The 57671-nt window shown below is 61.2% G+C and carries 49 protein-coding genes, 1 tRNA gene and 1 pseudogene (2 of these 51 cut by a window edge); 30 read left to right on the forward strand and 21 right to left on the reverse strand.

Annotated features, from left to right (window positions below; translation table 11 throughout):
* From ASG19_RS18725 to ASG19_RS18740, 4 genes are all read left to right on the forward strand, one after another.
* Positions 1-972, forward strand: partial view of a 5-(carboxyamino)imidazole ribonucleotide synthase gene (locus ASG19_RS18725; RefSeq protein WP_062460881.1) — the 3' portion only. The gene continues 102 nt to the left of window position 1, outside the view; 972 of the gene's 1074 nt are visible here — the last part of the coding sequence; its start codon lies beyond the left edge, outside the window; it ends in the stop codon at positions 970-972.
* Positions 973-1116: 144 nt separating this feature from the next.
* Entirely contained in the window at positions 1117-1242 is a 126-nt protein-coding gene (gene ykgO / locus ASG19_RS18730; protein WP_003497670.1) for a type B 50S ribosomal protein L36, read from the forward strand.
* A gap of 107 nt (positions 1243-1349) precedes the next feature.
* On the forward strand, positions 1350-2003 hold the full coding sequence (locus tag ASG19_RS18735; protein WP_062460884.1) for a tetratricopeptide repeat protein: 654 nt from the start codon (positions 1350-1352) through the stop codon (positions 2001-2003).
* A gap of 9 nt (positions 2004-2012) precedes the next feature.
* The gene (locus ASG19_RS18740) at positions 2013-3050 is read left to right on the forward strand and encodes an alpha/beta hydrolase (protein ID WP_062460887.1); all 1038 of its coding nucleotides are present in this window, start codon (positions 2013-2015) and stop codon (positions 3048-3050) included.
* A gap of 62 nt (positions 3051-3112) precedes the next feature.
* Here the strand turns inward: ASG19_RS18740 and pyk are convergent, their stop codons facing one another.
* Together pyk and ASG19_RS18750 are read right to left on the reverse strand one after the other, a co-directional pair.
* Positions 3113-4552 carry a pyruvate kinase gene (pyk, locus tag ASG19_RS18745; RefSeq protein ID WP_062460890.1) on the reverse strand — a complete coding sequence of 480 codons (1440 nt, stop codon included), beginning with the start codon at positions 4550-4552 and terminating at the stop codon, positions 3113-3115.
* The gene (locus tag ASG19_RS18750) at positions 4552-4935 is read right to left on the reverse strand and encodes a DUF1036 domain-containing protein (RefSeq protein ID WP_082472039.1); all 384 of its coding nucleotides are present in this window, start codon (positions 4933-4935) and stop codon (positions 4552-4554) included. Before ASG19_RS18750 ends, pyk begins: the two co-directional genes overlap by 1 nt.
* A gap of 281 nt (positions 4936-5216) precedes the next feature.
* Between ASG19_RS18750 and ASG19_RS18755 the strand changes: the two genes are divergently transcribed.
* From ASG19_RS18755 to ASG19_RS18770, 4 genes and pseudogenes are all read left to right on the forward strand, one after another.
* Positions 5217-6014: an N-formylglutamate amidohydrolase gene (locus tag ASG19_RS18755; RefSeq protein ID WP_062460893.1), complete on the forward strand. Its 798-nt coding sequence runs from the start codon at positions 5217-5219 to the stop codon at positions 6012-6014.
* Between the two features lie 23 nt (positions 6015-6037).
* Positions 6038-6346, forward strand: coding sequence for a DUF1244 domain-containing protein (locus ASG19_RS18760; protein WP_062460896.1), 309 nt, complete (start codon positions 6038-6040; stop codon positions 6344-6346).
* A 97-nt stretch (positions 6347-6443) separates the two neighbouring features.
* A complete protein-coding gene (locus ASG19_RS18765; RefSeq protein WP_062460899.1) occupies positions 6444-6716 on the forward strand; it encodes a DUF2312 domain-containing protein in 273 nt (90 codons plus the stop codon).
* 85 nt (positions 6717-6801) lie between these two features.
* Positions 6802-8079 (forward strand): annotated as a pseudogene (locus ASG19_RS18770) (FAD-dependent oxidoreductase); the annotation flags it as partial.
* On the opposite strand, the gene ASG19_RS18775 reads toward ASG19_RS18770, so the two are convergent.
* Both ASG19_RS18775 and ASG19_RS18780 read right to left on the reverse strand, forming a co-directional pair.
* On the reverse strand, positions 8063-10042 hold the full coding sequence (locus ASG19_RS18775) for a DUF882 domain-containing protein (protein WP_244476230.1): 1980 nt from the start codon (positions 10040-10042) through the stop codon (positions 8063-8065). The pseudogene ASG19_RS18770 and the gene ASG19_RS18775 overlap by 17 nt on opposite strands.
* Positions 10043-10237: 195 nt before the next feature.
* On the reverse strand, positions 10238-11821 hold the full coding sequence (locus ASG19_RS18780; RefSeq protein ID WP_062460905.1) for a sigma-54 dependent transcriptional regulator: 1584 nt from the start codon (positions 11819-11821) through the stop codon (positions 10238-10240).
* Between the two features lie 190 nt (positions 11822-12011).
* Here ASG19_RS18780 and ASG19_RS18785 point away from each other — a divergent pair, with 190 nt between their 5' ends.
* The gene (locus tag ASG19_RS18785) at positions 12012-13856 is read left to right on the forward strand and encodes a M3 family oligoendopeptidase (protein WP_062460908.1); all 1845 of its coding nucleotides are present in this window, start codon (positions 12012-12014) and stop codon (positions 13854-13856) included.
* Positions 13857-13892: 36 nt separating this feature from the next.
* On the forward strand, positions 13893-14546 hold the full coding sequence (locus ASG19_RS18790) for an aminotransferase class IV family protein (RefSeq protein ID WP_062460911.1): 654 nt from the start codon (positions 13893-13895) through the stop codon (positions 14544-14546).
* 10 nt (positions 14547-14556) lie between these two features.
* Here the strand turns inward: ASG19_RS18790 and ASG19_RS18795 are convergent, their stop codons facing one another.
* Together ASG19_RS18795 and ASG19_RS18800 are read right to left on the reverse strand one after the other, a co-directional pair.
* On the reverse strand, positions 14557-14814 hold the full coding sequence (locus ASG19_RS18795) for an Atu4866 domain-containing protein (RefSeq protein ID WP_244476244.1): 258 nt from the start codon (positions 14812-14814) through the stop codon (positions 14557-14559).
* Between the two features lie 89 nt (positions 14815-14903).
* On the reverse strand, positions 14904-15623 hold the full coding sequence (locus tag ASG19_RS18800; protein WP_062460919.1) for an SDR family oxidoreductase: 720 nt from the start codon (positions 15621-15623) through the stop codon (positions 14904-14906).
* 112 nt (positions 15624-15735) lie between these two features.
* On the opposite strand from ASG19_RS18800, the gene ASG19_RS18805 reads away from it, so the two are divergent.
* On the forward strand, positions 15736-16626 hold the full coding sequence (locus ASG19_RS18805; RefSeq protein WP_062460922.1) for a LysR family transcriptional regulator: 891 nt from the start codon (positions 15736-15738) through the stop codon (positions 16624-16626).
* A gap of 6 nt (positions 16627-16632) precedes the next feature.
* Here the strand turns inward: ASG19_RS18805 and ASG19_RS24125 are convergent, their stop codons facing one another.
* Positions 16633-16842 carry a hypothetical protein gene (locus ASG19_RS24125; RefSeq protein ID WP_113167697.1) on the reverse strand — a complete coding sequence of 70 codons (210 nt, stop codon included), beginning with the start codon at positions 16840-16842 and terminating at the stop codon, positions 16633-16635.
* Positions 16843-17155: 313 nt separating this feature from the next.
* Between ASG19_RS24125 and ASG19_RS18810 the strand changes: the two genes are divergently transcribed.
* The 5 genes from ASG19_RS18810 to ASG19_RS18830 all read left to right on the forward strand — a co-directional run bounded on the left by ASG19_RS18810 (position 17156) and on the right by ASG19_RS18830 (position 23517).
* On the forward strand, positions 17156-18604 hold the full coding sequence (locus ASG19_RS18810) for a homospermidine synthase (protein ID WP_062460925.1): 1449 nt from the start codon (positions 17156-17158) through the stop codon (positions 18602-18604).
* Positions 18605-18889: 285 nt separating this feature from the next.
* Positions 18890-19252 (forward strand): outer membrane lipoprotein Omp10, encoded by a 363-nt coding sequence (gene omp10 / locus ASG19_RS18815; protein WP_062460929.1) that lies wholly within the window; start codon positions 18890-18892, stop codon positions 19250-19252.
* A gap of 222 nt (positions 19253-19474) precedes the next feature.
* Positions 19475-21646 carry a 5'-nucleotidase C-terminal domain-containing protein gene (locus tag ASG19_RS18820; RefSeq protein ID WP_062461875.1) on the forward strand — a complete coding sequence of 724 codons (2172 nt, stop codon included), beginning with the start codon at positions 19475-19477 and terminating at the stop codon, positions 21644-21646.
* Positions 21647-21778: 132 nt separating this feature from the next.
* The gene (hemH, locus tag ASG19_RS18825; protein WP_062460932.1) at positions 21779-22813 is read left to right on the forward strand and encodes a ferrochelatase; all 1035 of its coding nucleotides are present in this window, start codon (positions 21779-21781) and stop codon (positions 22811-22813) included.
* Positions 22814-22830: 17 nt separating this feature from the next.
* The gene (locus ASG19_RS18830; protein WP_062460935.1) at positions 22831-23517 is read left to right on the forward strand and encodes an SDR family oxidoreductase; all 687 of its coding nucleotides are present in this window, start codon (positions 22831-22833) and stop codon (positions 23515-23517) included.
* A 3-nt stretch (positions 23518-23520) separates the two neighbouring features.
* Here the strand turns inward: ASG19_RS18830 and queC are convergent, their stop codons facing one another.
* Positions 23521-24231 (reverse strand): 7-cyano-7-deazaguanine synthase QueC, encoded by a 711-nt coding sequence (queC, locus tag ASG19_RS18835; RefSeq protein ID WP_062460937.1) that lies wholly within the window; start codon positions 24229-24231, stop codon positions 23521-23523.
* 148 nt (positions 24232-24379) lie between these two features.
* Between queC and ASG19_RS18840 the strand changes: the two genes are divergently transcribed.
* Together ASG19_RS18840 and ASG19_RS18845 are read left to right on the forward strand one after the other, a co-directional pair.
* Positions 24380-25417 (forward strand): SPFH domain-containing protein, encoded by a 1038-nt coding sequence (locus ASG19_RS18840; RefSeq protein WP_062460940.1) that lies wholly within the window; start codon positions 24380-24382, stop codon positions 25415-25417.
* A 7-nt stretch (positions 25418-25424) separates the two neighbouring features.
* A complete protein-coding gene (locus ASG19_RS18845) occupies positions 25425-25904 on the forward strand; it encodes an NfeD family protein (protein ID WP_062460943.1) in 480 nt (159 codons plus the stop codon).
* A gap of 14 nt (positions 25905-25918) precedes the next feature.
* On the opposite strand, the gene ASG19_RS18850 is transcribed toward ASG19_RS18845, so the two are convergent.
* Positions 25919-26914 (reverse strand): KpsF/GutQ family sugar-phosphate isomerase, encoded by a 996-nt coding sequence (locus ASG19_RS18850; RefSeq protein WP_062460946.1) that lies wholly within the window; start codon positions 26912-26914, stop codon positions 25919-25921.
* Positions 26915-27221: 307 nt separating this feature from the next.
* Complete coding sequence (locus ASG19_RS18855) at positions 27222-27407, reverse strand: Flp family type IVb pilin (RefSeq protein WP_062460949.1); 186 nt, start codon at positions 27405-27407, stop codon at positions 27222-27224.
* Between the two features lie 459 nt (positions 27408-27866).
* Here ASG19_RS18855 and ASG19_RS18860 point away from each other — a divergent pair, with 459 nt between their 5' ends.
* On the forward strand, positions 27867-29390 hold the full coding sequence (locus tag ASG19_RS18860; protein ID WP_082476473.1) for an outer membrane beta-barrel protein: 1524 nt from the start codon (positions 27867-27869) through the stop codon (positions 29388-29390).
* 393 nt (positions 29391-29783) lie between these two features.
* On the forward strand, positions 29784-31061 hold the full coding sequence (gene fucP, locus ASG19_RS18865) for an L-fucose:H+ symporter permease (RefSeq protein WP_244476245.1): 1278 nt from the start codon (positions 29784-29786) through the stop codon (positions 31059-31061).
* A gap of 81 nt (positions 31062-31142) precedes the next feature.
* Here the strand turns inward: fucP and galU are convergent, their stop codons facing one another.
* Positions 31143-32030 carry a UTP--glucose-1-phosphate uridylyltransferase GalU gene (galU, locus tag ASG19_RS18870; RefSeq protein WP_062460958.1) on the reverse strand — a complete coding sequence of 296 codons (888 nt, stop codon included), beginning with the start codon at positions 32028-32030 and terminating at the stop codon, positions 31143-31145.
* Positions 32031-32228: 198 nt separating this feature from the next.
* Here galU and ASG19_RS18875 point away from each other — a divergent pair, with 198 nt between their 5' ends.
* The 3 genes from ASG19_RS18875 (at position 32229) to ASG19_RS18885 (ending at position 35764) form a co-directional block, all read left to right on the forward strand.
* Positions 32229-33449, forward strand: coding sequence for a lytic murein transglycosylase (locus ASG19_RS18875; RefSeq protein ID WP_082472037.1), 1221 nt, complete (start codon positions 32229-32231; stop codon positions 33447-33449).
* A 109-nt stretch (positions 33450-33558) separates the two neighbouring features.
* The gene (locus tag ASG19_RS18880) at positions 33559-34725 is read left to right on the forward strand and encodes a DUF459 domain-containing protein (protein ID WP_082472036.1); all 1167 of its coding nucleotides are present in this window, start codon (positions 33559-33561) and stop codon (positions 34723-34725) included.
* 118 nt (positions 34726-34843) lie between these two features.
* Positions 34844-35764: an alpha/beta hydrolase gene (locus tag ASG19_RS18885; RefSeq protein WP_062460960.1), complete on the forward strand. Its 921-nt coding sequence runs from the start codon at positions 34844-34846 to the stop codon at positions 35762-35764.
* A gap of 251 nt (positions 35765-36015) precedes the next feature.
* Here ASG19_RS18885 and ASG19_RS18890 read toward each other — a convergent pair whose 3' ends face one another.
* Entirely contained in the window at positions 36016-37470 is a 1455-nt protein-coding gene (locus ASG19_RS18890) for a glutamate synthase subunit beta (RefSeq protein ID WP_062460963.1), read from the reverse strand.
* Between the two features lie 330 nt (positions 37471-37800).
* Complete coding sequence (gltB, locus tag ASG19_RS18895; RefSeq protein ID WP_062460966.1) at positions 37801-42537, reverse strand: glutamate synthase large subunit; 4737 nt, start codon at positions 42535-42537, stop codon at positions 37801-37803.
* A gap of 477 nt (positions 42538-43014) precedes the next feature.
* On the opposite strand from gltB, the gene ASG19_RS18900 reads away from it, so the two are divergent.
* Positions 43015-44067: a low specificity L-threonine aldolase gene (locus ASG19_RS18900; RefSeq protein ID WP_062460968.1), complete on the forward strand. Its 1053-nt coding sequence runs from the start codon at positions 43015-43017 to the stop codon at positions 44065-44067.
* Positions 44068-44070: 3 nt separating this feature from the next.
* Here the strand turns inward: ASG19_RS18900 and ASG19_RS18905 are convergent, their stop codons facing one another.
* Entirely contained in the window at positions 44071-44928 is an 858-nt protein-coding gene (locus ASG19_RS18905; protein WP_062460971.1) for a LysR family transcriptional regulator, read from the reverse strand.
* Between the two features lie 97 nt (positions 44929-45025).
* Here ASG19_RS18905 and ASG19_RS18910 point away from each other — a divergent pair, with 97 nt between their 5' ends.
* Positions 45026-46027 (forward strand): bile acid:sodium symporter family protein, encoded by a 1002-nt coding sequence (locus ASG19_RS18910; RefSeq protein WP_062460974.1) that lies wholly within the window; start codon positions 45026-45028, stop codon positions 46025-46027.
* Positions 46028-46182: 155 nt separating this feature from the next.
* On the opposite strand, the gene ASG19_RS18915 is transcribed toward ASG19_RS18910, so the two are convergent.
* Positions 46183-46665, reverse strand: a complete 483-nt coding sequence (locus ASG19_RS18915; RefSeq protein WP_062460976.1) for an Hsp20 family protein — start codon at positions 46663-46665, stop codon at positions 46183-46185.
* A gap of 291 nt (positions 46666-46956) precedes the next feature.
* Here ASG19_RS18915 and ASG19_RS18920 point away from each other — a divergent pair, with 291 nt between their 5' ends.
* Positions 46957-47946, forward strand: coding sequence for an alpha/beta hydrolase (locus tag ASG19_RS18920; protein ID WP_062460979.1), 990 nt, complete (start codon positions 46957-46959; stop codon positions 47944-47946).
* A 6-nt stretch (positions 47947-47952) separates the two neighbouring features.
* Here the strand turns inward: ASG19_RS18920 and hisN are convergent, their stop codons facing one another.
* Positions 47953-48729: a histidinol-phosphatase gene (hisN, locus tag ASG19_RS18925; RefSeq protein ID WP_062460982.1), complete on the reverse strand. Its 777-nt coding sequence runs from the start codon at positions 48727-48729 to the stop codon at positions 47953-47955.
* A 379-nt stretch (positions 48730-49108) separates the two neighbouring features.
* Positions 49109-49996, reverse strand: coding sequence for an N-formylglutamate amidohydrolase (locus ASG19_RS18930; RefSeq protein WP_062460985.1), 888 nt, complete (start codon positions 49994-49996; stop codon positions 49109-49111).
* Positions 49997-50176: 180 nt separating this feature from the next.
* Between ASG19_RS18930 and cpdR1 the strand changes: the two genes are divergently transcribed.
* Both cpdR1 and ASG19_RS18940 read left to right on the forward strand, forming a co-directional pair.
* The gene (gene cpdR1, locus ASG19_RS18935) at positions 50177-50539 is read left to right on the forward strand and encodes a response regulator CpdR1 (protein WP_062460988.1); all 363 of its coding nucleotides are present in this window, start codon (positions 50177-50179) and stop codon (positions 50537-50539) included.
* Positions 50540-50636: 97 nt separating this feature from the next.
* Positions 50637-50711: transfer RNA gene (locus ASG19_RS18940), tRNA-Val, on the forward strand.
* 314 nt (positions 50712-51025) lie between these two features.
* Here ASG19_RS18940 and ASG19_RS23655 read toward each other — a convergent pair.
* From ASG19_RS23655 to ASG19_RS18955, 4 genes are all read right to left on the reverse strand, one after another.
* Positions 51026-51199 (reverse strand): DUF1328 domain-containing protein, encoded by a 174-nt coding sequence (locus ASG19_RS23655; protein WP_082471987.1) that lies wholly within the window; start codon positions 51197-51199, stop codon positions 51026-51028.
* Between the two features lie 100 nt (positions 51200-51299).
* Positions 51300-52361 carry an ABC transporter ATP-binding protein gene (locus tag ASG19_RS18945; RefSeq protein ID WP_062460991.1) on the reverse strand — a complete coding sequence of 354 codons (1062 nt, stop codon included), beginning with the start codon at positions 52359-52361 and terminating at the stop codon, positions 51300-51302.
* Positions 52358-53938, reverse strand: a complete 1581-nt coding sequence (locus ASG19_RS18950; protein ID WP_062460993.1) for an iron ABC transporter permease — start codon at positions 53936-53938, stop codon at positions 52358-52360. The genes ASG19_RS18945 and ASG19_RS18950 overlap by 4 nt, the downstream gene beginning before the upstream one ends.
* Before the next feature lie 72 nt (positions 53939-54010).
* Positions 54011-55024, reverse strand: a complete 1014-nt coding sequence (locus ASG19_RS18955) for an iron ABC transporter substrate-binding protein (protein WP_092659796.1) — start codon at positions 55022-55024, stop codon at positions 54011-54013.
* 158 nt (positions 55025-55182) lie between these two features.
* Between ASG19_RS18955 and ASG19_RS18960 the strand changes: the two genes are divergently transcribed.
* Both ASG19_RS18960 and ASG19_RS18965 read left to right on the forward strand, forming a co-directional pair.
* Positions 55183-57252, forward strand: coding sequence for an ATP-dependent helicase (locus ASG19_RS18960; RefSeq protein ID WP_062460999.1), 2070 nt, complete (start codon positions 55183-55185; stop codon positions 57250-57252).
* A gap of 52 nt (positions 57253-57304) precedes the next feature.
* On the forward strand, positions 57305-57671 hold the 5' end (the start) of the coding sequence (locus tag ASG19_RS18965) for a pentapeptide repeat-containing protein (protein ID WP_156466568.1). 374 nt of this gene lie beyond the right edge of the window; the window shows 367 of its 741 coding nt (coding positions 1-367); its start codon is at positions 57305-57307; the stop codon falls past the right edge of the window.

Raw genomic sequence — 57671 nt, forward strand, 5'->3', positions numbered from 1 at the left:
CAGGCCGACTGCCCGGCCGCCCAGGTCGCGAACGAACAGATCACGGCGGCCTACGACGACAGGACGGCGCTGGCCGATCTCGCCAGCCGCTGCGACGTCGTGACCTACGAATTCGAAAACGTACCGGTCGAGGCAGCCGAGTTCCTGCAGCAGTCGGTTCCGGTCTACCCGCCGGCCAAGGCCCTGGAAGTGGCGCAGGACAGGATTGTTGAAAAGCAGTTCCTCAACGGCTGCGGCATCGAGACCGCAAGGTTTCACGCGGTCGACAGCCAGTCCGATCTCGAAGCGGCACTTGCAGACTTCGGCGGCAAGGGTGTCTTGAAGACCCGCCGCATGGGCTACGACGGCAAGGGCCAGCGCGTGTTCCGCTCCAGCGACGACAAGGCCGACGGCGCTTATGCGGACCTCGGCTCGGTGCCGATGGTTCTCGAAAGCTTCGTGCCCTTCGAGCGCGAAATCTCGATTATCGCCGCGCGCGCCAAGGATGGCACGGTCTCCTGCTACGATCCGGCCGAGAACATCCACCGCAACGGCATCCTTCATACCTCCACCCTGCCCGCGACCATTCCAGACACGACCGCGCAGACCGCGCGCAGTGCCGCCGAAAAGCTCCTCGCTGCCCTCGACTATGTCGGGGTGATCGGCATGGAATTCTTCGTGATGGCCGATGGCACCCTGATTGCCAACGAGATCGCACCGCGGGTGCACAATTCCGGTCATTGGACAGAGGCTGCCTGCGTGGTCTCGCAGTTCGAGCAGCATATCCGCGCGGTGGCCGGCGCAAGCCTCGGCGATCCGCGCCGTCATTCCGATTGCGTGATGACCAACCTGATCGGCGACGACATCCTCGACGTGCCCGGCTGGCTCGCGAGGACCGACGTGCTGGTCCACCTCTACGGCAAGACGGAATCCCGCCCGGGCCGGAAAATGGGCCATGTCACGGAGCTGAAGGGGCGGAAAACCCGGTCATAAAGTGCGTCACAAGGTTGACACGCATCCAGCCACGGGTTATCTGCACGCCAACCTGAGCGCGCCCCTCGTCGACAGATAGGCGGCACGCTTTCGATTGATAGAGACAAGCGGCTCTTTGAGCCCACAGACTTCTGGACCAGTACAATGAAGATCAAGAACTCGCTCAAGGCGCTGAAGGCTCGTCATCGCGATAACCGTCTGGTTCGCCGCAAGGGCCGCGTTTACATCATCAACAAGCAGAACCCGCGCTTCAAGGCCCGCCAGGGCTGATTTGCGCTGATATCGACGGGTTGTCCGGGCACGCCTGAGACGATCAAATTGTCGGTAGCGTGAAATTTCGGGTTTGACCTTCGGCGCATGCGGATTACTTTATCCGCATGCGCTATTTTCGTTCAAGCTTCGTGATCCTTGCTGTGTGTGTTGCGGTGCCTGCCTTTGCGCAGACGCTGCCCCAGCCCATGCCGCCATCCCAACCGATGCCTCCCGCTCCGCCGCTGGAAAGTCCGGCGCAGGGAGGTACGCAGGCAGCACCGAATGCCGGCCAGCCTCTCAACGCCAGGGTCGACCCACTATTTGCGGCGCTGAAACGTGAGCGCAATCCGGAAAAGGCGCGCGGCATCGCCACGCAGATCGCCATGAACATGGGTGACTCGGGCAGTCCCACAGTCAATCTCCTGATGGGCTGGGCGGCCACGGCCGCCAAGGAAAAGCGCAACGCCGCCGCCCTCGACTTCCTCGACCGCGTCACTCTCATCGATCCCGCCTATGTCGAAGGCTGGAACCGCCGCGCCACAATGCATTACGCGATGGGCGACCAGCGCAAGGCGATGGCCGATATTGCCGAAGTGCTGAAGCGTGAGCCTCGCCATTTCGGCGCGCTGGCCGGTCTTGCCGGAATCCTCACCGAAGCCGGACGGGACAGCCAGGCGCTGAATGCGTGGGAGCGTTATCTCGACATCTACCCCGCCGATCGCGAGGCGCAGGAGGCTGTGACCAAGCTATCCGAAAAGATCGCCGGCAACCGAACCTGATGGGCCGCCATGGGGATTGTACCTCTTATCTTGTCTCTCATCGCATTCGGCTTCGGCTTCACGGCCTGGAAGGCGAAAGCGATCGAGGCCAACCTTCCGAACGACGGTGAACTCACCGATCTCGGCGATATCCGTATCAACGCCCTTCATGTCGCAGCACCAGCCGAGGGCGACCTTCCCCCGATCGTCTTCATCCACGGCGCCAGCGGCAATCTGAAGGACCAGGAAGCAGCGTTCCGCAGACCGCTAGAAGGGCGCGCCGAAATGCTGTTCGTCGACCGTCCCGGTCACGGTTATTCCGAGCGTGGCGGAGACGAGAACGGTTTCCCGGATGGTCAGGCCGACACGATTGCGCGACTGATGGATCGTTACGGCATCGACAAGGCCATCATCGTCGGTCACTCCTTCGGAGGCGCGATCGCCACATCCTTCGCGCTTTACCACCCGGAAAAGACAGCGGGCCTGCTTCTGCTTGCGCCCGCCACCCATCCCTGGCCGGGCGGCGTCGACTGGTACTACAATCTCGCAGCCCGCCCTTATCTCGGACGCCTGTTTACCCGCTTCCTGGCGCTGCCTGCCGGGCTGGTGCTGATGGAGAAGGCAACCCATGCCGTCTTCCATCCCAACCCCCGTCCGGACCGCTATCTGGACGGCGGCGCCACCGCACTGGTGTTGCGGCCCGAGAACTTCCGCAACAACGCGATCGACGTCGCCAATCTCAACGACTACGTCACCCGGGTCGCACCGCGCTACAGCGAGATCACCGCGCCAACGCTGATCATCAACGGCGACAGCGACAAGATCGTCTCGATGGATATCCATGCGAAGGCGCTGACGGCCGCCGTCGCCGGTGCCGAACTGGTCGTCATCCGCGGCCTCGGCCACAAGCCGGACTACCTCGCGACCGATCTCGCCATAGCCGGGATCGAAAAGCTCGCAGGCCACCACCGCGACCTGCAGTCCGTTGCCCGCAGGGTCGAGGCGCGACTGGCGCAGGTGGTCGACGAGCCCATGCCGGACATGGATTTCTCGATCGAGAAGACCTGAAACGACAAAGGCCGCCGGATCACTCCGACGGCCGTTTTCATTTCACGCTGTTGATAGCGGGTTTAAACCCCACTCTGCCCATCTGCACCGATATAGGCGATGCGCAGCATGTTGGTGGCGCCAGGTGTGCCCAGTGGCACGCCGGCCGAGATGATGATCCGGTCGCCCGGCTTACCAAAACCTTCGGAGGCGACGATGCGGCAGGCGTTGTTGACCATGTCGTCGAGGTCAGTCGCGTCGTGGGTGACGACGCAGTGCATGCCCCAGCCGATCGACAGTCGACGCGCGGTCTTGACGCTCGGCGACAGTGCCAGGATCGGAACGTTCGGACGCTCGCGCGAGGCGCGAAGGCCTGTTGTGCCCGACGATGTGTAGGTGACGATCACGGCGAGCCGCAGCGTCTCTGCAATCTGGCGGGCAGCAAGCGAGATCGCATCGGCACCGGTTGCTTCCGGTGTGGCGCGCTGCGCGTAGATGATGCTTGGATAAAGCGGATCGTCTTCCACCTTGCGGGCAATCGACGCCATCATCGAAACGGCTTCGACCGGATACTGACCGGACGCCGATTCGGCCGACAGCATGATCGCATCGGCACCTTCGAACACGGCGATCGAGACGTCGGAAACTTCGGCGCGGGTCGGAACCGGCGCGCTGATCATCGATTCCAGCATCTGGGTCGCGACCACGACCGGCTTGCCGGCACGGCGACATGCGCGTGTCAGCTGCTTCTGGATGCCGGGGACCGCCTCGATCGGCATTTCGACGCCAAGATCGCCACGGGCCACCATGACGGCGTCGGAGAGATCGATGATCTCATCGATCCGCTCGAGTGCCTGCGGCTTTTCGATCTTAGACATGATGCCGACGCGGCCGCGGGCAATCTTGCGAACTTCGGCGAGATCTTCCGGGCGCTGAACGAAGGACAAAGCGACCCAGTCGACATCGTCGGTCTCAAGCACGGCATCGAGATCGGCGCGGTCCTTGTCGGTGAGAACGCCAACGGCGAGCAGCGTATCGGGAAGGCTAACACCCTTGCGGTCGGAAATGCCGGTGCCGGCCACGACGGTGCAGGTGATCGACGTTCCGTCAACCTTTTCGGCCCGCAGCGCCAGCTTGCCGTCATCGATCAGCAGGCGATCGCCGACCTTCACCGATTCGAGAATTTCGGGATGCGGCAGGAAGACTCGGTTCTCGTCGCCGGGAGCCTCGTTGTTGTCGAGTGTAAACGTCTGGCCTGGGACCAGCGTCACCTTGGTATCGGCAAACTTGCCAACGCGCAGTTTCGGACCCTGTAGGTCGGCGAGGATGCCGATCGGGCGGCCGGATTTCTTTTCCACCGAGCGGATACGCTCGATCAGCGTCCGCATCATCTCATGGCTCGAATGGCTCATGTTGATGCGGAAAAGATCAGCGCCTGCCTCGTGCAGCTTTGCAATCATCTCCTCGTCGGAGGATGCCGGGCCGAGTGTGGCAAGGATCTTAACTTTGCGGTATCGCCTCATCAATTCTGGCCTTCCTGGGATCCGGACGTGTCTGAAAGCTGGACCATCCAGCTGCCCTGACGGCCCGTGTCATATTCCTTGAAACCCATGCGCTGGAAGCCACGGGTGAAGCAGTCGTCGACGCCGACGACCTTGAACTCGTTCTCGGCGACGCACATGTTGACGCCGCCGGTCCAGCGGCCGCCGCGGGCCGCGTCCTCGGCATAGAGATAATAATAGCGGGACTGCAGCTCGCCTTCGATCAGCGTCGCGCAGGTTGATGCGGGTACCTGCCACCAGCCTTCGGTGTTCCAGCCATCCTTGGCACGGTAGCCGATCGCCACGCCGACGAGGTTCTGGGTTCCGTTGCAGACGCGGAAATCCGCAAGTGCCGGAGACGCCATCAACAGCGGCGCACTGACGCAGAGCGCGGATGCCACGGCAGGCACAGAAAACAGGGCGGAAAGATATGTTCTAAGGGATTTTTTCGACACGGTTTCCGTCAGGACTCCATGGTTATTCGTGATGCACTTTCTCGCGCGGCAGGGTTTGAAAGTCAACGCAATCTAATCGATTATATTCTGAACGCCCGCCGGGGGCCGCTTGCCTTGTCCGCGGCGACCATGGCAGGAAACGGCCGAGATATCACCGGGACAGGCTGCGCAAAACAATGGTACAAGCCCCGATGGACACAGACGACTTCCAACCGTTCGAAATTATAGACGGCGATTATGACGGCGGGATGGTTCTTCTCGCCGACCACGCAATGAACCGCCTGCCCGCCCGCTACGGCGATCTTGGCCTGCCAGAAGACGCATTCCGGCGCCACATCGCCTTCGATATCGGCATCGAGGGACTGACCCGCCGGCTGGCCGACATTCTGGACGTGCCGGCCGTGCTCGGCTGCTTTTCCCGCCTGCTGATCGATCCGAACCGCGGCGAAGACGATCCGACGCTGATCATGAAGATCTCCGACGGCGCCATCGTTTCCGGCAATCACCCGATCACCCAGGAAGAATGGGATTTTCGGCTTGCTACCTACCACCGGCCCTATCACCGCGCCGTCGAGCAGACGATTGCAAGAGCCAGCGCGTCCGGCCGGGCACCGCTTGTACTGTCGCTGCATTCCTTCACGCCGTACTGGCGCGAAACGCCGCGGCCCTGGCATGCGGGCGTGCTGTGGGATACCGACGATCGGGTCGTCGTACCTCTCATCGAGCAGCTTAGAATTCCCGGCGATATCGTCGTCGGCGACAACGAACCCTATGACGGCGCCCTGAAGGGCGACACCATGTACCGGCACTGCATGATCCCCGGTATTCCCCACACCCTGCTGGAAGTGCGCCAGGACCTGATCGGCGACGAGCAAGGCATCGAGGACTGGGCACAAAGATTGGCGCCGATCTTCACGACGCTCAATGCCGACCCCACATTGCATGCGTATCAAATCTTTCCGTCGCGCACCGGCCCCTACCCCGCGTGAGCGTTCAGCCAAAGGAGGTCACGATGACCGAACTTTCCAAGGAACAGCAGACCGAGCTCGAGGCTGCAGCCTTCCGTCGCCTCGTGTCACATCTGCGCGAGCGGACCGACGTTCAGAACATAGATCTGATGAACATGGCCGGCTTCTGCCGAAACTGCCTGTCCAACTGGTACAAGGACGCAGCCGACGAGGCAGGCCTTGCGCTCACGAAGGATGCATCCCGCGAGATCGTCTATGGCATGCCCTACGAGGACTGGAAAAATCTGCACCAGGCAGAATCCACAGGCGCTCAAAAAGCCGCATTCGAGGGCAACAAGCCGACCCATGGCTGACGCCCACGGACAAGGCCCGCGCATTTGGGCCTTGACCTTGCCGCCGCTTTTCGGCAGGTGACAGCCAATCAACACAGATCAAGATCAGGAGGCCCCGATGTCTGATGCTCATGGCGTCGCCCGCGACCAGCTCCGCGCATTTATCGAGCGTATCGAGCGACTGGAAGAAGAGAAGAAGACCATCGCCGACGACATCAAGGATGTCTATGGCGAGGCCAAGGGCATGGGCTACGATACCAAGATCATGAAAAAGGTCATCGCCCTTCGCAAGAAGGACGATCAGGAGCGGATGGAAGAGGACCTCATCCTCGACACCTATCTGGCAGCCCTCGGCATGATCGAAAGCCCGGCCGAACAGGACGCCGCCTAAACAATTTCGAAGACGACAAGGAACCCGCCGGCAACGGCGGGTTTTTTCATGGGCGCAAGCATCGCATCTTCCTCAGAGACGCTCGGAATCGGTCATGGATTATGATGTCATCGTCGTTGGCGCCGGTTTCACCGGCCTGACTGCCGCAACGCAGCTGATGAAAGCGGGCGTGAACGTTGTTTTGCTCGAAGCGCAGGAGCGCGTCGGCGGACGCGTCGAGGCGCAGGTTTTTGAGGATGGCACGGCCGTCGATGCGGGCGGACAGTTCTTTTGCCGCGACATGCCGGAAGTGGTCTCATTGGCAAGAGAGTTCGGCAGGACCTTTGTGAAGACCTATGCCGAGGGCGACACCACATACCTTCCCGAAGTCCCCCGCGGGCGGGCAGAAGCGATCTGGAACGGCGTCGATGCACTGCGCGAGACGATGATCGCGAGCGATCTTTCCGATCCGGCGCTCAGAAAGCTGACGGCTTACGACTGGGCGCAGAGACAGCCGGTCGAGGACGATATACGGCAGGGGTTTCTGCGCATGGTGACCGGCCTCTGGTGCCGCGCGCCGGAGGATATTGCCTTCACCTATCTCGCGGCAAACGACAGACGCATCACCAACACCACGTCCGAACTCGAGTTGTTTCTCGCCGGCACGATGCATGCGCTGGCCGACGATCTGGCGGCAACTCTCGGCGATCGGCTAAGGCTTGGCATGCCTGTCAATGAGGTTGCCATTTCCGGTGACGGCGTCACGTTGATGACCGGCACGGGAAAAATGACGGCAGCGCAGGTCGTGCTCGCCGTGCCGCCCATCATGGCGCGCCGCCTGTCGTACGCCCCAGCACTCCCGCCGCATCTGACAAGAGCACTGGATGCGTGGAGCCCTGGCATGGTCATCAAGCTCAACATCCGCTTTGAGCGACCCTTTTGGCGAGACCGGGATCTCAGCGGCATGACCATGTGGAATGATCCGCAAGGCCTGTTTGCCTGCGACGCCAGTCGCGACGGTTACGCCGGACTGATCGTCTTCGTTAGCGGACCTTTGGCGGCGACGTGGCACGACAAGCCCGCCCGTGAGCTTGAAACGTTCGTAATTGAGAAACTGGCGGAGGCGTTGGGCGACGAGGCCAGACACAGCCTGGACATTCGCATGCGTGACTGGGTCGACGACCGCTGGAGCGACGGCGCCTATAGTGACGTGATCACCAGTCTCGACGCTACCGACGCGGAAGCGACCCTGACAACCGGCATGCCGCCGGTACATTTCGCATCGTCGGAACTGTCGCCGTCTTTCCCGGGCTACGTCGAGGGGGCAATCGTCGCCGGCAAACAGGTGGCGGCCAAAGTCCTGAAACTCAGTCCTGGCCGCTGAACCGGTTGGGATCGATGGCGACGGCAGCACTCACAGGCTTGAAGCCGCTGCTTGTGTAACCGGCCGAATAATCACGATCGAGCGTCCGGCTGACCACGCGAGGCGCCTTCATCGAAACCGGGTTCTGACCTTCGGCGCGATTGTTGTTCACTGCCCATTTCGCCACCATGTCACCGGTCAAGCCGTTCTTGCCAGCTTTGGCCTGCCCCTGTGCAGTCGCAGGCTTGCCAGCGCGGCCGCTCTTGGCGGTGCCGTAGCTCGGCATGGTACCCAGCGACGCCGTTGCAGGACGCGGCGCGTCAAACCCGTCGCCGAACTGCATCTGCTTGGCGGACGGCTGGATCACCTTGGGCGAAAGAGCCGCTATCTGGCGCTGCGCAGGCGCGGCCATCGGCACCGGTGCCGACACGGCGACGGCCTGGGCTGGCGCTCTTGCTGGCGCCGCCTGCGGTGCCGGAACAACCGGCGCTTCGACGCTTCGCGACAGCGCTGCCACCAGTTCCGGCGTAAGGCTCTGCTGATCGCTCTGCGGGCGCGATGCAACGAGCGGCGCTGCTGGAGCACCCGGGCGGTGGATCGGAACTGGCACGGAGCCAAGGTTTTCGAATGGCGCCGGCTCTATGGAGGCAGTCAAGACGCTGGTTTCCGCATCACCCTTCAGCCCGCGAGGACCAAGGAGGGTCGGAACCGGAATGGCGTAACCGGACAGATCGGCGAAATTTTCAGCCCGCTGCACATCGGCTGCAGCAGCCGTCTGCATGGCAAGCGCGTCCTGCGCCGCATTGCGGGTCGGCTGATAGAGCGCCGTGGCAAGCCCACCCGGACCCGCGGTGCTGGAATCGGAACGGAAGGCCGGCCGTGACAGCGGCACAGGCGCTGCAATCGCCGGCTCGACCGGCTCAGCAGCAGCAACGAGTGTCGGTGCAGTAGGCGTCGGCGCAGTCGGCGTCGGCGCAACCCGTGCAGTCGCGACCGGTGCCTCTTCGCCATCGTCGGCAGCCGGAGCGGAACGCGGTGCTCCACGGCTGGCGACCATTGGTGCCTTCATGTCTTCGTTGTCTTCGACCTCGTCGGCACCACCGCCGCCAAACAGTGCGGCAAGGAACCCGCGACGCTTGGGTGCTTCGCCGCGGATCGAGCCGCCGGCTGTGCTGGCGATCGCAATCGAGTCAGAACCAACGCGCTTCTTGTAATCGGCGAGAGCGACCTCGTAGCCCGGCAACGGATTGCCGTCAGCCGGGAGATGCAGCGTGTTGCCCTTCGGGAAGATCTGAACCAGTTCCTTGCGGGTCATGCGCGGCCAGGCACGAACGCCGCCAACATCGAGATGCACGAAAGGGGAACCGGAAGTCGGGTAGAAGCCGACGCCGCCCACCTGCATCTGCATGGCGAGCGCCCGCAGGGTCGAGAGCTTCACGCCCGGAATGTAAAAGTCCATCGCCTTGCCGAGCATGTGCTGGCTGTTCTTCGCGACGCCGGTCTTGCGCGAGCGACCGCGCAGCATGCCGTTTGTGGTCGGCGAACGGAAAGCGGAGACGATGTGGATGGAATCGGTGGCGCCGGAGCGCTGGTAGACTTCCCAAACCAGGTCGAACAGGCGCGGATCCATCTTCGTCGGCTGGTTCTGGCGCCAGTCGCGGAGGAACTGGTTGAGCTGTGCCAGACCGCGCGGATCGAATCGGCCATTGCGCTTGTAGGTGATGGTGGCCTTCTCGCCGGTGTGGACGAAATAGAGCTTCAGGCTGCGGGTATCGCCAGCGGCCTCTGCCTCGTGCACCGAAGCTGGAAGAATCGTAAATGCGATTGCAGCAAGGGTCGACGCCACGACGAAACGCTTGGCGATCCGCTTGAAGATCGACGATCTGATCCCTGCAAGACGACCAGATCCGGCGCCAACGCGCGCCGCACGGTCATCGTCAGAGCGCACACCCGAAGGCGTTTTCTGAACTTTGAAATACGGCAAAGCGTTCCCCGTCCTGTCGACAACTACCCTCGTCGTCTCATCTGACTGCTAAATGCGGTGACAGCATGGCAAATGTGTCACACAAGCACAAGCACCTCTCGTATAGTCAATGAATTGCTAATGAGAGATTGACAAGGTTAGGGGAAGAGGCTTGCGCGAAGATTATCGTCATTAAAATCCCGATTTCGCGCCGATTCAGGCCGCTTCCTTCAGCGGATCGTCGGGATCGATGCCATAATCCTTGAGTTTTCTGTAGAGGGTCGAGCGCCCGATGCCGAGTTTGCGCGCCACCTGGCTCATCTGTCCGCGATAAAATTTCAGTGCAAAACGGATCAGCTCTTCTTCCACGTCGGCCAGTTTACGCACTTCGCCGGTGTCGTCCGTGCTGACGATGACGTTGTCGGAAGCCGGATAGGCGGCCGCCAGCAGCGCGCGCGGATCGGGCCGCATTGGCTGGGTATGCATGGCGGACCGTACCGGGATCGGGAAGCCACCATCGACAACGGCCTCGTGCCGCAGACGCGGACGCGGATCCATCTCGAGCGATGAAGGCTGCACGGCAGCGCCGGTCGCGGCCAATTCTTCGCTGCGGAATTCCGGCAGCTGAGCTGCAATCTGAGGGAAATCTTCGTCCGTCAGCTTGTCGCCCTGGGTCAGAACCACGGCGCGGAAGATCGCGTTTTCCAGCTGGCGGATATTGCCCGGCCAGTCGTAGGCGGTCAGAAGTGCCATCGCGCTGGCGCTGATCCCGACACTGCGTTCGAGTTTCTGTTCCGCCGAAAAGCGCTCGGCGAAAACCCGGACCAGATGCGGAATGTCTTCCTTGCGGCGACGCAGCGCCGGGATGGTGATGGGGAAGACGTTGAGACGGTAATAGAGGTCCTCGCGGAACCGCCCTGCCCGGACTTCCTCGATCAGGTCCTTGTTGGTCGCCGAAATCAGCCGCACGTTGACCTTCTGGACCTTGCCGGCCCCGACAGTCTCGATTTCGCCCTGCTGCACGGCGCGCAGAAGCTTCACCTGAACTTCAAGCGGAAGATCACCGATCTCGTCCAGGAACAGCGTGCCGCCGTCAGCCTCGACGAACTTGCCCGTGTGCCGCTCGGAGGCGCCGGTAAACGCGCCCTTCTCGTGACCGAACAGGATGCTCTCGACAAGATTGTGCGGGATGGCACCGCAATTGACGGTGATGAATGGCTTTCCTGCGCGGTCGCTGGCAGACTGGATGGCCCGGGCCACCATTTCCTTGCCAACGCCCGATTCGCCTTCGAGCACCACCGGAATGTTGGAATGCGCGGCGCGCTGGGCCAGATCGATGACGCGCAGCATGTCCGGGCTTGCCGAAACGATATCGTTGAAACCGACGATGCCGGCGCGACGTCGACCGGTGCGCGACTTGGTTTCCTTCTGGCCAACCTTCAGGGCATTGCCGATCGACGCACCGATCCGCTCCGGTGACACCGGTTTGACGACGAAATCGAAGGCACCGGCGCGCATGGCTTCCACCACCGTTTCGATGCCGCCCTGGCCGGTCTGCACGATGACGGGCGTATCGATGCCCATGCTGCGGATGGTTGAAAGAAAGCTCAGCCCGTCCATTTCCGGCATCATCAGGTCAAGCACGATGACATTGACCGGTCCGCTGAGGTTTTGGAGAAAGTCGAGAGCAACGAGGCCGTTCTCGGCGAGATGGGCGACATGTCCGAACCGTTCGACGGCATTCTTCAAGAGGCGGCGCTGGATCGGATCGTCATCTACGACTAGGACATGGGCAATCATGCTCGGCTCCTGCAACGTTCATCGTGCACCCTTGATGGGCTCTTATGCTGCAAGTTGTGTCAGAGAGGCTTGAACATCCCCTTTTGAGAAAAGCTTGCATTTTAACGGCCGAGGGGGAAAACAGTCGGTTCTGGCACAGGATCGCCGTCGACAGGAGAAAACCGTGAGAAATTTCCGTAACTGGCACACCATGACCGTCTCTCCTGCTTTTTCCGGCGCGTCGCCCGCTGCTTCGCCCGCCGACCCCGCGCTCGGTCTCCTGCCAGTCTGGAAATTGTCCGATCTCTACGCTGCCAAGGATGCCCCAGAATTTGTGGCCGATCTGGAAAAGGCGCGCACGCTGTCGCTCGCTTTCGAGGAAAAGTGGAAGGGCAAGCTTGCAGACGCTGCCGCAAAAACCGGTGCCGGCGGACTTGGCGAGGCCTTGTCGGAATATGACGCGCTCGACGACCTCCTCGGCAAGATCGGCTCGTTCGCCGGCCTCACCTATTTTTCAGACACTTCCAACCCCGCAAACGGCAAGTTCTACGGCGACATTCAGACAAAGCTGACGGATCTCTCCTCGCATCTCCTGTTTTTCGCGCTGGAACTGAACCGGATCGACGATGCGGTCATCAATGCGGCGATGGACCGCGATCCCGCAACCGGCCATTTCCGCCCCTGGCTGGTGGACTTGAGAATGGACAAGCCCTTCCAGCTGGACGACAAGCTCGAGCAGCTCTTTCTCGAAAAGTCGATGACGTCGGCCGCAGCCTTCAACCGCCTGTTCGACGAAACCATGTCGGAGCTGCGCTTCGAGGTGGACGGCGAAAAACAACCGCTCGAAATCACGCTCAACATGCTGGTAGAGCCCGAGCCGGAAACCCGCGCCAAGGCGGCCGTAGCACTGTCGAAAACCTTTGGCGAAAACCTGCGCGTCTTCACGTTGATCACCAACACGCTCGCCAAGGACAAGGAAATTTCCGACCGCTGGCGCGGGTTTGAGGATATCGCCGACAGCCGTCACCTGGCGAACCGCGTCGAACGCGAAGTCGTCGACGCGCTCTCGGAAGCGGTGACGCAAGCCTATCCCCGCCTGTCGCACCGCTATTACGCGATGAAGGCGAAATGGCTCGGCGTCGACCAGCTGAACTATTGGGACCGCAATGCGCCACTGCCGGAAACGCCGAAAGGCCTGATTTCATGGCCGGAAGCAAAGGACACCGTCCTGTCCGCCTATGGCGCCTTCTCGCCGGAAATGGCCGCCATCGCCGGCCGCTTCTTCGACGAGGAATGGATCGACGCGCCGGCACGTCCCGGCAAGGCACCGGGCGCGTTCGCGCATCCGGTCGTGCCCTCTGCCCACCCTTACGTTCTCGTCAACTATATGGGCAAGCCCCGCGACGTGATGACGCTTGCCCACGAGCTTGGCCATGGCGTGCATCAGGTTCTCGCAGGCGGTCAGGGCGCGCTGATGTGCCAGACACCGCTGACGCTTGCCGAAACCGCCTCCGTGTTCGGCGAGATGCTGACGTTCCGGGCACTTTTGGAAAAGACCAGGGACAAGCGCGAACGCAAGGCGATGCTGGCCCAGAAGGTGGAGGATATGATCAATACGGTCGTCCGCCAGATCGCCTTCTACCAGTTCGAGCGCAAGATCCATACTGCCCGCAAGCAGGGCGAACTGACGTCGGAGCAGATCGGCGAACTGTGGCTGTCCGTCCAGAACGAGAGCCTCGGCCCGGCAATCCGGATCTCGGAAGGCTACGAGACGTGGTGGACCTATATCCCCCACTTCATCCATTCGCCTTTCTACGTCTATGCCTACGCCTTCGGCGACTGCCTGGTGAACTCGCTCTACGCGGTCTACCAGAACGCCGCACCCGGCTTCCAGGACAAGTATTTCGACCTCCTGAAGGCAGGCGGCACCAAGCATCATTCGGAATTGCTCAAGCCATTCGGCCTCGATGCCACCGACCCGTCCTTCTGGTCGAAGGGCCTGTCGATGATCGAAGGCCTGATCGACGAGTTGGAAGCGCTGGACAAGGCTGTCTGATCAACGGACGGTCAAACGCAGGTCGGAGGGGTTGCGATGTCTGTGAAGGCCAAGGGTCGCGGTGCAAAACCGGTGGATCTTTCGCTGATCGAAACCATGCGCTGGGAGCCGGGTTCCGGTTTTACCCGGATCGACCAGCATTTGCGTCGGCTGAACCGTTCAGCCGATGCCCTGGGCTTTCGCCCGGCCCCGCCAGACCTGATGAAACAGCTCCAGGCCTCGGTCGAAGGGGAGACGCCGCTTCGCGTGCGGCTGGAAATGACGTTCCGCGGCAAGGTCGAGATCGTCGCCACGCCGTTCGCGCCCGTTGCCAAGGACGCGATCTGGCGGATCGGGATCGCGCAGACGCGCCTGCCCTCGGATGATCCGATGTATCGCCACAAGACATCGCGCCGCGAAGTCTATGACGCCGCCCGCGCCGAATTCCCTGAAGACGTGGACGAGGTGATCCTGCTCAACGAACGCGCAGAGGTCTGCGAAGGCACGCGCACCAATCTCTTCGTGGAGCAGGCCGACGGCACGCTGACGACACCGCCGATCTCATCCGGTCTGCTTGCGGGGATCCTGCGCGGCGATCTGATCCGCGAGGGCCGCGCCAAGTCTGGCCTTGTGAAACAGACCGACCTTGCCGGGAAACGCCTCTTCGTCGGCAATTCCCTGCGCGGCCTGATCCGGGCCGAACTGGTCTGACGCGAAGCCCCTACTGTTCCCGGTAGAGCACCATCCCCGCATGATGCAGCACGCCGTCGATGAAGTCGCCATCGGCGGTGAACCCGGTATCGTCCCAATAATCGATGTGATCGCCGGTGACGAGATACCGGCCCTGATACGCGCTTTTGCGAGAGCCGCGTGCTTCATCATAGCGGTTATCTTGCTGCAGCTCGTGGCGGATATGTCCGTCTGCCGTTACCCACATTCCGATGTAGGGATGACTCGCGGGTTGGATCTTGTTGTCCATGATGTCCTCTGCACGGGAGGGAAGCGCCGCGCCGAAAGACGCGGCGGCAACGAGGAGGAGATGGCGGCGGTTCATGGCAGCCGTACCCTTCACTGCGCCCGCGTCGGGCGAACGACAATCTCATTCACATCGACATCGTCGGGCTGCTCGATCGCGAAGCGCACGGCGCGACCGATCGCATCCGGCTTCAGGGCAATGGCGCGGTAGGTCTTCATGGCCTCGGCAGCCACGGCATCGGTGATGGTATCGGCAAGCTCGCTTTCCACCACGCCCGGATGGATGCAGGTGACGCGCAGGTTGTCATGCTCCTGCCGCAGACCGTCTGAGATCGCCCGAACCGCGTATTTGGTGGCGCAATATACTGCAGCCGTGGGTGAAACACTGAGAGCGCCGACCGATGCGATATTGATGATCTGGCCTGAGCCCTGCGCCGTCATCTGCGGCAGTACGGCGGCGATGCCGTAGAGCACGCCCTTGATATTCACGTCGATCATCCGGTCCCACTCGTCGACCTTGAGCGACGACATCAGCGATAGCGGCATGACACCGGCATTGTTGACGATAACGTCGACGCGGCCGAATTGGTCTTCCGCCACTTGCGCGAACGCCGCCACATCGGCGCGATCGGTGACGTCAAGCCTGCGTGTCGCGACCTTGGCGCCCAAGTCCCGGAGTTCCCGGGCGAGCTCCTCCAGCCGGTCGGTGCGGCGGGCGCCCAGCATCAGTGTCGCCCCGGCTTTTGCCAGTTCGCGGGCGATACCTGCACCGATCCCGCTCGATGCGCCGGTGATGAGAACAACCTTGTCCATGTGATTAGCTCCTTTGCTCTCCGCTTGCCTGCGGATTGCAAGGACCCTATTCCTCCTCCATTGTCGCGATAAGCCGCCCAGTTGTTTCCACAGTGGCAAGGAATTCTAACCAATGCTGACGGATTACAATGCGCTCGCGGTCTTCACGCTGGTCGCAGAAGAGAAAAGCTTTCGTGCCGCCGCCGACCGCCTCGGCGTCACCCGCTCGGCCGTCAGCCAGACGATCCGCCGGCTGGAAGAGACGCTCGGCATCGCGCTCGTTGCACGCACCACCCGCAGCGTTGCCCTGACGGAGGCGGGTGAGCGGCTCTATTCCGAGGTCGCGCCAGCGCTGTCGGAGATGCGCAGCGCCACCGAGGCGGCAGCAAACCTGCACGGACGTCCGCGCGGCCGCCTGAACCTTGCGGTCTCCTCGATTGCCGAGAGCTTTCTATCCGGCCCCGTGCTCGCGTCCTTCGCCGAGGAACATCCGGAGGTGACATTGCATATCACTGTGACCGACGAAGAATTCGATATCGTTGCGGAGGGCTATGATGCGGGCGTGAGGCTCGGCGAAGTCATCGCGCAGGACATGATCGCCGTGCCGGTTTCCGGAAACCAGCGCCAGATCGCCGTCGCCTCGCCGGGCTACCTCAAAGGCTACGGCACCCCGGCTCACCCACGCGAACTTGGCGTTCACCGTTGCATCGGGTGGCGGGCCTCCGTCCATCAGGCGCCCTATCGCTGGGAGTTTTCGCAAGACGGCAAGGAATTCTCGGTCGCCGTTTCTGACACCATCACCACGACCGACATGGCGCTGATGGTTCGCCTGGCCATTGCCGGCGCGGGCATCAGCTTCGGCATGGAAGAGAGCTTCCGCCCGGCGATCGCCACGGGCGAGCTGGTGCCGGTGCTCGAAGAATTCAGCCCGTGGTTTCCGGGCTTCTATCTCTACTATCCGAGCAGGCGGAACATGGCACCAAAACTGCGCGCCCTGGTGGATCACCTGCAAAGGACCAGATGAGTGATGTCAGGCGGGCGACCGGGCGACAGCCACCGCCATGGTGCACCCAAGCGCCAGCACCAGCCAGAACACGACCCACAATCCCCACGCCGGAAAAGCACGTCCCATCGACACATTGCCGCGACGGATCCTGCTAAGCTTCGACGGCACCACGATCGCCCCGATGCCCCCGCGCCCTGACCTATTCGGCGACAAACGCAAACCGAATTTCAACATGACATTCCCCTGGTCGTTCCCAGCAGATTTTAGGGTGCGCGAAAACGGATCCAAGGGACAGGTGCTAGATTTAGCATTATCCACGCAAAACGGACCAACCGAGCGGAAACCACATTTTGGGCGGCCGGCGCGCCGGTCGGGCGAAAACAACCTCGGGACCGTTATTCCATCGTACGCCTCAAACGCGACCCCTTTATTGTGACGAAATTTTGTGATCTAGGCCGGGCATCAGATGCATGTCACACGGGTCCGTTACGCCTGCAAAACGCAGGCTGCGGCGGTGGAAGAGCAGTCGACCCATAGGGAGAATACGATGAAAGACGAGACCTATCCGGTATATGGCGAAATCACCGGTCCGATCGTGATGATCGGTTTCGGATCGATCGGCCGCGGCACGCTGCCGTTGATCGAACGCCATTTCAAGTTCGACAAGAGCCGGATGGTGGTTATCGACCCGCGCGAAGAGCCCTCCGACATGGAGATCCTCAAGAAGCACGGCATCCGTCACATCAAGGACCATGTCACCAAGGAAAACTACAAGGAGCTGCTGAAGCCGCTTCTGACCGAAGGCGAAGGCCAGGGCTTCTGCGTCAACCTGTCGGTCGACACGGGCTCGCTCGATCTGATGAAGATGTGCCGCAAGCTTGACGTCCTTTATATCGACACGGTCGTCGAACCCTGGCTCGGCTTCTATTTCGACAAGAGCATGAAGAACTCCGAGCGCACCAACTATGCGCTGCGCGAGACCGTGCGCCACGAGAAGAAGAAGAACCCGGGCGGCACCACGGCCGTTTCCACCTGCGGCGCAAACCCGGGCATGGTTTCCTGGTTCGTCAAGCAGGCGCTGGTGAACCTTGCCAACGACACCGGCCTCAAATTCGACGAGCCGGACCAGCACGACCGCGAAGGCTGGGCTAAGCTGATGAAGAAGCTGGGCGTCAAGGGCGTTCACATTGCCGAGCGCGACACCCAGCGCACCAAGAACCCCAAGCCGCTCAACGTGTTCTGGAACACCTGGTCGGTCGAAGGCTTCATCTCGGAAGGTCTGCAGCCGGCCGAACTCGGTTGGGGCACCCACGAAAACTGGATGCCGAAGAACGCCAAGAAGCACAAGAAGGGCTGCCAGGCCGCAATCTACCTCGAACAGCCGGGCGCCAACACCCGCGTTCGCACCTGGTGCCCGACGCCGGGTCCGCAATACGGCTTCCTCGTTACCCACAACGAGTCGATCTCGATCGCCGACTATTTCACCGTCGAAAAGGACGGCGAAGTCGTCTACCGTCCGACCTGCCACTATGCCTACCACCCGGCCAATGACGCGGTTCTGTCGCTGCACGAAATGTTCGGCAATGGCGGCACTCAGCAGCCCGTCCTGCACGTGCTCGACGAGCATGAACTGGAAGACGGTGTCGATGAACTCGGTGTGCTGCTCTACGGTCACGAGAAGAATGCCTACTGGTTCGGCTCGCGCCTGTCGCTGGAAGAAACCCGCCGCATCGCGCCTTACCAAAACGCAACCGGTTTGCAGGTAACTTCGGCGGTTCTCGCTGGCATGGTCTGGGCGCTCGAAAACCCGAAGGCCGGCATCGTCGAAGCCGACGAGGTGGATTACAAGCGCTGCCTCGAAGTGCAGATGCCGTATCTCGGCCCGGTCGAAGGTCACTACACCGACTGGACCCCGCTCGAAGGTCGCCCGGGCCTGTTCCCGGAAGACATCGACGAAAAGGACGCCTGGCAGTTCAAGAACATCCTGGTTCGCTAGGAATCAATGAGGGGGCTCGCGTCAGCCGCGGGCCCCACCCCCTCTCCCGCTTGCGCGGAGCGGAACCCCGCCTCGATCGCGCCTTGCGGCGGCAACTTGCGGCCTCTTCCAGGCCATGACGGGAAGAACCGGCTGGAGCGTATAAAAGCCACACCCGCGCCCGTTCTTCACAAAGCGAAAACTCCTGCCTGTCCCCAGTCTTCCCAATCCGCAGTCTTGCTTTACATAGGCTCCAGAAGGCATGGTTGCAGACCACAAGCCGGACCGAATCGCGGGAGACAGATCATGAACTTCAAAACGGGCCTCGTGCTCATTGCGGCAGCCAGCCTCACGGCCTGCGTCTCTTCTCCGCCGCCACGCATGGTATCAGCACCAGTGCAGCCGCAGGGCGTCGAGGGTGCATGGGTCGATCCGAACGGTATCGTCTCCACCTTCCAGGCGGGCACGTTCAACACCCGTGCAAGCGACAGCAACGCGCTTCTCGCCTCCGGCACCTATAACAAGCTCTCGCCGACGCTGGTCGAGATCAACATGACCTCGCTGGTGCGCAAGACGCAGTCGCGCGTCAACTGCTCGTTGGTCACGCAGAGCCAGCTGAACTGCACGCAGGATAGCGGCGCGCAGTTTTCGCTCGCCCGCCGCAGCTGATCGCCCAGCTTCACAGTCATTCCAGAGTTAGGGAGGGCCTCGCTTGATGCGGGGCCTTTCGCGTTGTGCGCGAGGGCGAATAGCTCCGGCCTTGTCACATTTACCTTGAAACCAGTTTTGCTTGGTGAAAACATGCGCTGCACAACGATCGTCACCATGGCGTGATACAAAAATCGGGAACATGCACGCCCACACGCGCGCAATCATAAAAGGAGAGAGATGATGATGAGAACTATCGGATTGGGGATCGTGACCGCATCGGTCATTGCCCTTTCGAGCGGCGTCGCGATGGCCGACTTCGAACTCAATATTCTCCACATCAACGACCTGCATTCCCGTATCGAGCCGATCAACAAATACGATTCCACCTGCACGCCCGCCGAGACCGAAAAGAACGAATGCTTCGGTGGCATCGCGCGCGTGAAGTCGGCCATCGACGCCCGCCGCAGCGAGTTGCAGGGCAAGAACGTTCTCGTTCTCGATGCCGGCGACCAGTTTCAGGGTTCGCTGTTTTACAGCACCTACAAGAGCGCACCCGTTGCCGAATTCATGAACGGCATCGGCTTCGATGCGATGGCGATCGGCAACCACGAGTTCGACGACGGCCCGCAGGAACTGCTGAAGTTCATTACCGCGCTGAAGTTTCCGATCATTTCCGGCAATACCATCGCCAAGCCTGGAACACCGCTGGCCGACAAGTACAAGGGTTACGTGATCAAGGATTTCGGCGGCCAGCGTGTTGCCATCGTCTCCGTTCTCGCGAAAGATACGAGCGAGACCTCTTCGCCTGGTCCCGACATCACCTTCGAGGACGAGATCACCTATGTGAAGAATGCCGTAGCGGACCTTCAGTCGCAGGGCATCAACAAGATCGTGCTCCTGTCCCATGTCGGCTACGTCAAGGACAAGGAAATCGCGGCAGCCGTTGCCGGCATCGACGTGATCGTCGGCGGCCACAGCCATACCTACCTGTCCAGCACCGACCCCAAGGCCTCCGGCCCCTACCCGACCATCGTCAAAAGCCCTGCTGGCGTCGATATTCCGATCGTGACGTCCTACGCCTATTCCAAATATCTCGGTGATCTCTCGGTCGTTTTCGATGACAACGGCGTCGTGAGGTCTTCCGCGGGGGCACCGAAGCTGCTCGATTCCAGCGTTCCGCAGGACGCGGCGTTTGTCGCCAAGGTCAAGGAACTCGGCGGCCCGCTCGAAGAGATCAAGAAGAAGGTCGTCGGCTCGACCGAAGGCGTCATCGATGGCGATCGCCTCAACTGCCGCGCCAAGGAATGCACGATGGGCAACCTGCTTGCCGATGCACAGCTTGACCGCGTCAAGGATCAGGGCATCACGCTCTCCATCCAGAACGGCGGCGGCCTGCGTGCCTCGATCGATTCCGGCGAAGTGACGATGGGCGAAATCCTGACCGTCCTGCCGTTCCAGAACACGATCGCAACCTTCCAGCTGAAAGGCTCGGATGTCGTCACCGCCCTCGAAAACGGCGTCAGCCAGATCGACGACGGCGCCGGTCGCTTCCCGCAGGTGGCAGGCATGAAGTTCTCCTTCGACCGGTCGAAGTCGAGCGGCAGCCGCATCAGCGACGTTCAGGTCAAGGAAGGCGAGGCCTTCGTTCCGATCGACCCGAACAAGACATACGGCGTCGTTACCAACAACTACGTCCGCACCGGCGGCGACGGCTACAAGATCTTCAACACCGCGGCCGTCAACGCCTACGACTTCGGACCCAACCTCGAAAACGCCGTTGCCGACTACATCTCGGCCAACAGCCCCTACAAGCCCTATACCGATGGCCGCATCACCGACCTGACACCGGCAGACTACAAGCCGTTACCGAAGGCAGCTGCCGCCCCGGCACCGGCACCGGCACCGGCACCGGCTGCAACGCCTGCTCCTGCGCCTGCCGCAACTCCTGCTCCGGCGCCTGCTACAACTCCCGCACCGGCTGCACCGGCAACGACGGCCCAGGCTCCTGCCACTCCTGCCCCCTCTGCCCCGGCTACCCCCGCCCCGGCCACTCCGGCTACTCCTGCTCCGGCGCCAGCGGCACCGGCAACCCCGGCACCTGCGACCCCCGCACCAGCAGCACCGGCTCCTGCACCAGCGGCTCCAGCCGCCCCCGTGCCCATGACAACGGAACCGGCAGCACCTGCACCAGCCGCACCTGCACCGGCCACGCCGGCTCCGACAGCCACAACGGCGTCCCCGGCTCCCGCCGGCCCGAGCAAATACACTGTGGTCAAGGGTGACTCGCTGTGGAAGATCGCCGAAAGCACCTATGGCGACGGCGAGAAGTGGATGGACATCTCCAAGGCCAATAGCCTTCGCAACCCGGATGTCATCCAGATCGGCAAGGAGCTGGAACTGCCGGCCAGATAAAAACGAAAGCGGGACAATTTGTCCTGATGCAACCGACGGCTCGGGGCTTCCCCGGGCCGTTGATTGTTTCTAAATAGAGCCAGACAATCCTCCGGCCGCATCCTGCGGTCGAACCCGATCGGAAGTGACCGCATGAATATCGTGCCCTCAAAACTGCCCACCGGTCATCCGAAGGTTACCTTCGGCAAAGTTGGCGTCCTGCTCGTCAACCTCGGCACGCCCGACGGCACGGACTACTGGTCGATGCGGCGTTATCTCGCCGAATTCCTGTCCGACAAGCGCGTGATCGAATGGTCGCGGCTGTTCTGGTATCCGATCCTCTACGGCATCGTCCTCAACAAGCGCCCGCAGAAGGTCGGCAAGGCCTATGAGGAGATCTGGAACAAGGATCTCGACGAGAGCTATCTGCGCACCTACACCCGCAGCCAAGGCGAGAAAATGGCCGAGCGGCTGGCCGATCTGCCGAACGTCGTGGTCGACTGGGGCATGCGCTACGGAAAGCCCTCCATCGCCGAGCGCATGGACGCGCTGAAGGCGCAGGGCTGCGACCGGATCCTGCTGTTTCCTCTTTACCCGCAATACGCGGCTGCAACGACGGCGACCGTCAACGACAAGGCGTTCGAATACCTGATGAAGCAGCGCTGGCAGCCGGCCTTGCGCACGGTGCCAACCTATCACGATGACCCCGCCTATATCGTGGCGCTGGCCAATTCCGTTCGCCAGACGCTGTCGACGCTCGAGTGGGAACCGCAGCTGCTGATCACCTCGTTCCACGGCATTCCGCAGTCCTACTTCAAGGCGGGCGACCCCTATCACTGTTTCTGCTACAAGACCGCACGGTTGCTGCGCGAAGAGCTCGGCTATACCGAGAAGCAGTTGCGCCTGACCTTCCAGTCGCGCTTCGGACCCGAGGAATGGCTGCAGCCCTATACCGACAAGACGATGGAAACGCTTGCCGCCGAAGGCATCAAGCGCGTCGCCATCATGAACCCCGGCTTCGTCTCCGACTGCCTGGAAACGCTTGAGGAAATTGCCGGCGAGGCTGGCGAGATCTTCATGCATCACGGCGGCGAGAAATTCGTGCATATCCCCTGCCTCAACGACAGCGTCGACGGCATCAACGTGCTTGAGACGGTGGTTCGCCGCGAGTTGCAGGGCTGGGTCTGAGCTTTAGGGAGATCGCGATGAAGCGAGCCATCGTCACCGGCGGTGCCGGCCTGATCGGAAGCGGGATCTGCACTGATCTGGCCCACCACGGTTTCGAGGTCGCCTCGTTCGATTTCGTTGAAACGGCTGATGTCCCGAAGGGCGTCCAGCCGGTTCTCTGCGATGTCTCCGACGAAGCCTCGGTCGAGGCAGCGTTCGCGCTGCTCGGCTGGGACAGTCTCGACCTGCTCGTCAACAATGCCGGCATCGCCAGCCCGAACCATGGCCCGATTGCGCAACTGTCGCTGGCCGACTGGCGCCGCGTGACCGATAGCCATCTCACCGGTGCCTTCCTGATGACCCGCGCTGCGGTGCCGCTGATGTCATCAGGTGGGTCCATCGTCAACATGGTGTCGACGCGCGCCTTCATGTCGGAACCGGATACGGAAGCCTATGCCGCGTCCAAGGGCGCACTGGTCGCCTTCACCCACGCACTTGCGATCAGCCTTGGCCCGAAAATCCGGGTCAATGCCATCGCGCCGGGCTGGATCACCAATGAGACGACGCTGAGCGAGGAAGACCACGCACAGCATCCGGTCGGCCGCGTCGGCCGCCCGAAGGACATTGCCGACGCCGTTCTCTATCTGACGGGTGCGGGCTTCATGACCGGTCAGGTCCTGACGCTCGACGGCGGCATGACGAAAAAGATGATCTACGCCGAATAGTGCTTACCGCACCTCGTCGGCGCGAAACCCGTCCGTTGCAGCCTTCCAGAAATCGGCATCCTCGTAATCGGTCGGATCCACGACGCCAGCGAGATGAAACGCCTCGCGACGCTCGACGCAGGTGCCGCAGCGGCCGCAATGCTTTTCTCCGCCCTTGTAGCAGGACCAGGTGTCGCCGAACGGTGTCGAGTGTTTGGCACCGTCGGTGACGATATCGGCCTTCGATCCGTTCACATAAGGCGCCAGTAGCCGCACCGAGGCGTATCCGTCGAGCGCATGATCCTGCATCGTCTGGAATGCGTCGATAAAGCCCGGTCGGCAATCGGGATAGATGAAATGGTCGCCGCCATGGACGGCGATTGCCACCGCATCCGCGCTCTGGGCTGCCGCCACGCCGAACGCGACCGTCAGCATGATCGCATTGCGGTTCGGCACGACGGTGACGCGCATCGTTTCCTCAGCGTAATGACCGTCAGGCACGTCGAGATCGTCCGTCAGCGCCGATCCCGTCAGCTGGGCACCAATCGAGCGCATATCGATGATCTGGTGAGGTACGCCCAGCCGCAGCGCACAGGCCGCGGCATAGTCGAGTTCCTTCCTGTGCCGCTGGCCGTAATCGAACGAGACGAGCCCGATCAATTCCTGCTCGGCAGCGATCTTGTGGGCAAGCGAAACGGAATCCAGTCCGCCGGAACAGACGACGATGGTCTTCATGCTTTTGGTCCTTGTTTTGTCGGGGTAGGCTGCGACCCGTGTGTCCCGCACTTTTTAGTGCAAGAACATGCGCTTGTGAACACCTCCGCACATCTCTAGGGTTGTCGGGTATGAAACGACCGCAATTTATTGGGCAGGAGGACTCTTCATGAGCCTGGACGGTTTCGACTATTTCGTCATCGGTATCGTAATCCTCGCGATACTGCTGCTCTTTGCCCTCGTGAAGACCGTGCCGCAGGGCTATAACTACACCGTCGAGCGGTTTGGCCGCTACACGCGCACGCTGGAGCCGGGCCTCAATATCCTGACGCCCTTCATCGAGCGCATCGGCGCGCGGATGAACGTCATGGAACAGGTGCTCGACATTCCCACCCAGGAAGTCATCACCAGGGACAATGCCAGCGTCTCCGCCGATGCCGTCGCCTTCTATCAGGTGCTGAACGCGGCCCAGGCCGCCTACCAGATCACCAATCTGCAGCTCGCTATCCAGAACCTCACGATGACCAATATTCGATCGGTCATGGGTTCGATGGACCTCGACGAGCTGCTGTCCAACCGCGAAGTCATCAACGAGCGGCTGCTGCGCGTCGTCGACCAGGCGGTTCATCCCTGGGGCATCAAGGTCACCCGTGTCGAGATCAAGGACATCCAGCCGCCGGCAGACCTCGTGCAATCCATGGGCCGCCAGATGAAGGCGGAGCGCGAGAAGCGCGCCCAGATCCTCGAGGCCGAAGGCTCACGCAACGCGCAGATCCTGCGGGCCGAGGGCGCGAAACAGGCAGCCGTGCTGCAGGCCGAAGGCGAACGCGAAGCCGCCTTCCGCGATGCCGAGGCGCGCGAGCGTCTGGCAGAAGCCGAAGCGCGCGCGACGCAGGTCGTGTCCGAAGCGATCGCTGCCGGCAACGTGCAGGCGATCAACTACTTCGTGGCGCAGAAATATACCGAAGCTCTGGTCGAGATCGGCAAGGCGAACAATTCCAAGATCGTGCTGATGCCGCTTGAAGCCTCGTCGCTGATCGGTTCGCTCGGCGGCATCGGCGCCATCGCCAAGGAAGTCTTCGGAAATGGCGACGGCCCTGCCCCGGCAGCGCCCCGCACGCAACCCGGCCAGCCTTCGCGCACCACCCGCAGCACGCCCAGCGTGACCGCTGTCATCCCGCCCTATACGCCCTCCTCCGACAAATGAGGCTGCAATGATCATCGATCTGGTACGCAGCCTCGGCTCGTGGAGCTGGTGGCTCCTCGGCCTCGTCCTGCTCGCAGCAGAACTGGCCGTTCCCGGTGCCTTCCTGATCTGGATCGGGCTTGCCGCCATCATCGTCGGCGCGCTGTCTCTGGCACTCTGGGATACCGGCATCTGGACCTGGCAGGTGCAGCTTCTGCTGTTTGCCGTGCTAGCGGTCGCACTGGCGGTGGTCGGGCGTCGCTTCTATTCGAGCCGTGGCGGCGAGAGCGATCAGCCGAACCTCAACCGGCGTGGCGAAAGCCTCGTCGGGCGCACCGCAACGCTGCACGAGCCGATCGCGGAAGGTCGCGGACGGATAAGGCTTGACGATACGTGGTGGTCGATCATCGGGCCGGACCTGCCAGCCGGCACTCAGGTGGTGATCATCGAATCAAATGGCCGCGATCTTCGCGTCGAAGCAACGGCGACAGTCTTGCGTCCCACCTGAAACTAAGATGGGTTTCAGGCGACTCCGACGCGCAGCAGATCGTGGAAATGGACGATGCCGATCGGGCGCTGATCTTCGCCGACGACGAGAAGTGCACCGATACTGTACTCGTTGAGAAGCGCAAGAGCCGCAGTCGCCAGCGTATCCTTGCCGACAGTCTTCGGGCGCACGGTCATGACCTCGTCCACGGGCATCTTCGTCAGGTCGACATCGAGATGGCGCGCAATGTCGCCATCGGTGACGACGCCGACAAGCCGGCCCTCATCATCGGTAACACCGACGCAACCGAACCGCTTGCGCGACAGTTCCTGCACCGCTTCCGGCATCAGAACGCCCTGGCGCACCAACGGAATGCTGTCGCCGACATGCATGAGGTCGCTGACATGCGACAGCATGGCGCCGAGCTTGCCGCCAGGATGATAGACGCGGAAATCGGTTGCCGAAAAACCGCGCGCTTCCAGCAGCGCAACAGCGAGTGCATCGCCCATCGCAAGCTGCATCAGCGTGGAGGTGGTTGGAGCCAGCCCGTGCGGACAGGCTTCCTGTTCCTTCGGCAGAAGCAGAACGACATCTGCCGCTCTGCCGAGCGCTGAGACCTCACCAGACGTGAGTGCGATCAAAGGAATAGAAAAGCGACGGGTGAACGATACGATCCCCTGCAACTCGGCGGTCTCGCCGCTCCAGGACAGCGCCAGCACGACATCGCCAGGCGCAATCATGCCGAGATCGCCGTGGTTTGCTTCGACCGGATGCACGAAGAAGGCCGGCGTTCCTGTCGAAGCAAAGCTTGCAGCGATCTTCTTGCCGATATGGCCGCTCTTGCCGATGCCGGTCACGATGACACGACCGCTGATGCCGCCGATCAGCTCGGCCGCCTCACGGAACGGGCCGCCAAGGCCATTCTGCAGGGCAAGATCCAGGGCAACGAGCCCCTGTTTTCCAAAAGCAATCGTCCGCAGGGCGGAATCAATGACATCGACCTCTGCGGCCTGCAACGCTCTCTTTATCATGTCACAGGCTTAGCGCTTTTTCCTGGTCAAGTCCATCGCATTAGCCGGTGAGCAAGTATTGCGGACTTCGAGAAAACAATGCGTCGATCTTCGAAATCGGTCGCCGGCTAGAGTGTCGCTAAGCAAGGAAAGGACTAGGCAACGGAAAATCGCACGGCTGTTGGCGTTCATCACCAACGCGTCCAGCGTTTCAAGATTTTCGCGGAATAAATAGGTCCAATAGGTCCCTGCGCAGTGCAGCCTGATGACGAACGGAGCCCCCTCGAATGTCGAGACGGCTCCTTCTATGGCATTTCGCAGGCTGCAATCAGCAAGTGGTGGCACTTCCGTCGCAGGTGAGCTTTCCTGCTATGTTGCTGAACTGGTTATTCAAAGCGCCGCCGAGCGTTGTTGCGCCGGCAATCAAAGCAACGGAAATAAGTGCGGCAATGAGGCCATATTCGATGGCAGTCGCGCCCGACTCATCTTTCATCATGCGTGCAAGAATTGACATATAAATCTTCCCTGACTCGCCCCTCGGAACGGAATTGCTCCGATGTCAAGTTTCTATACTTGAACTGTGGATACATTTTCTTAATGCGCTTCAACAAATCCAATGTGTGTAAATGTCACGTTTGACTTGGTTAAATCACCGTAAACGCGCGAATTCACTTGACTGGGCAACCGGCGTTTGTGCCCTGCGACCATCCATGCGCGCTGGGGATGTTCATGCAAATGTAGTGGCATCTCCTGGCGAGTGGACGGATAGCGTGAAGGGCAGTCGCGCAGCCCCACGCGGCCGGCTTCACCAACTGTTAACCATAAACTAACCCTTTCGAGGCATACTTCGCGATAAATCCGACAAGGTGACATTCGTGTTTCAAAGCATACACTTAGCCAGGACGGACCTGTGGATGCGGAGCGACGCTGGACTTTGCCTTTGGATCAGCTTTTCCGATTTCCGGGCAGTCCGATGATTATCAGCAGGACAAAAGCCACGACGCTTTCGTTGCGCGGCCGTGCGTATGGACTGCTGCTTGCCGGCTCGGCGCTGATCCTCCCGTCGGCTGCCGTTTCGCAGAGCCTTTTTCCAGACAGCGGCAGCGCGCTTCCAGCCATTCCCAGCAGCCAGGTCGGAACAGCCGGAACATCGACGATTACCCGCAACACCCCGACTGCACCGGTCGGCGGGACGGTTCCCGGCATAGTCGCCGTCGCCGGAGACGAACGGGCCGCCGACACGACGGCGCAACAAAGTGCGGCCGCGCGTGTTCAGGAGCCGGAAGTCGATCTCAACCAGCCGATCGGTCCGTCCGATCTCGAGCCGCTCGATGATGGTCCCGAGGCAATCGATCCGCAGGAGGCTCCGCGTCAAGAGGTGGATCCGACCGGCATCCGGCTCGGCACGTTCATGCTGCGCCCGTCCATCAATCAGAGCATCAACACAGAAATCACCCGCGAGAACGGATCGAAGGAAACGCGCAATTACGCGGCAACCGGGATTCGCGGAACGCTGACCTCCGACTGGTCACGGCATGCGCTGACAGTTACCGGCGAAACCACGATCGAGCACAATTTCACCAAGAGCAAGGAAGGCGAGGATCCGGAGGGCAAGATCAGCGCGGATCTGCGTCTCGATCTTGCAGACGATACCGTTGCGCATCTGACCAGCGGTTACAGCTTTACCCGTGAGGACAATGACGACCCGAACGCCGTCGGTGGCGCCGACGTCCAGTCCGGCGTGCACCTGTTCCAGACCGGGGCCTCGATCGGCCGCGACATCGGCAAGATCAGAGCACTCGCCGCCGTCAACGGCTCTCGATATGTCTATACCGAGGCAAAGCTTGCGGACGGCGGCACGCTCAACATGAAAGACCGCAATCGCAGCGGCATCGATGGTCGACTGCGCCTCGGCTATGAACTTTCGCCTGCCCTCATCCCGTTTGGGGAAATCGCATCGGGCCACACATTCTACGATCGCAAGCGCGATGCTTCTGGCTATCAGCGCTCATCGCAGACCTATGCCGCACGCACCGGCGTGGAGTTCGATTTCGGCGAGAAACTGCGCGGCGAGTTGGGAACGGGCTATGAGGTCGTCGACTACGAGGATAACCGCCTCAAGAATGTCGGTGGCATCAGCTTTGATGGCGATGCGACCTGGTCACCACAGCGCGGCACCGACGTCAATCTCGGCCTGCGCACGACAGTCCAGGATTCCACAACGCCCGGCGAAGGCGGATGGGTGGAGTATGAACTCACCGCAGCGCTTGCGCACGAGATGCGCGACAGCGTCGTGGCACGCCTGAGCGGCAGCACCGTGTTCCGCAACTTTGATTCGGGCAGCGAAGACGAGGTCACCTGGCTTGCCGGCGCGGGGATAACATGGGCGATCAACCGCTATCTCGATCTCACGAGCGACGTTGAATACGAGAAAACCACGGGCGGCACCGAACAGAACATCGTCCGCGCGGGCATGGGCCTGACTCTGAAGCGATAGCGTCCATCAGGCATTCACGTTTCCGTGATATCTGTCCCGGTACTGCCGCCACTCGGCGCCAATGCTTCGACATGTGTGCCTTCACAATAGGCATAAAGTACGAAGTCGCCCTAAACGGCCCGGGATCGGAATGGGTTCTGTCTCCAACATACCATTCGGCGAACAATAATTTCCGCACTGCAGCAATCGTTGCTCCAGCTACTCCTCCAGCGCATGGCTTCTCCAGCCGATCACGCCGTCCATGCACGTTGTACAAAGCTTGCGCCCGGGCTTCCGCCCACTTCCCCTCAGGACTGTCCGCAACATATAAGCGCTCACGACGAATTGTCGCAGTGCAGCATTAATTCACTCCATCGATACATCCTGATAGATTAGAGGCTCAACGTGGCTGGAATTCCAACAGACAGCGCGACCACACCGCGCACAGCAACAAGTTCGACGGCAGGTAACAATTACCGCTTCGCTCTCGTTGCCCTGACTTCCCTGTTTTTCATGTGGGGCTTTATCACCTGCCTGAACGACATTCTGATCCCGCACCTGAAGAACGTCTTCCAGCTCAACTACACCCAGTCGATGATGATCCAGCTGTGCTTCTTCGGCGCCTATTTCATCGTGTCGCTGCCGGCCGGCGCGCTTGTGAAGCGCATCAGCTACAAATGGGGCATCGTCGTCGGCCTGCTGATTGCAGCGATCGGCTGTGCGCTGTTCATCCCGGCTGCCAGCTACCGCGTCTATGCGCTGTTTCTCGGCGCGCTGTTTGTGCTGGCAAGCGGTGTCACCATTCTGCAGGTTGCCGCCAATCCCTATGTGACGGAGCTGGGCGCCCCTGAAACTGCCTCGAGCCGGCTGACGCTGACCCAGGCCTTCAACTCGCTCGGAACCACGATCGCACCGCTCTTCGGCGCTTTCCTTATCCTGTCGGCCGCGACCGGCGACATTCAGAACGCGAGTGGCGACCAACTCGAAGCCTTGCGCCTTGCAGAGGCTGATGCCGTCCGCTTCCCTTACATGCTTCTGGCAATCGCCTTCCTCGTGCTGGCCGCCGTCTTTGCAGCCCTGAAGCTGCCGCATGTCGAAACGGAAGACACGACGGTCGCTGAAGGCGGCGAACGGAGCTCCGCGTGGGCCTATCGTCACCTCGTTCTCGGCGCGATCGGCCTGTTCGTCTATGTCGGTGCCGAAGTGTCGATCGGCTCGTTCCTGGTCAATTACCTAGCAGAACCAAGCATCGCCGGCATGCCGGAATCGGAAGCCGCCCATTACGTCGCCTATTTCTGGGGCGGCGCCATGATCGGTCGTTTCGTCGGCGCCTATGTCATGCGCTTCGTCGACGACGGCAAGGCGCTGGCGTTCAATGCCGGTGTTGCGATCCTGCTGATCCTGCTCACGGTGTTTGCGGGCGGCTCGCTGGCAATGTGGTCGGTCCTCGCCATCGGCCTGTTCAACTCGATCATGTTCCCGACCATCTTCAGCCTGGCACTCAAGGGTCTTGGTCGCCACACCAGCCAGGGATCGGGCATCCTGTGCCTGGCGATCGTCGGCGGTGCCATCCTGCCGGTCGTGCAGGGCATGCTGGCCGATACGGTCGGCATCCACCTCGCCTTCCTGATGCCAGCGATCTGCTACCTCTACATCGCCTATTACGGCCTGAAGGGTCACAGGGCGGCCTGATCGCAGGCATCGATCCCTGAAACGAAAAACGCCCCCGCGATCATCTCGCGGGGGCGTTTTCTTTTGCAGTAAAGGATAGGCTTACATCAGCTTCGAGACGAGCGCCTTCAGCGGCTCTTCGATCGCCGGGCGAATGTCCGGGCGCTGCAGGGCAAAGGCGATATTGGCCATGATGAAGCCGTCCTTGGCGCCGCAGTCGTAGGTCTCGCCCTTGAAGTGGTAGCCGGCAAATTCCTGGCTCTTGGCCAGCGCCAGCATGCCGTCGGTCAACTGGATCTCGTTGCCGGCGCCACGTTCCTGGGTTTCCAGGATCTTGAAGATCTCCGGCTGCAGGATGTAGCGGCCGTTGATGAAGAAATTCGAAGGGGCCGTACCCTTGGCAGGCTTCTCGACCATCTCGGTGATCTTGAAACCGTCGCCGACGGTCTCACCCTTGCCGACGATACCGTATTTGTGGGCCTGGTCCGGATCGCATTCCTCGACCGCGAGAACGTTGCCGCCGGTCTGGTCGTAGAGTTCGACCATGCCCTTGAGGCAGCTCTTCTCCGACGACATGATCATATCCGGCAGCAGAACCGCGAAGGGTTCGTTGCCGACGATGTCGCGCGCACACCATACGGCGTGACCGAGACCGAGCGGAACCTGCTGGCGGGTGAAGCTCGCCGTACCGGCCTTCGGCAGGATATGCGAGAGCAGCGTCAGTTCGGCATTCTTGTTGCGCTCGCGCAGCATCTGCTCGAGTTCGAACTGAATATCGAAATAGTCTTCGATCACACCTTTGCCACGGCCGGTCACGAATACGAAATGTTCGATGCCGGCTTCCGCCGCTTCATCGACCACATACTGGATGACCGGCTTGTCGACGACCGTCAGCATTTCTTTTGGCACAGCCTTTGTGGCCGGCAGGAAGCGGGTGCCGAGGCCCGCAACAGGGAAGACTGCTTTACGAATTTTCCGTTCTTGTGACACTCATGCCTCCTGATGCATTTCGCTGTGCGGTTTCGGGTCTTTTGTCGGCTGTAATAAACATTTGCTACCTTTTAGCAAAGATCTGCCCCGGCCGCGCGTTTCATGGTAAAGAATTTGTTGACCCTATCCTGTTATCACATCGTTGAGCCGCATCCCGATCTCGCCATGATGGCCAGAATAAAAATGGACCGACTGCCGATGAAAAAAATCAGCCCCAATCGCTTCCGCGCAACGATCTTCTCGCTTGTCGCCGGCCTTGCCATATCGACCTGCGCGATAGATGCCCGCGCCGATGCCGGTTTCAAGACGTGGGTTGCAAATTTCTATTCGACTGCTGCCAAAAGCGGCATCAGTCGCTCGACCTATGATCGCGCCTTTGCAGGCATCAGCGGTCCCGACCAGGAAGTCCTGCGCAAGGCCGAGTACCAGCCGGAATTCAAGTCGAAAATCTGGGATTATCTCGACAGCCGCGTCAATCCCTACACGGTCAAGATCGGCCGCGAAATGGCTGCCCGCCATGGCGCGACGCTGAACGCCGTGGAGCGGCATTTCGGTGTCGACAGAAACATTCTCCTCGCCATCTGGTCGATGGAATCCAACTATGGCGCAGCTCTGGAAAATCCCGAACGTCTGCACCACGTGCCGCAGGCACTGGCGACGCTCGGGTGGGGCGATCCGAAGCGCGGCAAGTTCGCGCGCAACCAGCTGATCGCCGCCTTGAAGATCCTGCAGGCAGGCGACGTATCCCCCAAGCAGCTGACCGGTTCCTGGGCAGGCGCGATGGGCCATACCCAGTTCATCCCGACGAGCTACCTGCTCTATGCGGTCGACGCTGATGGCAACGGCAAGCGCGACATCTGGCATTCGGTTCCCGATGCGCTGGCGACCTCCGCCAACCTCCTGGCCAAGAACGGCTGGACTGCCGGCAAGACCTGGGGCTACGAATCCGTGCTTCCCGCCGGCGCCGCAAAATACGAAGGCCAGAGCAAGACCTTGGCGCAGTGGGCAGCGCTGGGCTTCCAGCGTCCGAACGGCAAGGGTTTTCCGCGCGGAGCAGACCGCGCGACATTGAAGCTGATGGCCGGCGCGAACGGTCCAGCCTACCTGATGCTCTCCAACTTCTTCACCATCAAGCGCTACAACGCAGCCGACAGCTACGCGCTCGCGGTCGGTCTTCTCGCCGACGAAATCGCAGGTTTCGGCGGTGTACAGCAGTCCTGGCCGCGCCCCAACGGCACGCTCGACATCAAGGAAAAGTTCGAGCTGCAGAGCCGCATGAAGGAACTCGGCTATTACGAAGGCGAAGTGGACGGCAATTTCGGCTCCGGCTCGAAGGCCGCGATCTCCGCCATTCAGAAGCGCCTTGGCATGCAGCCGGATGGCGAGCCGTCGCATTCTCTTCTCAAGGCGATCCGTTGAGGCTAGCATGCGATGCGCCGCATCGTGAACGGTGCGGCCAAAAGGCATGAAAACGATGAAGCTCTTGCGCCACAACAGGCCAAACCGACGCCTGGTCCGGACGGTATTCATGGTAGCGACCAGCCTCGTGCTGTCGCTGCCATCAACCGTTTCGTTTGCCCAGGACGGCGGCGATCGGCGCAATCTGTTCAACATGCTGTTCGGTGCGCCGCGCACAGAGCGATATGAACGCTACGAACGTCCGACCCGGCGATATGACCGGCAGGATGGATCGATCATCGAGATGGCGCCACGCCGGCAGAGAAGCCGTGCCACTCCGCAGGCTGCGGTTCCCCGCACGAGGACGGCACCGATACCCTCTCAGCCCCAGGCCGAACCCGTCGCCAAACTGGAAACCGCCAAGAAAATACTCGTTATCGGCGATTTTCTCGCCGGCAATATCGGGGGTGAGCTGGAAACGACGTTTGCGACCTCCCCGGGGGTTTCGATCATCAGCCGCAGCGACGGATCCTCCGGCCTGGTGCGCGACGACCATTACGACTGGCTTGGCCAACTGCCGGCTATTCTCGACGAGGCCAAACCCGCGATCGTGGTCGTCATGCTGGGTGCCAACGACCGCCAGCAAATGGACACCGCCAGCGGCCGCGAGAAATTCCGCACGGATGCCTGGTTCAAACAATATGAAACCCGTGTCGCGGAGCTTGCCGGCATGATCGCGCAGCGCAAGCTGACGCTGCTTTGGGTCGGCCTGCCGGCGTTCCAGTCGCCATCGATGATGGCGGACGCGGTCACGCTCAACACGCTTTATCGGGGACAGGTGGAGAAGGTCGGCGGCGAATTCGTCGACATCTGGGACGGCTTCGTCGACGAGGACGGCAGGTTCGTCCTGACTGGCTCGGACGTCAACGGACAGCAGGTACGCCTGCGCAATTCCGACGGCATCACGCTCACCAAGCCCGGCAAGGAAAAGCTCGCCTTCTATGTCGACAAGGTCCTGCGCCGGCATCTGGGCGACATGGCAAGTCCCGATCTCGCCAAATTCGACAGCAGCACCCTCCCGCCGCTCCAGACGCTCGAATCTCCTGCCAACCCCGAAGTGCCCGTACGGCCGATCAGCCTGGTTGACCCGGAGCTGGACGGCGGCCAGGAGCTTCTGGGCGGCAATGCGCCACCGGCCCGTCTGACGGAAACGCCGCGCGACAAACTGGTCAAACGCGGCGAACTCGAGCCCGCCCCGGCCGGTCGGATCGACGACTACCGGCTCACGACCCAGTAGGTCTTTGACACGAGCGCGAGCTCTCGCCTGTAGCTTCGTGAAAAAACGTGCTACATAGTCATAAATTCCCAGTTCAGACGTGCATGGCCTAGCTGATCTCTTTTATCGGAGTGCCCGCATGAACCTGCTTTTTCGCGTTATCGTATCAACGATTCTGCTTGCGACGCCGGTCCTTGCAGAGGTTCCGCCGTTTCCATCCACCTTCAGGACCCAAACTGTCCATGTCGGCAACGTAGACATCCATCTCCGGATTGGCGGCAGGGGACCTGCCGTCGTTCTGCTACATGGCTACGGCGAAACCGGCGACATGTGGGCGCCTCTGGCTGCAAAGCTCGAGATGGATCATCTGGTCATCGTTCCCGATCTTCGCGGCATGGGTCTGTCATCACACCCCGAAGGCGGCTTCGACAAGGCAAGCCAGGCCCGCGACCTGGCCACCATTCTGAACGGACTGCACATTGATCGTTTCTCGCTGGTCACGCACGATATCGGCAACATGGTGGGCTTTGCCCTCGCGACGCAGCAACCCGCCCGCGTGACCCGCTTCGCGCTGCTCGATGCGCCCGTTCCCGGCATCGGCCCATGGGACGAGATCCTGAAAAACCCGCTTCTCTGGCATTTCCGCTTCGGGGGGCCGGACATGGAGCGTCTCGTCGCCGGGCGCGAGCGGCTCTATCTGGACCGGTTCTGGAACGAATTTTCCGCCGACCCAAAGCGGTTCGACGAAGCATCCCGCAAACACTATGCCGCCCTCTATGCCTTGCCCGGCGCCATGCATTCCGGCTTCGCCCAGTTCGCGGCCTTCGACCAGGATGCGATCGACAACCGCGCCTGGGCAGCCACGGGCGCAAAACTGGAAATGCCCATTCTGGCCGTTGGCGGTGAAAAGTCCTTCGGGCCGGGCATGGCGGCGGTGATGCGCACCGCAGCCACGCAGGTCAGCGAGGGCGTAATCGCCGATGCCGGCCACTGGCTGCTGGAAGAACAGCCGGATGCCACCGTCAAGATGATCGACGCGTTTCTCTCCAGCAGCGAGTGATGCGATCACAAAACCAGGCGCTTATTGTGGAAAGCAAGCGTCGCCCAAGCAGCAATTCGCTTCGATCCTACTGATGACCGTCTGCGCGCAGGAATCGGATCGTGAAATTACTGATCCGGGCGATGCACAGCGTATCGAGCAGGCCAAGATCGATTGCGGGATGGTCATGGGCAAGCATGACCTGATTCTCCCGAAACAAAAACGGCCCCTCCCCGCGAAACGGAGAGAGGCCGTTCATTTTGACAAATCAGTTAGCGCGGCAGGACGCTCGATCCCATCAGCGCTTCGTCGATGGCTCGTGCTGCCTGACGGCCTTCGCGGATCGCCCACACGACCAGCGACTGGCCGCGGCGCACGTCGCCGGCGGTCCACAGCTTGTCGACCGAGGTCTTGTAGTCGCGCTCGTTGGCGATGACGTTGGTGGAGCCGCGGCGGTCGACATTGAGTGCCAGCTTGCCGTCGAGTTCGGACAGCACGCTGTCGGTCGCGGGGCCCGAGAAGCCGATGGCGATGAAGGCGAGATCGGCCTTGATGATGAAGTCGGTGCCCGCGATCGGCTGGCGGCGATCATCCACTTCGCAGCAGCGAACGCCGGTCAGCTGGCCGTCTTCTCCGACGAATTCGAGCGTTGCTACCTGAAACTCGCGGATCGCGCCTTCGGCCTGGCTGGACGAGGTGCGCATCTTGGTGGCCCAGAATGGCCAGACGGCAAGCTTGTCTTCCTTTTCCGGCGGCTGCGGGCGGATGTCGAGTTGGGTCACCTTGACCGCACCCTGACGGAACGCGGTGCCGACGCAGTCAGACGCGGTATCGCCACCACCGACGACGACGATATGCTTGCCACCGGCAAGGATCGGCTCGGCGGCCCATGCGACGCTGTCGATATTTTCGCGACCGATGCGGCGGTTCTGCTGCACCAGATACGGCATCGCATCATAGACGCCATGCAGATCCGTGCCGGGAATCCCGGCCGGACGCGGGGTTTCCGAACCGCCGCAATAGAGCACGGCATCGAATTCCGCGGTCAGTTCCTCCACCTTCTTGTCCACGCCGATATTGACGCCGTAGTGGAAGGTCACGCCTTCGCCGGTCATCTGCTCGACGCGGCGGTCGATGAAGTTCTTCTCCATCTTGAAATCAGGAATGCCGTAGCGCAGCAGCCCGCCGGCCTTGGACTCGCGCTCGAACAGATGCACGTCGTGACCCGCGCGGGAGAGCTGCTGGGCAGCCGCCATGCCGGCCGGGCCGGAACCGATGACGGCAACCTTGCGGCCAGTCTTCACGGTCGCCGGCTGCGGCACGATATAGCCGAGCTCATAGGCCTTGTCGGCAATCGCCTGCTCGACCGTCTTGATCGCGACCGGCGCATCTTCGAGGTTGAGCGTGCAGGCTTCCTCGCACGGCGCGGGACAAACGCGACCGGTGAATTCCGGGAAGTTGTTGGTGGAATGAAGGTTGCGGATCGCCTCCTCCCACTTGTTGTTGTAGACGAGGTCGTTCCAGTCGGGGATCTGGTTATGAACAGGGCAGCCGGTCGGGCCGTGGCAATAGGGAATGCCACAGTCCATGCAGCGGGCCGCCTGTTTCGTCACTTCCGCATCCGACATCGGAATGGTGAATTCGCGGAAATGGCGGATACGATCGGACGCCGGCTGGTACTTGCCAACCTGCCGGTCGATTTCCATGAATCCAGTGACCTTGCCCATGTTTCATCCCTCAATCTTCGCCGCTAGCGCAGCCAGTTACTCAACAGGTCTCGCCGTCTCGGGCCCGGTATCATCTCCCCAATCACCGAATGGGCTGAACCTGGAACTCATAGCCTCACATGCTTCCTTCTCCGCAGGATGAAGAGATATTATTCCGTCCTTATCCTGTCGGATGATGATCTTGTCCCCTCAAGGAAGAAGTCATCGGGAATAGCAACGAGACGACGCTTACCCTCTCTGATGATTTCGCTCTCGCGTTCTCTTGGTAGTGGTCCCATGGGCGCCTCCATTATGAGCTTACGCTCATAGCACAAGGCGCCCACAGTTGAATTACTCCGCAGCCACGCCCATCCGCATTCGTTCCATTTCCACCAGTGCACGACGATATTCGACCGGCATGACCTTGCGGAATTTCGGACGGAACTCGCTCCAGCGGTCGAGAATGTCCTTCGCGCGTGTCGAGCCGGTATAGTGCATGTGGTTGGAGATCAGCTGGTAGAGCCGCTCCTCGTCGTGACGCGTCATGTCTTCGGAAACGTCCACGCGTCCCTTGTGCATGATGTCGCCGCCGTGATGGTGCAGCTTTTCCAGCATGTCGTCTTCTTCCGGAACCGGCTCCAGTTCCACCATCGCCATGTTGCAGCGCTTGGCGAAATCGCCAGTCTCGTCCAGCACGTAAGCCACGCCGCCCGACATGCCGGCTGCGAAGTTGCGGCCGGTTTCGCCGAGCACGACGACGATACCGCCGGTCATGTATTCGCAGCCGTGGTCGCCCACGCCCTCGACCACCGCGATGGCGCCCGAGTTGCGCACCGAGAAACGCTCGCCGGCAACACCGCGGAAGTAGCACTCGCCGGTCGTTGCGCCGTAGAGCACGGTGTTTCCGACGATGATCGAGTTCTCGGCGACGATGTTGGAGTTTTCCGGAGGCCGCACGATGATGCGTCCACCCGACAGACCCTTGCCGACATAGTCGTTGCCGTCACCGATCAGGTCGAACGTGATGCCCCGTGCGAGGAACGCCGCGAACGACTGTCCGGCCGTGCCGCGCAGCGTCACATGGATCGTGTCGTCCTTCAGGCCCTTCTGGCCCCAGCGCTTGACCAGCGCACCCGACAGCATGGCGCCGACGGAACGGTCGACGTTCTTGATCGGCACTTCGAAGACGACAGGCTCCTTGCTTTCAAGGGCTGCCTGCGACTTCTCGATCAGCTTGCGGTCGAGAATATCGTCGATCGGATGCTTTTGCCGCTCGGTCCAGTAGGTCGCAGACTTCGGAGCCCCAACCTTGTGAAACAGCTTGGTGAAGTCGAGACCCTGCGACTTCCAATGCGCCAGCATGTCGTCCTTCTCGAGCAGCTCGGAAAGGCCGATGATCTCGTCGAACTTGGTGAAGCCAAGCGATGCGAGGATCTCGCGCACTTCTTCGGCCACGAAGAAGAAGTAGTTGATGACGTGTTCCGGCGTGCCCTTGAAGCGCTTGCGCAGAACTGGATCCTGCGTCGCGACACCGACTGGGCAGGTGTTGAGATGGCACTTGCGCATCATGATGCAGCCGGCGGCAATGACCGGCGCCGTCGCAAAGCCGAACTCGTCGGCTCCGAGCAGAGCACCGATGATGACGTCGCGGCCGGTCTTCAGGCCACCATCGACCTGCAGCGCGATCCGCGACCGCAGACCGTTCAGCACCAGCGTCTGCTGCGTCTCGGCAAGGCCGATTTCCCATGGGCTACCGGCATGCTTCAGCGACGTCAGTGGCGAAGCACCCGTGCCGCCGTCGAAGCCTGCGACCGTGATATGGTCGGCGCGTGCCTTCGCAACGCCTGCCGCAACCGTGCCAACGCCCACTTCCGAGACCAGCTTGACGGAGATGTCGGAGGTCGGGTTGACGTTCTTCAGGTCGTAGATCAGCTGCGCCAGATCTTCGATCGAATAGATATCGTGATGCGGCGGCGGCGAGATGAGGCCGACCCCCGGCGTCGAGTGACGGGTCTTGGCAACGGTCGCATCGACCTTGTGGCCGGGCAGCTGACCGCCCTCGCCGGGCTTTGCACCCTGCGCCACCTTGATCTGCAGCATATCGGCATTGACCAGATACTCGGTCGTCACGCCGAAACGGCCGGATGCGATCTGCTTGATCGCCGAGCGTTCGGGGTTCATCGAACCGTCGGCCAGCGGAAGATAGCGATCGCTTTCCTCGCCGCCTTCGCCGGTGTTCGACTTGCCGCCGATGCGGTTCATGGCAATCGCAAGCGTCGTATGCGCCTCACGGGAAATCGAGCCGAACGACATGGCGCCGGTCGAGAACCGCTTGACGATATCGACTGCGGGCTCCACCTCGTCGAGCGACACCGGCTTGCGGCCGGACCGTTCCGCCGACTTGATCTTGAACAGGCCGCGAATGGTGTTCATCCGCACCGCGCTCTCGTTCACCATTTCGGCGAACTCGCGGTAGCGATCCTGGCTGTTGCCGCGCACGGCATGCTGCAGGGTGGCGACCACATCCGGCGTCCAGGCATGGCTTTCGCCACGCATGCGGTAGGCATATTCGCCGCCGATATCGAGCGACGAGGCGAGAACCGGATCCTTGCCGAAGGCTGCACGGTGGCGGGTAACGGTTTCCTCGGCGATATGATCGAGGCCGATACCTTCGATCGACGTCGCGGTGCCGAAGAAATACTGGTTGACCAGCTCGGTGTTCAGACCGACGGCATCGAAGATCTGGCCGCCGCAATAGGACTGGTAGGTCGAGATGCCCATCTTGGACATGACCTTGAGGATGCCCTTGCCGACCGCCTTGATGTAGCGCGAGACGATCTCGGAACTGTCCACTTCCTTCGGAAACTCGCCGCGCATATGCATGTCAGTCAGCGTGTCGAAGGCGAGATAAGGGTTGATGGCTTCGGCACCGTAACCGGCGAGAAGGCAGAAATGGTGGATCTCGCGCGGCTCGCCCGATTCGACGACGAGACCGACCGAGGTGCGAAGACCCTTGCGGATCAGATGGTGGTGCACGGCAGCTGTCGCGAGAAGCGCCGGGATGGCAATCCGGTCCGGTCCGATCTGGCGGTCGGAGAGGACGATGATGTTATAGCCGCCCTTGACCGCCGCTTCCGCACGCTCGCAGAGGCGATCGAGCATTTCCGGCATGCCTTCGGCGCCGCGCTCGATATCGTAGGTGAAATCGAGCGTCTTGGTGTCGAACCGGTCTTCCGTGTGACCGATCGAGCGGATCTTTTCCAGATCGCCATTGGTGAGGATCGGCTGGCGCACTTCCAGGCGCTTGGCGTTGGCAGCACCTTCATGGTCGAGTATGTTCGGCCGCGGCCCGATAAACGAGACGAGGCTCATGACGAGCTCTTCGCGGATCGGATCGATCGGCGGGTTCGTCACCTGCGCAAAGTTCTGCTTGAAATAGGTGTAGAGCAGCTTCGACTTTTGCGACATCGCCGAGATCGGCGTGTCGGTACCCATCGAGCCCACGGCTTCCTGACCGGTCGTCGCCATCGGCGACATCAGGATCTTGGTGTCCTCGGATGTGTAGCCGAACGCTTGCTGGCGATCGAGCAGCGACACGTCGCGACGCAGCGCCCGCGGTTCGACCGGCTTCAGATCCTCGAGTATCAGCTGCGTGCGATCCAGCCACTTTTCGTATGGATGGCGGGTCGCAAGCGTGGTCTTCAGCTCCTCGTCGGAGATGATCTGACCCTTTTCCATGTCGATCAGCAGCATCTTGCCCGGCTGCAGGCGCCACTTCTTGATGATGCTTTCTTCCGGCACCGGCAGCGTGCCGGCTTCGGACGCCAGAATGATGCGATCGTCGTCCGTGACGAGATAACGCGCCGGGCGCAGACCGTTGCGGTCAAGCGTCGCGCCGATCTGGCGGCCATCGGTAAAGCAGACGGCAGCCGGACCGTCCCATGGCTCCATCAGAGCCGCATGGTACTCGTAGAACGCCTTGCGCTCCTTCGACATCGACTGGTTGCCGGCCCAGGCTTCGGGGATCAGCATCATCATCGCATGCGCCAGCGAATAGCCGCCACGCAGCAGGAATTCGAGCGCGTTGTCGAAGCAGGCCGTATCCGACTGGCCCTCGTAGGAGATCGGCCAGAGCTTGGAAATGTCGTCGCCGAACAGCGGCGAGGACACCGATGCCTGACGCGCCGCCATCCAGTTGACGTTGGAGCGCAGCGTGTTGATTTCGCCGTTATGGGCAACCATGCGGTATGGATGCGCCAGCTTCCAGGACGGGAACGTGTTGGTGGAGAACCGCTGGTGCACGAGGGCGACAGCACTTTCAAACCGCGGGTCGGCCAGATCCTTGTAATAGGCACCGACCTGATAGGCGAGGAACATGCCCTTGTAGACGACGGTCGTCGACGACAGCGACACCGGATAGAAGCCGGTTTCCTCGCCGCCGAACTGGTCGTAGATGCGGTTCGAGATGACCTTGCGGACGAGGAAGAGCTTGCGCTCGAAATCCTGATTGGTCGCGGCATCGCGGCCGGCACCAATGAACACCTGGAGGTGATAGGGCTCGGTACCGGCAATATCCGGCGCCTTGGACAGCGAGGAGTTGTCGACGGGCACTTCGCGGAAGCCGATGAACTGCTGGCCCTCTTCGGCCGTTACATCGACGATCACCTTCTTGAAGTGCTCGATCTGATCCGGGTCGCGCGGCAGGAAGAAGTGACCGACGGCATACTCGCCAGCCTTCGGCAGGGTGACGCCCTGCTTCGCCATTTCCTCGCGGAAGAACTTGTCGGGGATCTGCAGCAGAATGCCGGCGCCATCGCCCATCAGCGGATCTGCACCGACGGCGCCGCGATGGGTGAGGTTTTCCAGAATGAACAGGCCATCCTTGATGATCTGGTGCGACTTCTGGCCCTTCATATGGGCGATGAAGCCGACGCCGCAGGCATCGTGCTCGTTGCGCGGGTTGTAAAGGCCTTGTGCTGCCGGAATGCCGGAGGCAATGAATGGCAGACGCTGTTCGACGCCCGGGCCAGCTTCCGCCGCCGTCGCGGTGGCGGGCAGACAGTGCAATTCGGGAACATTCTTCGTCATTGCTATTCCTCCTGTTGGCCACTCACGATCGAGCTTGCAAACGGCGTATTCTTCATTTCACCCGAAGAAATGCCTCGTCCTTTCAGGTGGCAGACTGCTGAAGCACGAAGCCCTTGAGAGTGCGAAGCATACCCTTGAACACGTCGACGGTCACCGCTCGGAAGCGAAAAACCACCTTCAGTTCAAAAATTAGGACAACATTTCTGTCCTAATTCTCGAATTTTATGACATATGTGCCGCCTGTCTTCAATCCCCGGCCCACGAAAAAGTTAAAGCTAAACGACACTTGATTACTGGTTGCGATGCCAGCTTGAAATAATCTTGCGCCGCGAATGCCAAAACTCGGCTTTGATTACGCGGCACGAGCAGACACCGCTCATTCGGCACGTTTCCCGATTGATCAACGGTCCAAAAGGCTTATGGTCCGCCTCGCTCAAAGCCCCGCATCTTATCCCACATCGCTTGCAAGGTAACGTCATGTTCTTCGCCTCGGACAACTGGGCTGGCGCCCATCCCGCAATCAATGAACGCTTGTCGAAGGAATCCACCCGCTTTGCCGCGGCCTACGGCAACAGCGAGCTCGACCGCTCGATCGAGGCTCGCTTCAACGAGATGTTTGAACGCGACGTCGCCGTCTTCTTTGTCGCGACCGGCACGGCAGCCAATTCGCTAGCGCTTGCCAGCGTCGCCCGCCCCGGCGGCCTCACCTTTTGTCATTCCGAAGCGCATGTGATCGAGGACGAATGCGGAGCACCCGACTTCTTCTCGGGCATGCGCATGGTCGCGGTCGAGGGCCCGGCCGGCAAAATGCTGCCGGAAAACCTCGTGGAGCGCATCTCACGCTACCCGCAGGACGCCATTCACCACGGCCGCGCCGCCGCCATCACCATGACGCAGGCAACAGAAGTCGGCACGATCTATACGCTCGATGAAATCGACGCGATCGCAAAGATCGCCAAGGACAACGGTCTGCCGCTGCACATGGACGGGGCCCGCTTCGCCAATGCTCTGGTCGCGCTTGATTGCTCGCCCGCCGAGATGACCTGGAAGCGCGGCGTCGACGTGCTGTCCTTCGGCGGCACCAAGAACGGCTGCTGGTGCGCCGAGGCGATCGTGTTCTTCAATCCTGATCTCGCCAAGGATTTTGCATTCCTGCGCAAGCGCAGCGCACAGCTGTTTTCGAAATCGCGCTTTATCGCAGCCCAGTTCGACGCCTATCTGAAGGACGACCTGTGGATGGGTCTCGCCGGCCATGCCAACACCATGGCCGATCGCCTGCGCACCGGCTTCGGCGCGCTCAACAGCGCCCGGCTTGCCTGGCCGACGACATCGAACGAAGTGTTCGCGGTCCTGCCGAAAGCCTCAGCCAAGGCCGCCGAAGAACAGGGCGCACGCTTCTACAACTGGCCGGCACCCCGCGACATTCCGGAAAAGGTCAAGGCAGACGAAGTGCTCATCCGCATGGTCACATCGTTTGCGACCACGGAAGAGGACGTCGACCAGTTCCTGTCGATCTGCGCTTCCGCCTGATCGTCAGCCCTGCTTTTGCGGCGCAATCTGCGCCGTAATCAGGCTGGACAGGGCCTCGACCAGCGCGGCATCTGCGCCGCGCCTGGAAATCAGCACGAACTCGACATCCTGCAGCGTTGGCAAACGGTCCCCGGTGATCTCCTTGAGGCCTTCGGGCGCCATGCTGCGCGGCTGCACGAGCACGCCCATTCCCGCCCGCGCCGCAGCCGTCAGACCGCTGAGACTGCCGCAGGTGCAGACGATCCGCCAGGACATACCGGCTCCATCCAGCGCCTCTTGCGCCACCCGCCGCGTGATCGAGGGCGACGGGAAGGCGATCAGCGGCAGAGCATCGGTCCGGTCGATCATGCGCTCCGGATCCCGCGCCAGCCACACAAGCGGCTCGCGGTAGAGCAGACGCCCATGGGTTTCCCCCACATGCCGTTTGGCGAGAACCAGATCGAGATCGCCCGCGTCCTGCATCTGATTGAGCACGGCCGACAGCGCCACGGTCAGCTCCAGATCGACGAGTGGATGCAAACGAATAAAATCTTCGAGAATGCCCGTCAGCCGGCTCGCAACCACATCCTCGGAAACGCCGAGCCGCAATCTGCCACGCAGCCGGCTTTCGCCGAACAGCGAGGACACCTTGCTGTTGAGATCCAGCATTCCGCGCGCATAGCCCAGCAGCGCCTCCCCTTCCGTCGTCAGCCGCACGTGGTGCGTATCCCGCGAAACGAGCTGACGCCCGAGCGACTTTTCCAACCGCTGGATATGCTGGGTAACGGTCGACTGCCCGAGCCCCAGCCGCGCTGCCGTATCGGTAAAACTTCCCGTCTGCTCCAGCACAAGAAAACTGTTCAGGTGATGCAGGTTGAGCATGGTTATCCGACTTCGCGATAGCTGTTAGTGTTTGCATTCAAATTCATGATAAGCGAAGACAGCCTCGACAAACAATGAAATCGTCGAAGGATTTTCCATGCGCCGCTACCTGCCGGATCGCTTCACCGTCATGCTCGTCTGCACCGTCATCCTCGCCTCCTTCCTGCCGATCCAGGGCGTATGGGCGGAATGGTTCGGTGTGGCGACCGACATCGCCATCGGCCTGCTCTTCTTTCTGCATGGCGCTCGCCTGTCGCGGGATGTGGTGGTCGCAGGCGTCCTGCACTGGCGCCTGCATCTGACGATTCTTTTGACGACGTTCGCGATCTTCCCGATCCTTGGGCTCATGATCGGTTTCGTTCCGGAAGATATCCTGCCCGCACCGCTTTACATGGGCATCCTCTTTCTCTGTGTGCTGCCCTCCACCGTGCAGTCGTCGATCGCCTTTACCTCGATGGCAGGCGGCAACGTACCGGCGGCAATCGTTGCAGCCTCCGGCTCCAACATTCTCGGCATGTTCCTGACCCCGCTTCTGGTCGGCCTGCTTCTGTCGACGACTGGCGACGCCGGCGTTTCGACCGATGCCATCCAGAAGATCGGTCTTCAGCTTCTGGCACCGTTCATCGCCGGCCAGATCCTGCAGCCGTGGATCGGCAACTGGATCCGCTCCAAGAAGAAGATCCTCTCGCCCGTCGACCGCGGCTCGATCCTGATGGTCGTCTACCTCGCCTTCTCGGAAGCGGTCATCGAAGGGATCTGGAGCCGGTTTTCGGTGAGCGACATCGCGGCAGTCGTCGTCATCGACATGCTGCTTCTGACCGTCGTCATCTGCATCACCATGTTCGGCAGCAGACTGCTCGGCTTCAAGAAGGAAGACGAGATCACCATCACCTTCTGCGGCTCGAAAAAATCGCTGGCAAGCGGCGTACCGATGGCCAACGCCATCTTCTCCGGCCAGTCGGCCTCGATCGGCGCCATCGTCCTGCCGATCATGCTGTTCCATCAGATCCAGCTGATGGCCTGCGCCGCGATCGCCCAGAAATACGCGGATCGAGCCAGAGCGAAGGAAGAAGCCGTCGCCAAGGTCGCCGCAGCCTGAAACCGGCGTGCAGACCTTAAGGTGTGCCAATCAGGGCCGAAGCTTTGGCCCTGATCAATCCCACGCAAAAACGCCCCTTCCCCGGCAAGGGAAGAGGCGTCTGTATGCTACCCGTGACTGGAGGTCATTGGGCTGTCATTACTCTCTGTGGCGGGTCAGTTGACCTGCTGCGGAGCGATCTGTGCTTCGATCGTCTTGACGCTGTCGGACGCATCGGCCGCAATCGAGATACGGCGTGGCTTCAGCGCTTCCGGAATGTTGCGCACCAGATCGATGTGCAAGAGACCGTTCTTCAGCGAAGCGGTTTCGACTTCCACGTGATCGGCGAGCTGGAAGCGGCGCTCGAAGGCGCGCTTGGCGATGCCGCGGTAGAGATATTCGGTCTCGGCACCGGCTTCGTCATCGCTCTTCTCGCCCTTCACGGTCAGCGAATGGGCCTGGAATTCGATCGAGAGTTCCTTCTCGTCAAATCCCGCGACAGCCATCGTGATGCGATAGGTGTTGTCGCCGGTCCGCTCGATATTGTAGGGCGGATAGCTCTGCGCCTGATCGCCAAGGTTGCGATTGTCGAGCAGATTGAAGAGACGGTCGAAACCGACGGTGGAGCGGTACAGGGGGGAAAAATCGACGTGACGCATAAAGTCCTCCATTGAAGCGACGTTGCGGTTTAGGTTTGGCGTCTCACCCCGTTCTGGCGATGAAGACCCCGTTCTGCAGGCCCTTTCGGCGCCTGCAGAGGAAAGATGGGAATTGATTTTCCGTCATTCAAGAGGTTTTTTCATTGGGGAAATTCATCCCGTGACGGGCTCGGCTTCCTGGTTATAGGCCGACAGGTCAGAGTTCTCCGCTCCGGCCTCGCCTCTATCCGCATCCACCATTTCAGATGATTTCACTTGACGTGGCGGCCCGGATCGCTTGAGCCTGTCGGCATGACTGACACGCCCCACGCCTCACAGACCCTGTTGCGATCGACGCCGGAAAACCCGGCGCCGGCCGATTACACCGCTGGCCATTTCACCGGTCACCGCGGCACGAAGCTGCGTTACGCGCTTTTCCGCTCACCGGTCTCACCAGCCCGCGGCACGATCGTGCTGCTGCAGGGGCGCAATGAGTTCATCGAGAAATATTTCGAGACTATCCGCGAGCTCAACGCGATGGGCCTGTGGGTCACGACCTACGATCTGCGCGGCCAGGGCGGTTCCGACCGCGAGACACGGCACCCGAAAAAAGGCCATATCAGACATTTTTCCGACTACCAGAAAGACCTCGACATCTTTCTCGAGCAGATCGTGCTTCCGGATGCACGCCTGCCGTTTTTTCTGATCGCCCATTCCACCGGCGCTCTGATCGCACTGTCGTCGGCGCCGAAACTTGCCAACCGGATCAGCCGCATGGCGCTGCTGTCGCCCTATATCGGCTTTCAGGGCCAGGCCCTGCCGGAACGCATCGTCTGGCCGCTCTCGACGGTCATGCGCTGGACCGGGTTCGGCAAGATCCAGCTTGGCGGAGACAAGCGCTTCATTCCCTTCGAACGAAACGGCCTGACCGGCGATCGCACCCGCTTCGAGCGAAATCTCGGCCTCTACGCCGCCTATCCGGAACTGACAGTCGGCGCACCGACGGCCGGCTGGGTTCACGAGACCCTTCGCGCAGGCCGGCGCGTCTCGTCGCAGGCGCATCTGACACGGATCACCATTCCGACGCTGATCATCGCGCCTGTCCTCGATGGTGTCGTGCCCTATACGGCGCAGGAGGAACTCTCGCGCAATTTCCGCGCGGCACAGCTCATCACGATCACCGGTGGCCGCCATGAGCTGCTGCAGGAGAAGAATATCTACCGCGCCCAGGTGATGGCGGCGCTCGAGGCCTTCATGCCTGGGCTCGATGGCGGCATAGACCTTAGCGAAACCGCGGCCTGACTCGTCTTATCGGCGCGCCAGCAGCGCAAGCGCTTCGGCGTGCACGCTGCGCGAACCGGCGGCGATGATATTGCCGCCGTTCTCCGGCCGGCCACCGTCCCAGTCGGTGATGATGCCGCCCGCCTGCTCGATGATCGGGATCAGCGCACCGACATCATAGGGCTGAAGATTGTTCTCAACCACGAGATCGATATGACCGCCCGCCAGAAGGCAATAGGCGTAGCAATCGCAGCCATAGCGGAACAGCCGCACCTTCTCTTCGATCGAGCGGTAAAGGGCCAGATCCTCGCCCTCGAAAATATGCGGTGACGTGGTGAAGAGAACCGCATCGGATAGCTGTCCGCAGTCACGCACGGCAAGGACGGCCTCACCACCCGGGCCGCGATAGGTTGCGACCTTGCCATCGGCAAAATAGCGTTCGCCGGTAAACGGCTGGTCCATCATGCCCATCGTGGCCCGACCATTCGACTGCAAGCCGATCAGCGTGCCCCACAGCGGCACGCCTGAGATAAAGGCCCGCGTCCCGTCGATCGGATCGATGACCCAGACATGCTCGCGGTCGAGCCCGACATTTCCATGCTCTTCGCCCAAGATGCCGTGTTCGGGAAACCGCGCCTCGATCAGGGCCCGGATGGCGGTTTCCGCCGCCCTGTCGCCCTCGGTCACCGGATCGAAACCGCCGGCCAGCTTGTTGACGACGGAGACACCGGTGCGGAAGCGCGGAAGCGTCTGCTCGCGGGCGGCATCAGCGAGCGTATCGAAAAAGGCGCGATCAGGCAGCATCAAAAACTCCGTCCCAGAAAAGCTGCCCCTGTTCTAAAGCAGGTCTTGGCGCTTAGAAAGGCCTGAACCGCTCTTGGACTGACCAAAACTCGGTCACTTCGCCAAATAATGATGCAATTTTCATCACATAAAATAATTGATTGACAAATGTGCATAACGGACGTAGCGTCTTCCTACAGTCTTTGACTGTAAATACCCTCCTTGGGTGTTTCCTCCCTAGACTTAGCCGCGCTGTAAGCGCGGTTTTTTTTGTCCAAAATACACGGGCGGAAGGGTATCGCTCGATGAGCACGCAGATGTCTGCATGCTGCGGCATCGAATGCGCTCTGTCAGGGAAGTCGGCTACCTCGGCGATCGAAGTCAGCCTGATGCGGGGATACTATTCCGCTGCGAGCGCAGTGTCGCTGGCCGAAAAATCAGCGACGAAGTCGGCCATCTGGCGCATGAAGAGCGAGAGTGCGGCGGCGATCGCATCGAATTCCGGCCGCTTCGAAAGCGTCCCCTCATCCACGTAAAGCCCGCGGTTGATCTCGATCTGCAGCGCGTGCAGGCCGCGCACGGGCCGGCCGTAGTGTTCGGTGATGAAGCCGCCAGCATAGGGCTTGTTGCGCACGGCGGCAAAACCCATCTCGCTCAGGAAGCTGAGCGCTGCGCGGGAAAGCTCGGCAGACGCGCTTGTGCCGTAGCGATCGCCGATGATGAAGTCGGGCTTCACGTTCGAACCCGAAAGCCGGATATTGCCAGGCATCGAGTGACAATCAATCAGCACGCAGATGCCGAACCGGGCATGCGTGGCCGCGATCAGCCGGCGCAGGCAGGCATGGTATGGCTTGTAGATTGCCTCGATCCGGGACAGGCCCTCCGCCACCGAAAGCTTGCGCCGGTAGATATCCATGTTCTCGGCGACGATGCGCGGAATGGTGCCAAGCCCACCGGCAACGCGCATCGATCCGATATTGGCGTAAGGCGGCAACGGACCATCGAACATACGCGGATCGAGTTCGAACGGCTCGCGATTGACGTCGAGATAGGCCCTGGGAAAATGCGCGGCAAGCAGAGGCGCGCCAAGTTCCGGCGCATCGGCAAAGAGATCGTCGACATAATGATCTGCCGAACGGCGAATCGCCATCGAGTCGAGATTGCTGTCGGCAAGAAAGCTTTCCGGGTAGCACCGGCCGCTATGGGGAGAGTTGTACACGAAGGGAATGGTTTGCCTGGCGGGTTCCCTTACTTCGAAATGCTCAGGATCGCCGGCGTTGAAATCCATTCCGTTTTTACCATGTCATGAACAAGTCGGATGAGGTATGTTGCCAGTTGCCCGGCGGGAAGTCCATACTATGTAATCCCACCAAGGCTGCTTCGGCTCTTATTAAACGGATGTTTACCGTCAATTGAGAGTGTAGACGGCCATACAGCCACGACTCATAGACAGATAGCGGTCCCCGAGATGCTTCCAAAAATCCTTCTCGCCGAAGATGACAACGACATGCGCCGGTTCCTGGTGAAAGCGTTGGAAAAGGCGGGCTACAAGGTCATTTCCTTCGACAACGGCGCCAGCGCCTACGACCGGCTCCGCGAAGAGCCTTTCTCGCTGCTCCTGACCGACATCGTTATGCCCGAGATGGACGGCATCGAGCTCGCCCGCCGCGCGACCGAACTCGACCCCGATCTCAAGGTCATGTTCATCACAGGGTTTGCCGCCGTCGCTCTGAATTCTGATTCGAAGGCCCCGAAGGATGCAAAGGTTCTCTCCAAGCCCTTCCACCTGCGCGATCTTGTGGACGAAGTGAACAAGCTTCTGGCCGCGTAAGCCCGGTTTTCCGGCGGCTGTCAAAAAGACTTCACAAAACCGGAAAAAGCCTATTGACGGCACATCGGTTTCTGTGGTCTTAAGCCGCCCATCGGATGGGCGTATAGCTCAGCGGGAGAGCACTACGTTGACATCGTAGGGGTCACAGGTTCAATCCCTGTTACGCCCACCATCCTGATTAGCCGCAAGGCACGAAAGGCTTCCGGGAAACCGGAAGCCTTTTTCGTTTCAAGCCGTTAACCGACCGCATAACGTCCCGCCACCATTCTTCCATCCGTAACAATACCAATAGCGCGAGGCTTGCGGATGCGGGAGCTTGTGGGTCTGAGTTTGTGGCTGGCCTCTCGGCCAGTGGCACTCAGGCGGCCGGGGTCGTGTGGGGCTCCGGCCGCTTCAATAGCGCTTCACTTCCCGAATTTACCGCGAACAAAAGCCGCCCGTGGAAGCTCCAGGGCGGCTTTGCTGTTTTGATCCCTGGGGTCTTTCTTAGAAGACCACGGCGCCTGCCGTCAGTGCCAGAACCAGGAAGATCAGGAAGATCACGATAGCGATAAAGAACAGGATTTTCGCGATGCCCGCGGTGGCAGAGGAGACGCCGGAAAAGCCGAGGAAGCCTGAAATCACGGAGATGACGAGAAAGATGAGAGCCCATTTCAGCATGGTATTATTCCTTCATATTTGATGCGGGAACAACGTGAGAAAAGGTTCCAGGTTCCAGCGCCGTGATGGCCGCGAAGAAATATTCCGGCAAAAATGTGAACTACCCGTCGGCAAGCAGATGCACTCGTCCCGAGATGCCGATCGACACCCGGTCGCCTGACGCAAGCAGCTCGCGGCCGGGGATATCCAGACGGAAGGAAATCTCGCCCTCGGCGATACCGTCTCCGGCGAGTGTTATCCTCGCATCAAGCGACGGCCCGCAGAAAACCACGTCGCTGACCACAGCCGAGACCCCGTTGTCCGGCGCGTATTCGATCCGGCTGACGGTAAACTGCTCAGGCCGGATCATGATCTGCGCCCGGCCGCGATAGGTGACGTCCGCAACCTCTAGCCGGCCGATCGGACTGTCGGCTATCCCGTCGCTCACCATGGCCGGCAGCACGACCGCTTCTCCGAGGAAGGTGGCCGTCGCCCGGTCGACGGGTTTCAGATAGACCTCGCGCGGCGTGCCGACCTGGGCGAATTTTCCCGCCCGCATCACGACCAGCTCATCGGCGAAGGCAAGCGCTTCCGCCTGGTCATGGGTAACGAGAATGGTGGTGACGCCGGCAGCCGACAGCACGTCGGCCACAGCCTTTCGGGTGGCGGTCCTCAGGCCCATGTCGAGCGCCGAGAAGGGTTCGTCCAGCAGCATCAGCCGCGGCCTGCGGGCAAGCGCCCTTGCCAGCGCCACGCGCTGCTGCTGGCCGCCGGAAAGCTGATCCGGCTTGCGTGCAAGCATCGCCCCGTCAAGCCCGACCATCTCCATCAGTTCCGCAGCCCTTGCCTGTTTGGCGTCGCGATCCGCATCCATGCCGAAACCGATATTGTCGAGCACCGAAAGATGCGGAAAAAGGCAGCCGTCCTGCGCCACGATGCCGATATTACGTCGGTAGGCAGCAACATGCGCGTCCGCATTGGACATGATCTCGCCGCCAAGCGTGATCGAGCCGGCGTCAGGAACCTCGAACCCGGCAATCAGCCGCAAAAGCGTGGTCTTGCCGCAGCCGGAAGGGCCGACGATGGCCGTGCGGCTTCCGCTTTGGGCTGCAAGGTCGACACCGGCAACGGCTGCGACGGAACCGTAGCTCTTGGCAACGGAGGAAAGGGTAAGCAGCGTCATCGCCCGGCGATCTTTTTTGACTGGTGGTGAAGGAGGAGGGTGAGCGGCAGCGAAAACAGGATCATCAGCAGCGCATAGGGTGCGGCTCCCGCATAGTCGATCTCGCTGGTCAGCGCCCAGAATGCCATGGCAAGCGTGCGCGTGCCGTTGGGCGCCAGCATCTGGGTCGCGGTCAGCTCGTTCATGATGCCGAGCGAGGAAAGCGCCATGGCAGATGCAGCGCCGGGCGCCGCCAGCCGCACTGTGGTGGACCAGAGCGCCCGCGCGGGCGAACGTCCGAGACTTTCGGCCGCCTGTTCCAGCTCTGCCGGCACCTGCGCGATGCTGGCGCGCAGGCTGACCAGCGCCCGCGGCAGAAACATGATGACGTAGGCGATGACGATCGTCGCCACCGTCTGGTAAAGCGGCAGCATCACCCGGATCGAGATCGTTACCAGAGCGAGCGCAACAACCACGCCCGGCATCGAGCTTGCCAGATAATAGCAGCCTTCGAGAAAACGGCTGGAACGCGTCGGGCGGCGCACCGAAAGCCATGCGATCGGCACCGCGGCAGCAGCTGTCGCAACGCCGCCGATCACGCAGATCGTCAGCGTCTGGGAAAGCGCCAACCCGATCTCGCTGAATTGCCAGATATCAGCACCACCCGCGATCAGCCAGCGCCCGAGCGTCATGGCAGGCACGCCGAGCGAAACCGCGGTGGTCACGACCGGCAGCAGCAGGCAGGGATATCGCCAGACGCCAAGCGAGGCGCGCACCGGATGGCGGGCAACGCCCGAGCCCAGCCGGGCATAGCGACGGCGGCCCCGCATAGCGGCATCGACACCGATCAGCACGAAGCAGCAGGCCACCAGCACCAGCGCCAGCATATGCGCTGCAACGCCGTTGTAGGTGGACTGGAACTGGTCAAGGATTGCCGTCGTGAATGTATCGAACCGGATCATCGCATAAAGCCCGTATTCCGACAGGAGATGCAGGCTGATCAGCAGCGCCCCGCCACACAGTGACAGTCTGAGTTGCGGCAACACAACACGCCGCAAGACAGCAGCGGGCGAAAGACCGAGAGAGGCCGCCTGATCCTCCAGTGCCGGATCGATCAGCCGAAGGGCCGCCGACACGGGAAGGTAGACGAAGGGAAAGTAGGTCACGACCGAGATCGCGACGCCCGCTCCAAGCCCGTTCAGCCGCGGCCACATACCGATCCAGGCATAGGACTGCACGAAAGCGGGAATGGCGAGCGGCACGATGGCAAGCCAGGCCCATAGCTTTGCACCCGGCAGGTCGGTGCGCTCCGTCAGCCATGCAAGCGCTGTTGCAAGAACCGTCGCGACCGGCACCGTGAAGACGATCAGCGCAACGGTATTGAACAGGAGGTCGCCGACACGGGAACGGAAGATCAGCTGCGATGCCGTTTCCCAGCCCGTCGCAACCGTTGCCCAGAACACGAACCCGAGCGGCGTCAGCGTCAGGGCGGCAATCGCAACGGCGATTGCCAGCGTCCAAGACGATCCGGCAAGGGGTTTCCCCGCAGGCTTCCGGCGCGGCCGGCTGGCAACCATGCTCTCGGTGGTAAACGTCATCGCGTGCTCAAGAAAGAAGAGACATCGCAGGTACGCCCTGCGATGTCCGTGCGCAACAGGATTCGATGGTGTTTAGAGAATGCCGGCGGCTGTCATCATGTCGGTGACCTTGGCATTGTTGAGGCTCGAAGGCTCGACCTTCGGCGCCTGAAGGTCGGCAATCGGAACGAGCGCCTTGTTGGAAGCCTCGTCCTTGCCGACGGCGTATTCGAACGAGGTGCCGTCACGCAGAATCTTCTGGCCGCCCTTGCCGGCAAGCCATTTCAGAAATGCCTGCGCCTGCTCCTTGTGCTTGGAAGAGGCCAGAATGCCGCCGCCGGAGATCGACACGAAGGCGCCCGGATCCTGGTTCTTGAAGTAATGCAGCGCAACGTTCTTGCTGTTTTCGCCGGTCTTCGCCTGATCGCCGAAATAGTAGTAGTGATAGATCAGCGCGCCTTCGAACTGGCCCGCATTGACGGCCTTCATGGCGGTGGAATTGCCACGCACGGCGGTGAAATTCTCTTTCATGCCCTTCAGCCAGGCAGCGGTTTCCGGCTCACCCTTCAGCTGCAGAAACGCGCCGACGATCGCTTGGAAATCGGCACCCGACGGAGATGCGGCCCAACGGCCCTTCCATTCGGGCTTGGCGAGATCGAGCATCGATTTCGGCAGCTTGTCCTCGGTAAGCTTGGTCTTGTCATAGGCAAACACGGTGGAGCGCGCGGCAATTCCGGTCCAGTGACCGTTGGCCGGGCGGAACTGCTCGGGAACGAGATCGAGCGTTGCCTTGTCGACAGGCTCAAACAGCCCCTTGCCATCGACAAGCGCCATGGCCGGCGAATTTTCCGTCAGAAACAGGTCGGCCGGCGAGTTGGCGCCTTCCTGCACAATCTGGTTTGCCATTTCGAGGTCGGATCCGTTGCGCACCGTAATGACGATGCCGGTCTCTTCCTTGAAGGCCTCGACCCATTCCTTGGTCAGGCCCTCGTGCTGGGCATTGTAGATCGTCAGGCTGTCGGCGACCTGCGCGTTGGCCGGCATGGACAGAGCGAGTAGCGAAACGGCGAGCGAAGCTCCGGCCGAAAGAGCAGACAGAATTTTCAAGTTTGCCTCCAATTTATAAGCGTCATCGCATCGATAGCCAAAGCCGACCTGCGTAGTCAAGTTTAAGAATCGAACGGGGATGGAGACCGATTGCGGCAAATGCCGGCGAATCAGGTAGAGCTTAAACGAACACATCAAGAACATGCCGCGGAAGCTGAATGTCGGTTGCTTATCTGGAAAAATTGAACGAGGCCCAGCGCCGCGCGGTCGAACATGGTTCGGACGTGCCGGATGGCGGCGCTGCGGGACCGCTTCTGGTGATTGCAGGCGCAGGCTCGGGCAAGACCAACACGCTTGCCCATCGCGTCGCCCACCTGATCGTGTCGGGCGCCGATCCGCGCCGCCTGCTGCTGATGACGTTTTCCCGCCGTGCGGCCTCCGAAATGGGCCGTCGCGTCCAGCGTATCTGTCGCGAAGTGATGGGGGCGAAGTCCGGCGTCATGACCGATGCGCTCGCCTGGGCCGGCACGTTTCACGGCATCGGCGCAAGGCTGTTGCGGATCTATGCCGAACAGATCGGCCTCGACCAGGAATTCACCATCCACGACCGTGAGGATTCCGCCGACCTGATGAACCTCGTTCGCCACGAGCTCGGCTTCTCCAAGACGGAGAGCCGGTTTCCGACCAAGGGCACCTGCCTTGCGATCTATTCGCGCGCCGTCAATTCAGAGACGCCGCTGGACGAGGTCCTGAAGACCTCCTTCCCGTGGTGCCTTGCCTGGGAACCGCAGCTGCGCGATCTGTTTGCCTCCTATGTCGAGGCCAAGCAGGCGCAGAACGTGCTCGATTACGACGATCTCCTGCTCTACTGGGCGCAGATGATGAGCGAGCCGCTGATCGCGCAGGATGTCGGCGAGCGATTCGATCACGTCATGGTCGACGAATACCAGGACACGAACCGGCTGCAATCCTCGATCCTGATGGCGATGAAGCCCGGCGGCCGCGGGCTGACGGTGGTGGGCGACGACGCCCAGTCGATCTATTCGTTCCGTGCCGCCACGATCCGCAACATCCTCGATTTCCCCGCGACCTTCGATCCACCCGCCAACATCGTCACGCTCGACCGCAATTACCGCTCGACCACCACCATTCTGGCAGCCGCCAACGGCGTCATCGAACTTGCCCGTGAGCGGTTCACGAAAAACCTGTGGACCGACCGGCAGTCGGAGGAGCGGCCGCGTCTGGTCACCGTCAAGGACGAGACCGAGCAGGCGAGCTATATCGTGGAAAAGATCCTCGAGAATCGCGAAACCGGCATGCTGCTGAAGCAGCAGGCCGTGCTGTTTCGCGCCTCGCACCACTCCGGCCCGCTGGAAGTGGAACTGACCCGCCGCAACATTCCCTTCGTCAAGTTCGGCGGCCTGAAATTCCTCGATAGCGCCCATGTCAAGGACATGCTGGCGGCCCTGCGCTTTGCCCAGAACCCGCGTGACCGGGTTGCGGGGTTCCGCCTGCTGCAGCTCATTCCGGGCATCGGCCCGCAGACAGCGGCAAAGATCCTCGATGCGATCGCAGCTGATCCGGAACCGCTGGCGGCACTCCAGGAAATCCCCTCGCCTCCGAGATCCGGAGAAGACTGGCCGGCCTTTGTCGAGATGCTCGGCGCCGTCAGGAAAAGCGAAGGCTGGCCTTCCGAAATCGGGCTCGCCCGCCAATGGTACGAACCGCATCTTAGCCGCATCCACGAAGATGCCGACACCCGCAAGGCCGACCTTCTGCAACTGGAGCAGATCGCTTCCGGCTACGCGTCGCGCGAACGCTTCCTCACCGAACTGACGCTCGATCCGCCGGATGCCACCAGCGACCAGGCCGGCGTGCCGCTGCTGGACGAGGATTACCTGATCCTTTCGACAATCCACTCCGCCAAGGGCCAGGAATGGCGCTCGGTTTTCCTGCTCAACTGTGTCGACGGCTGTATTCCCTCCGATCTCGGCACTGGCACGACGGCCGAAATCGAGGAGGAACGGCGGCTTCTCTACGTGGCGATGACGCGGGCGAAGGATCACCTTCACCTGATCACGCCGCAGCGTTTCTTTACCCACGGCCAGCATTCCCAAGGCGACAGGCACGTCTACGCCTCACGCTCCCGCTTTATCCCGGCAACGCTGCTGCAGTTCTTCGAAAGCACCGCCTGGCCGGTGGTGGCGCAAATGACCGAAGCCGAACGCCAAGCCCGCCACCAGATCCGCATCGACGTAACCGCAAGAATGCGCGGCATGTGGCGCTGACCGTCACAAGTTGCGCGAACGTATAGGCAAGCTGCCTGACAATGGAGATTGCGTGTTGGAAATATCGTCGCTTGAAACCGCATTCTCGATGAAGGAGCCGGTCATCGGCCTCCGATTTGCATCCGAAGACCTGTCCGATTTCATCACGTCCGAATCGAAATTTTCGGATTGCCGGTTCAACGATTGCATCTTCGATGGCGCGAAGATCAGAGAATGCGAATTCATCGGCTGCAGCTTTTCCAACTGCTCCTTCAAGGAAGCCGAGTTTTTCAACTGCATCTTCGTCGATCGCGAAACGCAGGCAGGATCTGCGTGGAATTACTGCGACCTCAACGAGGCGAAGTTTAAGGCCTGCAACCTTTCCAACAACCGCATCGTCAAATGCGAAGCCTTCCTGCTCGAGATCACCGACTCGTCGG

It is taken from the genome of Rhizobium sp. Leaf306 (genome assembly GCF_001423425.1).
Taxonomy (GTDB): domain Bacteria; phylum Pseudomonadota; class Alphaproteobacteria; order Rhizobiales; family Rhizobiaceae; genus Neorhizobium; species Neorhizobium soli.

What these genes read in the sequence shown, in the direction of transcription:
- ASG19_RS18920 (WP_062460979.1), top strand. Translation starts at nt 46,957, where the DNA reads ATGACTGACACGCCCCACGCCTCACAGACCCTGTTGCGATCGACGCCG.
- ASG19_RS18790 (WP_062460911.1), top strand. Translation starts at nt 13,893, where the DNA reads ATGTCTGTGAAGGCCAAGGGTCGCGGTGCAAAACCGGTGGATCTTTCG.
- ASG19_RS18875 (WP_082472037.1), top strand. Translation starts at nt 32,229, where the DNA reads ATGAAAAAAATCAGCCCCAATCGCTTCCGCGCAACGATCTTCTCGCTT.
- ASG19_RS18900 (WP_062460968.1), top strand. Translation starts at nt 43,015, where the DNA reads ATGTTCTTCGCCTCGGACAACTGGGCTGGCGCCCATCCCGCAATCAAT.
- ASG19_RS18885 (WP_062460960.1), top strand. Translation starts at nt 34,844, where the DNA reads ATGAACCTGCTTTTTCGCGTTATCGTATCAACGATTCTGCTTGCGACG.
- ASG19_RS18750 (WP_082472039.1), bottom strand. Translation starts at nt 4,935, where the DNA reads ATGGCGTCTCCGGCACTTGCGGATTTCCGCGTCTGCAACGGAACCCAG.
- ASG19_RS18780 (WP_062460905.1), bottom strand. Translation starts at nt 11,821, where the DNA reads ATGATTGCCCATGTCCTAGTCGTAGATGACGATCCGATCCAGCGCCGC.
- ASG19_RS18850 (WP_062460946.1), bottom strand. Translation starts at nt 26,914, where the DNA reads ATGATAAAGAGAGCGTTGCAGGCCGCAGAGGTCGATGTCATTGATTCC.
- ASG19_RS18820 (WP_062461875.1), top strand. Translation starts at nt 19,475, where the DNA reads ATGATGAGAACTATCGGATTGGGGATCGTGACCGCATCGGTCATTGCC.
- ASG19_RS18905 (WP_062460971.1), bottom strand. Translation starts at nt 44,928, where the DNA reads ATGCTCAACCTGCATCACCTGAACAGTTTTCTTGTGCTGGAGCAGACG.
- ASG19_RS18860 (WP_082476473.1), top strand. Translation starts at nt 27,867, where the DNA reads ATGATTATCAGCAGGACAAAAGCCACGACGCTTTCGTTGCGCGGCCGT.
- cpdR1 (WP_062460988.1), top strand. Translation starts at nt 50,177, where the DNA reads ATGCTTCCAAAAATCCTTCTCGCCGAAGATGACAACGACATGCGCCGG.
- ASG19_RS24125 (WP_113167697.1), bottom strand. Translation starts at nt 16,842, where the DNA reads ATGTTGAAATTCGGTTTGCGTTTGTCGCCGAATAGGTCAGGGCGCGGG.
- omp10 (WP_062460929.1), top strand. Translation starts at nt 18,890, where the DNA reads ATGAACTTCAAAACGGGCCTCGTGCTCATTGCGGCAGCCAGCCTCACG.
- ASG19_RS18880 (WP_082472036.1), top strand. Translation starts at nt 33,559, where the DNA reads ATGGTAGCGACCAGCCTCGTGCTGTCGCTGCCATCAACCGTTTCGTTT.
- gltB (WP_062460966.1), bottom strand. Translation starts at nt 42,537, where the DNA reads ATGACGAAGAATGTTCCCGAATTGCACTGTCTGCCCGCCACCGCGACG.
- ASG19_RS18915 (WP_062460976.1), bottom strand. Translation starts at nt 46,665, where the DNA reads ATGCGTCACGTCGATTTTTCCCCCCTGTACCGCTCCACCGTCGGTTTC.
- hemH (WP_062460932.1), top strand. Translation starts at nt 21,779, where the DNA reads ATGAATATCGTGCCCTCAAAACTGCCCACCGGTCATCCGAAGGTTACC.
- ASG19_RS18840 (WP_062460940.1), top strand. Translation starts at nt 24,380, where the DNA reads ATGAGCCTGGACGGTTTCGACTATTTCGTCATCGGTATCGTAATCCTC.
- hisN (WP_062460982.1), bottom strand. Translation starts at nt 48,729, where the DNA reads ATGCTGCCTGATCGCGCCTTTTTCGATACGCTCGCTGATGCCGCCCGC.
- ASG19_RS18805 (WP_062460922.1), top strand. Translation starts at nt 15,736, where the DNA reads ATGCTGACGGATTACAATGCGCTCGCGGTCTTCACGCTGGTCGCAGAA.
- ASG19_RS18795 (WP_244476244.1), bottom strand. Translation starts at nt 14,814, where the DNA reads ATGGACAACAAGATCCAACCCGCGAGTCATCCCTACATCGGAATGTGG.
- ASG19_RS18910 (WP_062460974.1), top strand. Translation starts at nt 45,026, where the DNA reads ATGCGCCGCTACCTGCCGGATCGCTTCACCGTCATGCTCGTCTGCACC.
- ASG19_RS18930 (WP_062460985.1), bottom strand. Translation starts at nt 49,996, where the DNA reads ATGGATTTCAACGCCGGCGATCCTGAGCATTTCGAAGTAAGGGAACCC.
- ASG19_RS18945 (WP_062460991.1), bottom strand. Translation starts at nt 52,361, where the DNA reads ATGACGCTGCTTACCCTTTCCTCCGTTGCCAAGAGCTACGGTTCCGTC.
- pyk (WP_062460890.1), bottom strand. Translation starts at nt 4,552, where the DNA reads ATGAGGCGATACCGCAAAGTTAAGATCCTTGCCACACTCGGCCCGGCA.
- ASG19_RS18760 (WP_062460896.1), top strand. Translation starts at nt 6,038, where the DNA reads ATGACCGAACTTTCCAAGGAACAGCAGACCGAGCTCGAGGCTGCAGCC.
- ASG19_RS18800 (WP_062460919.1), bottom strand. Translation starts at nt 15,623, where the DNA reads ATGGACAAGGTTGTTCTCATCACCGGCGCATCGAGCGGGATCGGTGCA.
- queC (WP_062460937.1), bottom strand. Translation starts at nt 24,231, where the DNA reads ATGAAGACCATCGTCGTCTGTTCCGGCGGACTGGATTCCGTTTCGCTT.
- ASG19_RS18755 (WP_062460893.1), top strand. Translation starts at nt 5,217, where the DNA reads ATGGACACAGACGACTTCCAACCGTTCGAAATTATAGACGGCGATTAT.
- ASG19_RS18830 (WP_062460935.1), top strand. Translation starts at nt 22,831, where the DNA reads ATGAAGCGAGCCATCGTCACCGGCGGTGCCGGCCTGATCGGAAGCGGG.
- ASG19_RS18845 (WP_062460943.1), top strand. Translation starts at nt 25,425, where the DNA reads ATGATCATCGATCTGGTACGCAGCCTCGGCTCGTGGAGCTGGTGGCTC.
- ASG19_RS18855 (WP_062460949.1), bottom strand. Translation starts at nt 27,407, where the DNA reads ATGTCAATTCTTGCACGCATGATGAAAGATGAGTCGGGCGCGACTGCC.
- ASG19_RS18765 (WP_062460899.1), top strand. Translation starts at nt 6,444, where the DNA reads ATGTCTGATGCTCATGGCGTCGCCCGCGACCAGCTCCGCGCATTTATC.
- ASG19_RS18785 (WP_062460908.1), top strand. Translation starts at nt 12,012, where the DNA reads ATGACCGTCTCTCCTGCTTTTTCCGGCGCGTCGCCCGCTGCTTCGCCC.
- ASG19_RS23655 (WP_082471987.1), bottom strand. Translation starts at nt 51,199, where the DNA reads ATGCTGAAATGGGCTCTCATCTTTCTCGTCATCTCCGTGATTTCAGGC.
- ASG19_RS18960 (WP_062460999.1), top strand. Translation starts at nt 55,183, where the DNA reads ATGTCGGTTGCTTATCTGGAAAAATTGAACGAGGCCCAGCGCCGCGCG.
- ASG19_RS18890 (WP_062460963.1), bottom strand. Translation starts at nt 37,470, where the DNA reads ATGGGCAAGGTCACTGGATTCATGGAAATCGACCGGCAGGTTGGCAAG.
- ASG19_RS18735 (WP_062460884.1), top strand. Translation starts at nt 1,350, where the DNA reads ATGCGCTATTTTCGTTCAAGCTTCGTGATCCTTGCTGTGTGTGTTGCG.
- ASG19_RS18740 (WP_062460887.1), top strand. Translation starts at nt 2,013, where the DNA reads ATGGGGATTGTACCTCTTATCTTGTCTCTCATCGCATTCGGCTTCGGC.
- ykgO (WP_003497670.1), top strand. Translation starts at nt 1,117, where the DNA reads ATGAAGATCAAGAACTCGCTCAAGGCGCTGAAGGCTCGTCATCGCGAT.
- ASG19_RS18950 (WP_062460993.1), bottom strand. Translation starts at nt 53,938, where the DNA reads ATGACGTTTACCACCGAGAGCATGGTTGCCAGCCGGCCGCGCCGGAAG.
- ASG19_RS18810 (WP_062460925.1), top strand. Translation starts at nt 17,156, where the DNA reads ATGAAAGACGAGACCTATCCGGTATATGGCGAAATCACCGGTCCGATC.